This window comes from Streptomyces muensis (assembly GCF_021474425.1).
GTDB lineage: Bacteria > Actinomycetota > Actinomycetes > Streptomycetales > Streptomycetaceae > Streptomyces > Streptomyces muensis.
On record NZ_JAKEIP010000019.1, the window covers coordinates 1 to 57,039 of the forward strand.

A 57,039-nucleotide genomic window follows, 5' to 3' on the forward strand; every position below is an offset into this window, starting at 1 on the left:
CCCCCGCGCGCTCGGCCACCGCGATGCCGTTCCTCATACGTCCTGCCACCTCCCGCCCACGAGTCGGATCAACCGTCTTCGACTCTACGGGCGGGGTCTGACAATCGGTCCCGGCGACCGGCCCGGGCCGAAGACCTCACGGGGTTCACGGGGCGGTCAGGGGACCGTGCGCGAGACGACGTACACGAACGGATTGTCCGGGTCGGACATGTTCACGACGACGTCCTGGGTGGGCGCCGGGTTCTTCTGCTTGTGGACGAAGCCGTACCAGGGGCCGGGTCCCGAGAAGTCCCAGCCGGTGATCTTCTGGTCGCGGGCGCCGATGGTGATGGCGTCCGGCTTCAGGTCGTCCCGGGTGACCCCGATGGTCCGCAGGAACCAGTCCATGTTCTTGTCGGCCGTCTGGAACTGGACGTAGAGACGGCTGGTCTTCCAGTTGTTCGTCTCGTAGTAGGCGACCTTGTACGACGGGTCCGGCACCGGGATCTGGTACAGGCGGCGCTGGACCCGCGAGGGCCAGCCCTCGGTGAGGCCGGTCGCCGAGTACTTCTCCTCCTTGTCCTTGCCGCTGTCGCGGCTCTGGTTGGCGGAGATCACCAGGTAGCCGGCCGGGACGCCGATGAGCAGGACGATGATGAGCAGGGTGAGCGCCCTGCGGCGGATCATGTGACTGCGGTCCTCGGGCGGCCGCTGCGGCTCGTCCGGGGAGTCGGCCTGACGGGGTACGGACACGGTCACGCCGACCCCTGCGACGAGGACCTGCGGGCCTCGGCGAACCGCGCGTAGCGCTCGTACCGTTCGACCCTGCGGCGGTTGGCGCGGCGGAAGCGGCGCGCGACCAGGCGGGCCAGGTCGGCGGCGCCGACCATGCCGGCCTCGGGGCCGAGCTGGGCGCGGGTGATGCGGGCCTCCGGGCGGTAGCCGCGGCCGGTGAGGTGGCGTTTGAAGGCGTCCCGCGCGGGGCCGATCAGCAGGTCGTCGGCGGCCGACACACCGCCGCCGATCACGAAGCAGGACGGGTCCAGGGCGGCCGCGAGGTTGGCGATGCCGACGCCGAGCCACTGGCCGATGTCCTGGAGCAGCTCGATGCACATCGCGTCGCCCTCGCGGGCCAGTTCGGTGATCATCGGGCCGGTGATGTCGCCGATGTTGCCCTTGACGTGCTCGATGATCCCGTAGGCCACCGGCGAGTCGGCGGCGGCCAGCTCGCGTGCCTCCCTGACCAGTGCGTTGCCGGAGCTGTACTGCTCCCAGCAGCCGCGGTTGCCGCACGGGCAGCGGTGGCCGCCGGGCACGACCTGCATATGGCCGAACTCGCCTGCGACGCCGTACTTGCCGCGCTTGACCTGCCCGTCCTCCAGGATCGCGCCGCCGATGCCGGTGCCCAGCGTGATCATGACGAGGTGGTCCTCGCCGCGGCCGGCGCCGAAGCGCCATTCGGCCCAGGCGGCCGAGTTGGCGTCGTTGTCGACCAGCACGGGCACGGCGAGGCGGCCGGCGAGGCGGTCCCTGAGGGGTTCGTTGCGCCAGGACAGGTGGGGCGCGAACAGGACGCGGTTGCGGTCGGCGTCGACCCAGCCGGCCGCGCCGATGCCGACGGCGTGCACGTCGTGCCGGTCGGACAGGTCGAGGACCAGCTCGACGATCGTGTCCTCGACGACCTTCGGGCTCTTGGACTTGTCCGGGGTCTCCGTGCGGAGCCTCTCCAGGATGTTGCCGTCGGCGTCTACGACGCCCGCCATGACCTTCGTGCCGCCGATGTCGATCCCGACGGTCGGCACCCGGGGCGCGGTCAGGTGTGAGCGGCGCTCCCGGGGTCCCACGGTGCGGAGCACGGGGGCTCGCCGGGAGCCGATGGGGGCGGTGAAGTCGCGGTAGGTGCTCATCAGGCCCGATTCTGCCGCACGCTCACGGTGGGTGCCGAACGGGGGAGCAACGGGGTGGTCCACGCCCAGTGCCGGCTCCGGGTCGTCGGGGGCTTGTCGCGCCCGCGTGGCGGAGCCGCAGATCGATACGGCCCTGCGCCCCTCACCGGGCGTCGCGGTCCAGCGGCGTCGCATTGTCCTGACATTGCTACGTACCGCGCGGTCCGTCTACGACCTGACCAACAGCTGGAACTCGAAGGAGTAGCGGCTCGGACGGTACATGTGCGTGCCGTACTCCACCGCCCGGCCGGTGTCGTCGAACGTCACCCTCTGCATCGTGAGCAGGGGCGCGCCCTCCTCCTCGGCGAGGCGTTCGGCCTCCGTCGCGGTGGCGGCGCGGGCGCCGATGGTCTGCCGGGCGCTGTGCAGGGTGATCCCGGCGGCGCGCATCAGCCGGTAGAGGCCGGTGGCCTCCAGCTGTGCGGTGTCCAGGTCGAGCAGGGCGGGCGGCAGGAAGTTGCACAGGTATGCCATCGGCTCACCGTGCGCGAGGCGCAGCCGCTCGATCCGGTGCACGTCGCTGTCCTCGGCGACGCCGAGCGCGGCGGCGACCTCGGCGGACGCCGGGACGACGGTGTTGACGATCACCTTGGTGGCCGGGCGCTGGCCGGCCGACTCCAGGTCGTCGTAGAGGCTGCTGAGCTCCAGCGGGCGCTTGACCTGGCTGTGCACGACCTGGGTACCCACGCCGCGGCGGCGCACCAGCAGGCCCTTGTCGACCAGTGACTGGATGGCCTGGCGGACGGTCGGCCGGGACAGGCCGAGGCGTGCGGCGAGTTCGATCTCGTTGCCCAGCAGGCTGCCGGGGGTGAGCGCTCCGTGCTCGATCGCGGCTTCGAGCTGCTGGGACAGCTGGAAGTACAACGGCACCGGACTGCTCCGGTCCACACTGAGCTCGAGTTCCACGGTCGGGTCCACTTCTGGTTTCGGCACGGCCTGACTGTAGCTCTACGCGTTGTTGACGGGAAGTCGTGTAGTTCGATTGTCCGGACATTTGCATTGACAGCGCGCACACTGAACCCGCACTTTGTTTCCATGCGCATCGGGGTCATCGGCACGGGCCGCATCGGCAGGATCCACGCCAACACGCTCAGCCGGCACCGCGACGTCGGCTCGCTGATCCTCACGGACGCGGACGCCGCGCGGGCCCAGGAGCTGGCACACCGGCTGGGGGAGACAGCCGCGCCGGGGGTGGACGAGATCTTCCGGTGGGGCGTGGACGCGGTGGTGATCACGACGGCGACGTCGGCCCACGCCGAACTGATCGGTCGTGCAGCTAGGTCGGGGCTGCCGGTCTTCTGCGAGAAGCCCATCGCGCTCGATCTGCCGGGCACGCTGCAGGCGATCGGGGAGGTGGAGACGGCCGGCACGGTGCTTCAGATGGGTTTCCAGCGCCGCTTCGACGCGGGGTACGTCGGCGCGCGCGAGGCGGTACGGTCCGGCCGGCTCGGGCGGCTGCACACGGTGCGGGCGCTGACCAGCGACCAGTCGCCGCCGTCGGCCGCGTGGCTGCCGCTGTCCGGTGGGCTGTACCGGGACACGCTGATCCACGACTTCGACATGCTGCGCTGGGTCACCGGGCGCGAAGTCGTCGACGTGTACGCCGCCGGATCCGACGCCGGGCCCGCGATGTTCCGTGCGGCGGGCGACGTCGACACGGCCGCGGCGGTGCTCACCCTGGACGACGGCACGCTCGCCACCGCCACGGCGACGCGGCTGAACGGCGCCGGATACGACGTGCGCATGGAGCTGGCCGGGGAGTCGGACCAGATCGTGGTGGGCCTGGACGACCGCACGCCGATCGCCTCCACCGAGCCGACCGGGCCGCCCGCTGCGGACAAGCCGTGGTCCGGGTTCCTGGAGCGTTTCGGACCGGCCTACGAGGCCGAGCTGAACGCCTTCGTGGAGGTGGTACGCGGCGAGCGCGCCAACCCCTGCGACGGCCGCGAGGCCCTACAGGCACTACGGGTCGCGGAGGCATGCGAGGTGTCACGACGAGAACGAAGACCGGTCGCACTCGCAGAACTCTTGGGCGGAACCTCGGCTGCGGCTCTGTGACGGCCGAGCGCTGAACGCCGGCTGCGGTCTCTGAGAAGGTCCCGGGCCGCCCCCGTGGTGGCCGGACGCGCCTCGACGGCGGCCCCCTACCAGCGCACCGGCAGGCTCCGCACCCCGCGCATCAGCGGGCCCGGCAGCCACTCGCCCGGTACACCGGCCAGGGCCAGGTGCGGGGCGCGGTCGAGTAGGGAACGTATCGCTGTGCGGGCCTCCAGGCGGGCCAGGGGTGCGCCCAGGCAGTAGTGGATGCCGTGGCCGAAGGCGAGGTGGCCGCGGGTGTCGCGGTGGATGTCGAAGCGGTCCGCGGCCGGGAAGCGGGCCGCGTCACGGTCGGCGGCGGTGAGGCCGACCATCACGGCGTCGCCCTGTGCGATCGGCACCCCGGCGATCTCCAGCGGCTCGGCGGCGAACCGGAACGTCGCGTTCTCCACCGGGCCCTCGTACCGCAGCGCCTCCTCGACAGTGCCGTCGAGGAGGGTCATGTCGGCGCGCAGGGCGGCCAGTTGGTCCGGATGCGTCAGCAGGGCGTGGACGGCGTTGGTGATGAGGTTGACCGTGGTCTCGTGGCCGGCGATGAGCAGGATGAAGGCCATGCCGCGCAGTTCCTGCGGCGAGAGCCGGTCGCCGTCCTCGGCGGTGGTGCGGATCAGGTCGCTGAGCAGGTCGGCGCCCGGCCCGGTGGAGCGCTTGTCCTCGATGAGTTCGGTGAGGTACTCGGCGAGACGCACGAAGGCGTCGTGTTCGCTCTCCGCGCTGGTCGGCGCGACCGCCTCCGTGGACAGCTTGCGGAACTCCGTACGGTCCATCTCGGGCACGCCCAGCAGCTCGCAGATCACGGTGATGGGCAGCGGGTAGGCGAACGCGTCGACGAGGTCGGCCCGGCCGTGCGGCAGCATCGCGTCGAGCAGTTCGTCGGTGATCTGCTGGATCCGCGGCCGGAGTTCCTCGACGCGCCGCATCGTGAACGCGCGCGTGATGAGCCCGCGCAGCCGGGTGTGCTGGGGCGGGTCGGCGACCAGCAGATACTTCCCGATCAGCTGCTCGTCGAGGAAGGTCAACCCGATCTTGCCGCCGTCCTTGGCCAGCCGCAGGTCGGCGAGCGCCGCGCGCGCCTCCTCGTACCCCACGACGAGCCACGTCTCATGGTGCGCGTCCGGCACCGGCAGCCGCACCCGGTGCACCGGCCCGCGCTCACGCAACCGCGCGTACACGGGATGCGGGTCGGCACGGAATCCCTCGCCGAACTCCCCCAGATCGATGGCTTCCACCATGACGCTCCCCCTCCCGGCACCTCCGCTCCCACCACCTCGAGAACGCGCGGGCGCGTCGACTAGTGCCCGTCCTCCTCCAGTTCCTCCAGAAGCCCCGCGTCGTACGCCAACAGGGCGATCTGCACACGGTTGTTGAGGTCGAGCTTGGCCAGGACGCGGGAGACATGGGTCTTCACGGTGGCGACGCTCATGAACAGCTCCGCGGCGATCTCGGCGTTGGCCAGCCCCCGGCCCACCGCGACGGCGACCTCGCGCTCGCGGTCGTTGAGGGCGGCGAGCCGCTCACGCGCGCGTGCCCGGCGGGTGTCGGCGGCGGCGCCGGCCGCGTGGTCCATCAACTGGCGGGTCACGGTGGGCGACAGCACCGGGTCTCCGGCCGCGACCCGGCGCACCGCGTCGACGATCTCGGCCGGCGGGGTGTCCTTGAGCACGAACCCGGCGGCGCCGGCCCGCAGGGCGCGCAGCACCAGCTCGTCGGCGTGGAACGTGGTCAGCAGCACGACCTGCGGGGCGTCCTTCCTGCCGCGCAGCCGCTCCGTGGCGGTCAGCCCGTCGACCGAGGGCATCCGGATGTCCATCAGGACCACGTCCGGTCGGGTGCGGTCGACCAGCGTCTCGACCTCGTCCCCGTCGGCCGCCTCGCCGACGATCTCGATGTCGTCGGCGCCGCCCAGCATGAAGGACAGCCCGGCCCTGACCAACGGGTCGTCGTCGACGAGGAGGAGTCTGATCGCAGTCATGTGGCTTACGTAATCACGGTTGTACGGGGTGACGGAGCCGGACGGCTCGCGGTCCCCGTCCGGAACGCGGCGCGGCGCGCAACAGCGAGCGCCGGAGCGCCCGTTGAGCGCCCCGCTCCCGAGGCGACGGCGCCCGCTCCCGAGGTGACGGCGGTCACCCCCACGGCAGCCACGCCCGCACCTCGAACCCCCCGTCCGCCCCGGGCCCGTGCTCCAGCCGCCCGCCCGTCAGCGTCGCCCGTTCCGTCAGCCCGATCAGCCCCTGTCCGGAGCCGGGAACATGCGGGACCTCGCCCTCGGGCGCGGGATTGCGCACCGCCACGGACAGGCCCTCGCCCGGTGCGCCGGTCACCGTGACCGTGACCTCCGTGCCGGGCGCGTGCTTGCGGGCGTTGGTCAGGCCCTCCTGGGCGATGCGGTAGGCGGTGCGGCCGACGGAGGCGGGGACGGCGGCGGGGTCGGTGACGTGCTGGTCGAGGGCGACCTTCATACCGGCCTCGCGGGACTCGGTGACCAGCGTCTCCAGCGCCGCGAGGGTCGGCTGGGGGCGGCCGGTGTCGTCGGGATCGCCCGCCCGCAGCACGCCGATGATCTCCCGTAGGTCCTGGAGGGCCTCGTGGGCGCTCTCCCGGATGACGCCGGCCGCCCGCACGATCTCCTCGCGGGGCGCGTCGGGCCGGAACTCCAGCGCGCCCGCGTGCACGCTGAGCAGCGTCAGCCGGTGCGCGAGGACGTCGTGCATCTCCCGGGCGATGGCCTCACGGGCGAGCCGCTGCGCCTGTTCGGCCCGCAGCTGCGCCTCTGTCTCGGCCCGCCGGGCTCGGTCGCGCAGGCTGAGCAGAAGCTGCCGTTTGGACCGGGCGAGCATGCCCCAGCCGACGACCGCGACGGTCAGCAGCGAGGCCAGGGCGACGATCCAGCCGTAGGACAGATCGGGGTCGGGGCGGAACCAGTAGAACACCCCGGTCACGGCGGCGTACGCCCCGGCCACCCAGGCCACATACCTGAAGGGCCGGTGCACGGCGAGCGTGAACAGGGCGATCAGGCTGGCGCCGCCCGCCGCGGCCGACACGAGGGTGACCGGCACCATCGCGACGGCGAGCCCGAACGGCCAGCGGCGGCGCAGCCAGACGGCGGCGCAGGAGAGCGCGCCGACGAGCTGGTCGAAGGCGGCGTAGCCGGCCGGGAGATCCTCTTTCCTTATCGTGTCCGCGGCCAGCAGCCCGATGAACACGGCCAGCAGGAAGCAGGAGAAGTCCACCACCCAGTCGCGGGCGGTGCGCCGCACTCGCCCCGAGCGCGCGACCTCGGAGTCGAACTCCTTGATCAGGGCAGAGGGCAGCAGCCAGCGCCGCCCCGCGAACGCCTGCGGTACGGGTTCCGGCTTGTCACCACTCACGATCGACAAATCTACGCAGTGGCCGGCCCTCCGCGCGCCTCCTCCGGCCCGATCACCGACCAAAGTCGTGCCATCGCCGACTTTCGACGCGGCGGGCCACCCGGAACCGGAACTTCCGTCGGCCATGGCTCGCCCCTCGGCCGATTGGCGTGGGGGATCCGCGGGGCGAGAGTCATGGCATGAAGCACTTGCTGGAGTTCCTCGGAGTCATCGCCCTGCTGCAGGGCGTAGCGGGTCTGCTGACCGAGTTCACCGACTGGGACTGGGGTCTCGTCCAGCGGATCGGCTTCCTCGACGGCTACGGGATCTACGCGAGCATCGCCCTGCTCGTACTGGCCGTCGCGCTGTTCGCGGCCGCCGAGAGCCGGAAGTCCGGCTGAACGCGGACCGCACCTCCACCAGGTGTGAGGGCAACATGGTGACGCTGGGTCGCAAGTTAACTCCGCGAAAACTCATCGGACTTGCCGGGAAATTCTGCATCGTTGTCATTGACATGCCACTGTCTACGCGCGTCATCATGAACCCATGAGATTCCCCCCACGAATCAGCCGCATCGGCGCCGCAGCCGCCGTCCTCTCCGCCCTCCTCGTCGGAGGCACCGTCACCGCGACCCCGGCGGCCGCCGCGGTCGGCAGCATCTGCTACGGCGACCTGCCCTCCCAGGCCCATGACACGCTGGAGCTGATCGAGCAGGGCGGCCCCTACCCCTACCCGCAGGACGGCACCGTCTTCCAGAACCGGGAAGGCATCCTGCCCAGTCAGTCCTCTGGCTACTATCACGAGTACACCGTGATCACGCCCGGCTCCCCCACCCGCGGCGCGCGCCGCATCGTCACCGGCGAGGAGCGCCAGGAGGACTACTACACGGCGGACCACTACGCCTCCTTCGACCTGATCAACTACGGCTGCTGAGCCGAGGTCGAACAGGCCGCCTCCTCCCTCCCCCCCCCACATCGAGGCGTCGAGGCACAGCGAGACAAGCCGGAGGCCCGGTCCGCGTTCAGTCGGGCTTCCGGCTCCCTGTATGACCCAACTGCGGCGGTGACGACGCCAAGCCGTGATCAGCGCCTTCAAGGCAGCCTCAGCCCCCCAGCTCCTCCAGGCGTTCGAGGTCGTCAGCGACCGACTCCCGCTCCTGGTCGGTGAGGTGGACTGCGGCGGCCTGGGCGAGCGCGGACCTCGCGGTCTCTTCGTCATCGAGGCGCCCGGCGACGTCCGCACGCAGCACGAGAAGGCGAAGCAACTGCACGGGCGTGGGCCGCTCGTCCTCGATGCGCAGCACCCGATCGATGACCTTCGCGGCGCCCGCGGGGTCGTCCTTCGAGTCCGCGAGCAGGGATGCGTGATGAAGCGCTCGGGAAAAGGTTTCCCCGGGTGCGGGGCGGTGGTGCTGGTCCTGGCTCGTCCGCTGCCCGATGCGTAGGCAGTTGCCGCCCGGATCGGTGACAAGGAACTGTCGCATGCCGTACGACATGTCCCTCAGCGGCCCGATGCGCGGCAGCCCACGGGTCGGGATTCTCCCGTACGCCGCCTTGAGCCTGCCCCGGAAGGCCTCGTGCAGCCCGTCGACGTCATCGGTGTGGATGTAGCACGTGCTGTATGACTCGGCCGGCTCGTACTGCTTCATTCCGAAGAAGTGGAGCTGAATACCGCCGCGCTCCACGACTGCGTACGGGTTGGGGCTCTTCTGTTGGAAGGTCACCTTGAACCCGAGGGCGGCGTAGAAGTCGAGAACAGGCTGGATGGTCCGGCAGGGCAGGATCGGGATGGTCTTCTCTTCCATGCCGACAGTCTAGTCAAATTTGAATAGCAGCGCCCGGGTTGTTGAGCGATAAGGGCATGAGGCACGTCGAGTGCGGCGGGATGGGTGTGTGTGGCCCCGTTCCCGACGCGCGGGATCGGGGCCGTGCAAGGCGGCGGGTGTCAGAGGGCTGCCGCCGCGCTGTGCAGGTTCTTCGCGGCGAGGGCGAGGCCTTCCGTCCGGGAGTAGGCCGCGTCCTCGTGCTCGATGTTCACGGCCATGTCCGGGGCGACCTCGGCGAGGGCGCGCAGGAACTCCGTCCAGAAGGGGACGTCGTTGCCGAGGCCGACGGCGACGAACTTCCACGCCGGGTTCCCGGGCCAGGCGTTGCACCAGAAGCCGTAGCCGGTGGGGACCTTGCCGTCGGCGTCGGCCGGCACACGGGTGAAGGACGTGTCCAGGACGCCCCGGATGTCGGCGCCGGGGCACAGCGTCGCGTCCTTCGCGGCGGCGTGGAACACCAGCGGGCCCAGCCACTTGATGGAGGCGACGACGTCCATGCCCTGCCACATCAGATGGGACGGGTCCATCTCGGCGCCGACGTTCGTCAGACCGCCCTCGTCGACCAGCCGCTTCAAGGTCACCGGTGAGAAGACGACGTTGTGCGGGTGCATCTCGATGGCGACCCGGACGTCGTTCTCCCGGGCGAGGGCGTCGATCTCCTTCCAGAACTCGACGGCCACGCCCCACTGGTAGTCCAGGACGTCCATGTAGACGCCGTCCCAGGGGTTGACGACCCAGGAGGGGTACCTGGCGTCCGGGTCGGAGCCGGGCGTGCCGGACATGGTGACGACGTGCTTGACGCCGAGCAGGCCGGCGAGGCGGATGGTGCGGCGCAGGTCGTCGGCGTGCTTGGGGCCGATCCCGGGGAGGGGGTTGAGCGGGTTGCCGTTGCAGTTCAGGCCGGTCAGTTCCATGCCGCGGTCGGCGAAGACCGCCAGGTACTCCGCGCGTGCCTTTGCCGAGGACAGCAGCAGGTCGACCGGGCCGCGCGGGTGGGGCTGTCCACGGCGTCGGTGTCCCTGGTGCTGCGCGGGGTGCCCGGTCCCAGCGAGCGGACCCGTCGGCGCGTCCTGAAGGCAGCCGCCGACCTCGGCTACCAGGTGGACCGCACCGCCAGCACCCTCGCCAGCAGGCGCAGCCGACTGCTCGGCGTCATGGTCGACATCCACAGCCCCTTCCACGCCGAACTCGTCGAGCACCTGCACACCGCGGCCGAGGAGGTCGGCTACGACCTCGTCCTGAGCACCCAGACCCGCACCCGCGACGAACACACCGCCGTCGAGACACTCCTGGCCTTCCGCAGCGAGGCCCTGATCCTGCTCGGCCCGACCTCGGCCGCCGAAGCGCTCGCCGCCTTCGACAACAAGGCGCCCGTCATCGCCGTCGGCCGCCGTGTCACCGACGCCGCCCTGGACGTCGTACGCAGCGCGGACGAAGACGGTGTGGGACAGATCGTCGACCACCTGGTGGCCTTCGGCCACCGCGCGATCACGTACGTCGACGGCGGCAAGGGCGTCATCGCCACCGACCGGCGCCGGGGCTACCGCACCGCCATGCGCCGCCATGGCCTGGACGGGCACATCCGCATCCTGCACGGCGACACCACGGAAGCGGCCGGCGAACGCGCCGCACGCCAGCTCCTGGACGGCGGCGACCTGCCCACCGCCGTCCTCGCCTACAACGACCAGAGCGCCATCGGCGTCCTGACCGCCCTCGCCCGCGCCGGCATCGCCGTCCCGGGCGAGGTCTCCGTGGCCGGCTACGACGACGACACCCTCTCCCGGCTCAGCTGCTTCAACCTGACCACCGTCAGCCAGGGGGCCCGGGAGCAGGCCCGGCACGCGGTCGCCGCCGCCGTCGAGCGCCTCGACCAGGGCCGGACCGAGCCCCGCGAAGTCGTCCTGCCCCCACATCTCGTCCCCCGCGGCACGACAGCCGAGCTCGCCTGACCCGGGGTTCACCGCTCACAGAGTTCTGAGGGGACAGGCCAAGTGCCCTGCGGGGCGGGGCATTCCGCCCAGGTTCGCTCGCCCCCGGCCTATGAAGTGCGTCACGTCAGCTAGGTGTCAGGGCACTGGCCGGGAGTTGTCAGCCGGCTCCGCTTCGCTACTCGTGGTCGAGCCACTCGATCGCCGTATCTCCGGATTCCGGGCCGCCCTTCCGGCCGGATCCCCCCCACCTCACCGAGGAGATGCCATGACCGATGCCCTGTCATGCCCTGTCACGGGTGCGGCCGCGCCGCTGCCGGAGTACCCGCTGCCCCGGGCGGCGGAGTGCCCGCTGGCTCCCGCCCCGACCACGCAGGCGTTGCGGGCCGAGAAACCGATCACAAAGGTACGGATCTGGAACGGCACCACCCCCTGGCTCATCACCCGGCACGCCGACCAGCGGGCCCTGCTGCCCGACCCCCGCGTCAGCGACGACGACCTCGACCCCGGCTTCCCCTACGTGAACGCACACCGCGCGGAGATCGCGCCGGTGACCCCGCGCCTGATCACGAACACGGACGCGCCGGAGCACACACGGCTGCGGCGGACGGTCAACGGGCCGTTCGTGGTAAAGCGGATCGAGAAGATGCGGGCGCCGATCCAGAAGATCGTCGACGAGCTCATCGACGCCATGCTGGCCGGCCCGAACCCCACCGACCTGCTCAAGGCGTTCGCGTTCCCGCTGCCGTCGCTGGTGATCGCCGAGCTGCTCGGGGTGCCGTACGAGGACCACGACTTCTTCCAGCACAACAGCGGCGTGGTACTGGACGGCGCGGTGGCGCCTGAGGTGGCCCGGAAGGCCAGCGGCGACCTGGCCGCGTATCTGGACAACCTGCTCACCAAGAAGGCGACCGAGCCCGGCGAGGACGTGCTCACGGAGATGGCCGGCCGGGTGCAGGCCGGCGAGATGTCCCACACCGAGGCCGTCCACATGGGCGTGGCGATGCTGATCGCCGGTCACGAGACCACCACGACGATGCTCAGCCTCGGCACCCTCGCCTTCCTCCAGCACCCCGACCAGCTCGCCCTGTTGCGGGCGACCGAGGACCCCAAGGTGATCGCGAACGCGGTCGACGAGGTGCTGCGTTACCTCAGCATCGTCCAGACCGGGGTGCGCCGGGTCGCCAGGGACGACATCGAGATCGGTGACGTCGTCATCCGCAAGGGCGACGGCATGATCTTCGACCTGCACGCGGCCAACTGGGACCCCGAGGTCTTCCCCGAGGCCGAACGCCTCGACATCACCCGCCCGGCCCGCATCCACCAGGCGTTCGGCTACGGCCCCCACCAGTGCCTGGGCCAGAACCTGGCCCGCCTGGAACTCCAGGTCGCCTACGGCACCCTGTACCGCCGCATCCCCACCCTGCGGCTCGCCGCCGACGTCGCGGACCTGGAGTTCGACCACACCGGCACCACCTACGGCGTGCGCGGCCTGCCCGTCGCCTGGTGACCCCTCCCCCACGAAGAACCGAGAAAGACCGAGGTGACACCCATGCGTGTGGAACTGGACCTACCCAAGTGCGTGGCGTCGGGGCAGTGTGTGATGGCCGCCCCCGACGTCTTCGACCAGCGTGACGAGGACGGCGTGGCGATCCTGCTCCAGGAACAGCCCGACGACGAGCTCCTGGACGAGGTGCGTGAGGCCGTGGCGATCTGCCCGGCCGCGGCGATCCGGCTGGTGGAGCAGTGACCCCGATGCGCCGGATCGTGGTCGTCGGCGCCTCGGCCGCCGGGCTCGCGGCCGCCGAGACCCTGCGCCGGGAGGGATACGACGGCACGCTCACCCTCGTCGGCGACGAGCCGCATGCCCCGTACGACCGTCCCCCGCTGTCCAAGCAGATCCTCGCCGGGGAGTGGAGCACCGAGCAGCTGCCCCTGCGCCCGTACGCGGACCTCGACGCCCTGGACCTCGACCTGCGGCTGGGACTCGCGGCGACCGGGCTGGACGTGACGGACCGTACGGTGCGTCTGGCCGACGGCTCGGCCGTGCCGTACGACGGACTGATCGTGGCCACCGGGGTACGGCCGCGCCGGCTGCCCGGGGAGGGCGCGCACGTGTTGCGCACCATGGACGACGCCCTCGCCCTGCGCGAGAAGCTGACGCCGGGCAGCCGACTGGTCGTGGTGGGCGCCGGATTCCTCGGAGCCGAGGCCGCCGCCGTGGCCTGGCGCCTGGGCTGCGAGGTGACCCTGCTCGAACCCGCCCCCGTCCCGCTGGCCCACGCGGTCGGCACCGAGGTCGGCCGGGTGCTGTCCCGGGCCCATCGCGACAACGGGGTGAAACTGCGCACCGGGGTCACCGTGACCGAGGTGACTCACGGCGGGGTGCGGCTCGCGGACGGCGAGGTGGTCGAGGCCGACGAGGTCCTGGTCGCTGTCGGTTCGCTGCCCAACACCGAGTGGCTGGCGGACAGCGGTCTCGCGGTGGGCGACGGGGTGGTCTGCGACCAGTACTGCGAGGCCGCCCAGGGCGTGTACGCGGCCGGGGATGTCGCCCGCTGGCACAACCCGCTGTTCGGGGTGGCGATGCGGATCGAGCACCGCACCAACGCCGCCGAGCAGGGCATGGCCGCGGCCCGCAACCTGCTCACCGCGCGGGAGGACCGCAGGCCGTTCGCGCCGGTGCCGTACTTCTGGTCGGACCAGTACGACATGAAGATCCAGGCGTACGGCCATCTGCGCGGCCACGACGAAGTCGTCCTCGTGGACGGCGACTTGGCCGAGCGCCGGTTCGTCGCCGCCTACCGCACCGGCGAGAAGCTGGTCGGCGTCCTCTCGGTCGGCATGCCGCCCAAGGTCGTCCGCGGCTGGCGGCAGGCCATCGCGGCCGGTACGGCCTGGGACGAGGCCGTACCGGCCGGGAGACCGTCCGCCGGCACGACCAAGGTGGCCTGACCCGATGACCGTCGTCCGGCACGGACTCGGCGGCTTCCGTGAGCCGCTGCCGGACGCCATCCGACAGTGCGGACAACCAGGAGGGATGTTCATGTGGAACCACACGGACGACGCGCGTGACGTGGTCGTCGTCACCGGAGCAGGCGGCATGGGAACGGCGGTCGCGCGGCGACTGGGCAGCGGGCGGACACTCGTCCTCGCCGACGCCTCCCGCGAGCAACTCGACCGGGTCGTCGACGCGTTGCGCGCCGAGGGCTACGACGCGCGGGGCGTGCTGACCGACGTCTCCGACCGCGCGTCGGTCGAGAAGCTCGCCCGCACCGCGGCGGACGCCGGACGGCTCACCGCCGTCGTGCACACCGCGGGCGTCTCCGCCGCGACCGCGTCGGTGCGCACGATCCTCGACGTCGACCTGCTCGGCACGGTGTACGTCATCGAGGCGTTCGAGAAGGTCGCCGTCCGCGGCACGTCACTGGTCTGCGTCGCCAGCATGGCCGGACACATGGCCTCGATCAGCGCCAAGGACGAGAGCGACCTCGCGACGGCTCCCGCGGCGGAACTGCTCGCTCTGGACCCGGTCACGGCCCTCGGCGACGACGCGGTCGCCGCGTACATCCTGGCCAAGCGCGCCAACCTGGTGCGGGTGCAGGCCGCCGCGCTCGCCTGGAGCCGGCGCGGGGCCCGCGTCAACTCCATCAGCCCGGGCGTCATCGCCACCGCCATGGCGAAGGCGGAGGCCGACGGGGAATCCGGGGAGCACATGCTCAAGATGATCGACGCCTGCGGCGCGGGCCGCCCCGGCACCCCCGGCGAGATCGCCGACGCCGTGGCGTTCCTCACCGGCCCGCAGGCGCAGTACATCACCGGCACCGACCTGCTCGTCGACGGCGGACAGGCGGCGTGGCTCCACCGGCACATGCGGCACGGGTGAGCACGGCGCGGAGATCGGTACGCCGCGCCGCGTGCGCCACGGCCCACCTCTTTCTCGCCGCGGTGCTGGCGTTCGGCATGTGGATCTTCATCACCGTCCTGCTGATCACCTCGATCGGCACGGTGGCGGTCGTCGGTGCCCGGCTGCTGCCCGAGACGGTGCTGCTGATCCGGCGGAACCTCACCGCCGCGTGGACCGGTGTGAAGATCCCCGTCTGCGCTGGATGGTCGCCCACTGGTTCTACGGCGTGCTGCTCGCCCTCTCGCTGCCGCTGTGGCCGGTGGGGCTGGTCGTCGACGGCGTGTGGTGCGGGTTGCTGCGCCGCGAGGCGGTCGTTCTGCCGCTGATCGTGCGGCCGGCGGACCTGGAGGCCGACTGGTCGACCGCCCTGCTCAAGCCGTCCCCGCAGGCGCGGCTGGCCGCCCGCGTCGAGGAGCTGGCAGCGCCCCGGGCCGACGCCATCGCCGCGCACGAGGCCGAACTGCGCCGTATCGAAAGGGATGCATGACGGCGCCCAGGCGCACCTGGTGGCGCTGTCCATGCGGATCGGACTCGCCAGGCGCGCCTACGGCCGTGATCACGAGACCGCCCTCGGGCTGCTGGACGAAGCCCAAGGGCAGGCCGAGAAGGCACTGACCGAGTTGCGGCAGGTGGTGCGCGGCATCCACCCGCCGATCCTGAGCGACCGCGGCCTCGTCGGTGCGGTGCGGGCGCTGGCGGCGGTGGAGGCGGCCGCGTACTTCGTGGTGGCCGAATCGCTGACCAACGTCGCCAAGTACAGCGGGGTTTCCCACGCCGAGGTCCAGCTCGTCCGGGCCCGGCGCGGCCTGCGCGTGCGGGTCGCCGCGGGCGGTACCGCGCTGGACCCCGAGGTCGTCTCCGAGCTCCTGACCCGCCGCAAGGGCTCGCCCCTCGACTCGCTCACTCCCCGCGAGGGCGAGGTGCTGAAGCTGATGGCCGAGGGGCACGACAACGCGTACGCCACGTCAGGCGTCCTCGGGGAGCGCGAAGGAGCCGTATGCGGGGCGGCCCGCGAGGTCGTAGGAGTTGATGGTGACACCGGTGCTGGTGACGCTGCCTCCCGAGTGCTTGAACGCGGTGGGTACGGCGCCCTCCGTGAACAGGCGGTGGCCGGTGCCGAGCACGACCGGGAAGGTCAGCAGATGGAGGGTGTCGACCAGGCCGAGGGCCAGCAGCGACCTGACGAGGGCGCCGCTGCCGTGGACCTGGAGCTCGCCGTCGGTGCGCTCCTTGAGCGCGGTGACCTCCTTGGCGAGATCGCCGCCGAGCACGGTGGTGCCGGCCCACTCGGGGTCGGTGAGGGTGGCGGAGGGGACGTACTTCGGCAAGGCGTTCAGCTTGCCGGCGACCGGGTCGGCGGGGTCGGTCACCTTGGGCCAGTACGCGGCGAAGATGTCGTACGTACGGCGTCCGAGGAGGAAGGCTCCCGGGCGTGCGAAGACGTCGTTGATGAACCGGCCGAAGTCGTCGTCGGCGTACGGAAAGCTCCAGCCGCCGTGCTCGAAGCGGCCGCGGGTGTCCTCCTCCGGGCCGCCGGGGGCCTGGTAGACGCCGTCGAGCGTGACGAAGAGGGTGGAGACGAGCTTGCCCATGAGAGGTGCCTCTTTCCGGGGTGGGTTCTGCTGTCATCACCTCAGACCCGTCCGGCACCCGCAACTCATCGCCGCGCGGCCTTCCCGTTCCGCCCCGGATCTCGGTGTCCGTTCGCCGCCAGCGTTTCGGCCGGCGCGGCGCTGGGATGGACGTATGACAACGACTCACGCACCCATGACAAGCACGTACGCACCCCTCGTCGGCAAGGTGGCCCTGGTCACCGGCGGCAGCCGCGGTATCGGCGCGGCGACCGCACTGCGGCTCGCGCGGGAGGGCGCGGACGTCGCCGTGACCTATGTGAACGGGAAGGAGGCGGCCGAGGAGGTCGTACGGGCCGTGGAGGCGCTGGGGCGCCGGGCGGTGGCCCTGCGGGCGGACAGCGCGGACGCGGACGAGGCGGCGGGCGCGGTGGAGCGCACCGTGTCGGCGCTGGGCGGCCTGGACGTGCTGGTGAACAACGCGGGCGTCGGCGTGCTGGGCCCGCTGGACGGGCTCGCGCTCACGGATGTGGACCGGGTCCTCGCGGTGAACGTCCGGGGCGTCTTCCTGACCGCCCAGGCGGCGGCCGCCCGTATGCCGGCCGGGGGCAGGATCATCACGGTCGGCAGCTGTATGGCCCAGCGGGTGCCGGGCCCCGGCGGGACGCTCTACGCGACCAGCAAGTCGGCCCTGATCGGTCTGACGAAGGCCCTGGCGCGCGAGCTGGGCCCGCGCGGCATCACGGCGAACATCGTCCACCCCGGTCCCGTCGACACCGACATGAACCCGGCGGACGGGCCGTACGCGGCCGGCCAGGCGGCCATGACCGCGCTGGGCCGGTTCGGCACGGCCGACGAGGTGGCGTCGACGGTCGCGTACCTGGCCGGGGCGGATTACGTCACGGGCGCCGAGTTCGCGGTGGACGGCGGGCACGCGGCGTGAGACGACGTGGGGCGCACCGGTGCTGTCCCGGCCGGTGCGCCCCACGGGTTTCAGCGGGTCCGCGGCTTCGGCGGACCCACGGCTTCAGCGGACCAGGGCGTCAGCCGCCCAGCTCCTGGTGGCGCGCCGCCAGCCCCGCGACGCCCTGCTCGGTCAGCGAGCCGTGCAGCCGCAGCCGGGAGATGCCGCCGTCCGGGAAGATGTCCACGCGCGCGTGGGTGCCCACCGCGGGGGCGTCCAGGACGAAGCGGTGGTTGGTGTCGGGCTGCAGGCGGGTGCGCGGGAGGATCTCGGTCCACTCGCCGTCCTCGCCGTCCTTCACCGAGACCGACGCCCAGCCCGCGCTGTTGCCCTTCAGATACGCGGTGTCGATCTCGATCGCCCGGATCTGGGACTGGGCGACCAGCTGGTAGCGGATCCAGTCGTTGCCCTGGTCGCGGCGGCGGCGCGTCTCCCAGCCGTCGTCCATCTTGCGGGAGCGGCCCGGCTGGATGGTGTTGGTGGCGGGCGAGTAGAAGAGGTTGGAGGCGTCCTCTACCTGGCCGCCGTTCTCCAGGGCGACCACGTCGAACGTGCCGAGCACCGCGAGCCACTGCGGGTCGGGTGCCACCTCGCCGTACACGCGCAGCCGCGCGATGCCGCCGTCGGGGTGCTGGTTGACCCGCAGATGCGTGAAGCGCTGCTCGACGTCGATGGAGAAACCATTCGCCGCATGTCCGCCCACCGCCGTGCGCGGCACGAGCGTCGTCCACTTCACGTCGTCGGCCAGCAGTTCCTCCGGCGACGGCGAGCCCGGCACGGACGTGCCCTCGACGGAGACGGCCTGCGGGTAGTTGCCGCGGAAGTGGGCCGTGTCGACGACGATCCCGCGGATCACACCGGGCGCGCCCAGCCGCACCAGCGCCCAGTCGTGGTCCTCGGCCGTCGGCCAGGGGTGCCCGGCGGAGGCGCCGCGCCGCCGGCGGGTCTCCCAGCCGTCCATGATCTTGCCCTTGTGCCCGAAGTGCTCGGGGTCGAACTCGGCCCGCTCGGGCACCAGCAGGTTCTCGCGCTGGGCGAAGAACTCGTCGTTGGCGGCGATGACTCCGGCGCCGAGGTTGCGGTCGGCGAGGTTGGCGTACTGGGTGAAGGGGAAGTCGGCGGTGCGGTAGTCCGCGTACGGGTCGCCGCCTCCGTAGGGGTTCGCGTCGCCGGTGAAGGTGGGTATCGCCGTCACGGTGGTGGTTCTGCCTTTCTGGAGTCGGCCGGTGCGGGTGCGGGGGGTCAGTGGGTGGCGCGGGTGAGCAGCCGTCCCTTCGGGTCGGTGAACTCGCCGTCGGCGACGATGCGTTCGCCGCGCAGCCAGGTGGACTTCACGACGCCGTACAGGGTCTTGCCCGCGTACGCCGTCACACGGTTGCGGTGCTGGAGGGCGGCCGGGTCCACGGTGAAGCTCTCGTCGGGCGCGAGGACCGCGAAGTCGGCGTCACGGCCGGCCTCGATGGCGCCCTTCTGGTCCAGTCCGACGAGCTGCGCCGTCCGGGCGGACATCCAGCGGACCACGTCCTCCAGACCGTGCCCGCGCCTGCGGGCCTCGGTCCATACGGCGGCCAGGCTCAGCTGGAGTCCGGAGATGCCGCCCCAGGCGGTGGCGAAGTCGTCGGTCTTGAGGTCTGCCGTGGAGGGCGAGTGGTCGGTCACCACACAGTCGATGGTGCCGTCGGCCAGCGCCTGCCACAGCAGGTCCTGGTTGGCGGACTCGCGGATCGGCGGGCAGCACTTGAACTCGCTGGCGCCGTCCGGGACTTCCTCGGCGGTGAGGGTGAGGTAGTGCGGGCAGGTCTCGACGGTGATCCGTACGCCGTCCCGCTTGGCCTCGGCGATCAGCGGCAGCGCGTCGGACGAGGACAGGTGAAGGACGTGCACGCGCGCGTGGAGGCGCTTCGCCTGGGCGATCAGCTGGGCGATGGCCGTGTCCTCGGCGTCGCGCGGGCGTGAGGCGAGGAAGTCGGCGTACCTGGGGCCGCCCTGCTGCGGGGCGGCGTCGAGGTGGTGCGGGTCCTCGGCGTGCACGATCAGCAGTCCGCCGAAGGAGGCGATCTCCGCCAGGGACTGGGCGAGCCGGTCCTGGTCGAGGTGGGGGAACTCGTCCACGCCGGACGGCGACAGGAAGGCCTTGAAGCCGAAGACGCCGGACTCGTGCAGCGGGCGCAGGTCCTTGACGTTGTCGGGCAGGGCGCCGCCCCAGAAGCCGACGTCGATGTGCGCCTTGTCGGCAGCCACGTCCTGCTTGGTGCGCAGGTGGTCGACGGTGGTGGTGGGCGGCAGCGAGTTGAGCGGCATGTCGACGAGGGTGGTGATGCCGCCGGCGGCCGCCGCGCGCGTGGCGGTCCAGAAGCCCTCCCACTCGGTGCGGCCGGGGTCGTTGACGTGCACGTGCGTGTCGACCAGGCCGGGCAGCAGGACGTCGTCACCGAGGTCCTCCAGCCGGGCGCCGGCCGGTGTCTCGGCGTCGTGCTCTCGTACGGCCGTGATCTTGCCGGCGGCGACCAGGACCGTGGCGGCCCGCGTCCCCTCCGGGGTGATGACTCGCGTCGAGCGCAGCACCAGTTCAGCGTCGGACACCCGGGCCCCTCTCTGCCGCCATTGTCTTCCGCGTGACGGAATTCAACTTTCTGTTGAAGGAGTCTTCACTCCCGTTCCCGCGCCGTCAAGGGCACACTTCTCCACAGTGCACCCACCTCATACTCTCTGTACGTTTCCACAAAGTGGAATTATAATTTCGGCAAGCAGAACGTAGCTATGCACAAGCGGGGAGTCAACCGACTGGCGGGTAGGCTTCTGCCCTTCCCACCGGTCCCGAAAGGAACGCGCCGTGCCGACGTCCAACGCCAGCACCACCGACGCCGCCAAAGCCAACAACGGTGGTGGTGTCCAGTCCCTTGAGCGCGCCTTCGACCTGCTCGAGCGGATGGCGGACGCCGGCGGCGAGGTCGGCCTGAGCGAGCTGTCCGCGAGCAGCGGGCTGCCGCTGCCCACCATCCACCGCCTCATGCGGACCCTCGTGGCGTGCGGATACGTCCGCCAGCAGCCCAACCGCCGCTACGCCCTCGGCCCCCGCCTGATCCGCCTCGGCGAGTCCGCCTCCCGACTGCTGGGCACCTGGGCCCGTCCCTACCTCGCCCGACTGGTCGAGGAGACCGGCGAGACCGCGAACATGGCCCTGCTCGACGGCGACGAGATCGTCTACGTCGCCCAGGTGCCGTCCAAGCACTCGATGCGCATGTTCACCGAGGTGGGCCGGCGCGTCCTCCCGCACTCCACGGGCGTCGGGAAGGCCCTCCTCGCCGGGTTCCCGCCGGAGGAGGTGCGGGCCCTGCTGTCCCGCACCGGCATGCCGGCCGCGACCGAGAAGACGATCACCACTCCGGACGGCTTCCTTGCGGCCCTGGAGGACGTACGCCGCACCGGCTACGCGGTCGACGACAACGAACAGGAGATCGGCGTCCGCTGCCTCGCCGTCTCCGTACCCGACTCCCCCACCGCGGCGGCGATCTCGATCTCCGGCCCCGCCGGCCGCGTCACGGAGGCAGCGACCGAGAAGATCGTGCCGGTGCTCCAACAGGTCGCCGGCGAACTCTCCGAGGCACTGGCCACCCAGAACCACGCCTGAGACTGGAGGTCCGGCTTCTCAGCGCCGGTCCGGACCTTTCCAGCCCGTCCGGCGCTTGAGGACGAGGCCCGGAGGGCCGACAGCGGGGGTCCAGGGGGCGGCAGCCCCCTGGCGGGGTCGGAGGGGCGGAGCCCCTTCTACCGCCGCGGCTCCCCGAACAGCTCCACCGCGTCGCGCACCCGCGTAAGCCCCGGAGACAGCGCGCTCACCGACCCGATCGCCCCCGCGATCACCAGCAGCGACCTCCGCAGCCGCGGAGTCTCCGGCACCCCGTCGATCGCCATCGCGGCAAGCGCGGCGAGTTCATCCTCAGCGATACCCCGATCAGGGAACTCGGCCGGATGCGCGGCGAGTTCGCGGCGCAGGCGAGACACCGCCGACCGCAGTTCCACCACCCTCAGATCCTCGTCGCTGCCCGTCACCGGCCTCTGCCCCAAGCTCCGCAGCAAAGCAACCCCCCTCGCACGCCGTCGTGCGCCTGCAGTACGCGTCCCCCGCCGAGTCCCCTTGACGGTGGTCGGGGCGCCGGGGACGCGGGTCAGTAAACGCCACCACTGCCGGGCGCGCCACCGTGCGGACCGAAATTCAGTCCAAGGAGACCCGGCGGTCTTGCGGCCGTCAGGTATGCAGGACGCATGACGGAGAAACAAGCCCCGCCGGTCGCCGGTCTGCTGCTCGCCGCCGGCGGCGGACGACGGCTCGGCGGACGCCCCAAGGCCCTGCTCCGGCACCGCGGCCGCCCGCTCGTCGAGCACGCCGTCGCCGTGCTGCGCGCGGCCGGCTGCACCCGCGTGCACGTGGTGCTGGGGGCGCGGGCCGACGCCGTACGCGAGCAGGCGGAACTCGGTGACTGCGTACTGGTGGAGAACCCGGACTGGGCCGAGGGCATGGGTTCGTCCCTGCGCGCCGGGCTCGACTCGCTGACCGGCACGGGCGCGCGGGCGGCGCTCGTGTCACTGGTCGACCAGCCCGGCATCGGCCCGGAGGCGGTCGCGCGCGTGCTCGCCGCGTACGAGGACGAGAGTTCGCTCGTCGCGGCCGCCTATGACGGCGTACGCGGCCACCCCGTGCTCTTCGGCGCCGCCCACTGGGCGGGCATCGCGGTGACTGCGACCGGCGACCGAGGGGCACGCGCCTATCTGAAGGACCACGAGGACGCTATCGGGCTCGTCGAGTGCGGGGACGTGGCACAGCCGTACGACATCGACACGGAGGCCGATCTCACGCACCTTGAGTGAGTGCGGTGGCACCCAGAGCCACGTTGCCTCGACTCAGAGAATCTCGATATCAACAAACGATTGAACTTCCACCATGAGGAAACTAGTATCCACTGTTCAGAAGCGCTCGCCTGCCCCGCGGGCGCCGCTAGCCGTATCCGGGAAGACTGGCACCCGGTGCCAGAAGCTCGACAGCTCGTCCACGTAGCTCGCTGAAGGAAGTGACAGCTCATGTCCGCACCAGCGCCGTCCCCGCTGGCCATCGTCGACGCCGAGCCCCTGCCCCGGCAGGAGGAGGTCCTCACCGAGGCGGCCCTCGCCTTCCTGGCCGAGCTGCACCGCCGGTTCACGCCCCGGCGTGACGAACTCCTCGCCCGCCGTGCGGAGCGCCGCGCCGAGATCGCCCGCACCTCCACCCTCGACTTCCTCCCGGAGACCGCCGCGATCCGCGCGGACGACTCCTGGCGGGTGGCCCCGTGCCCGCCCGCGCTCCAGGACCGCCGGGTCGAGATCACCGGTCCCACCGACCGCAAGATGACCATCAACGCCCTCAACTCGGGCGCCCGGATCTGGCTCGCCGACTTCGAGGACGCCTCCGCCCCGACCTGGGAGAACGTCGTCCTGGGCCAGATCAACCTGGCCGACGCCTACACGCGCAACATCGACTTCACCGACCCGGCGTCCGGCAAGTCGTACGCCCTGCGCCCGAACGACGAGCTCGCGACCGTCGTCATGCGCCCGCGCGGCTGGCACCTGAACGAGCGTCACCTCCAGATCGACGGCGAGCAGGTCCCCGGCGCCTTCGTCGACTTCGGCCTGTACTTCTTCCACAACGCCCAGCGCCTCATCGACCTCGGCAAGGGCCCGTACTTCTACCTCCCGAAGACGGAGTCGCACCTGGAGGCCCGCCTCTGGAACGACGTGTTCGTCTTCGCGCAGGACTACGTCGGCATCCCGCAGGGCACCGTCCGCGCGACCGTCCTGATCGAGACGATCACGGCCGCGTACGAGATGGAGGAGATCCTCTACGAGCTGCGCGACCACGCCTCCGGGCTGAACGCCGGCCGCTGGGACTACCTGTTCTCCATCGTCAAGAACTTCCGTGACGGCGGCGCCAAGTTCGTCCTGCCGGACCGCAACGCGGTGACGATGACGGCCCCGTTCATGCGCGCGTACACCGAACTCCTCGTCCGCACCTGCCACAAGCGCGGCGCGCACGCGATCGGCGGCATGGCGGCGTTCATCCCGTCCCGCCGGGACGCCGAGGTCAACAAGGTGGCCTTCGAGAAGGTCCGCGCCGACAAGGACCGCGAGGCCGGCGACGGCTTCGACGGCTCCTGGGTCGCCCACCCCGACCTGGTCCCGATCGCCATGGAGTCCTTCGACAAGGTCCTCGGCGACAAGCCGAACCAGAAGGACCGCCTCCGCGAGGACGTCTCCGTCCAGGCCGCCGACCTGATCGCCGTCGACTCCCTGGACGCCAAGCCGACGTACCCGGGCCTGGTCAACGCCGTCCAGGTCGGCATCCGCTACATCGAGGCCTGGCTGCGCGGTCTCGGCGCCGTCGCCATCTTCAACCTCATGGAGGACGCGGCCACCGCCGAGATCTCCCGCTCCCAGATCTGGCAGTGGATCAACGCGGGCGTCGAGTTCGAGAACGGCGAGCAGGCCACCCCGGAGCTCGCCCGCAAGGTCGCCGCCGAGGAACTGGCGAACATCCGCGCCGAGATCGGCGAGGAGGCCTTCGCGGCCGGCCACTGGCAGCAGGCCCACGACCTGCTCCTGGAGGTCTCCCTCGACGAGAACTACGCGGACTTCCTGACGCTGCCGGCGTACGAGCAGCTCAAGGGCTGACCGGCTTCGGCGGTTTCAGGAAGCAGGCTTGTCCGAGTGGCCCAGGGACTTTCCCGGGGCCACTCGGTCGCGTACGGCCCGCTTGACGGCCGTCGGCTCCGGGAACCCCTGCTCCCGGCGGTCCCAGATGATCTCGTCGTCGACGCGGACGACGAAGATGCCGCCCTTGCCGGGCTTCAGCGCCAGTTCGGTCAGTTCCGCCTCAAAGGTCGTGAGCAGTTCCTGCGCCAGCCAGGCCGCGCGGGGCAGCCATCCGCACTGGGTGCAGTACTCGATCTCGACCCGGCCCGACCCGCTCACAGCAGCCTCCGTCATCCGAGGTGCACCGACCAATCCTGTTCAGCGGCCGGCTTGCCGTGCAGGTCGGGGACCCGCTTGAGCCAGTTCGGCCGACCTTGCTGGGTCCTGGCCGCGCGCCGGGCCTCTTCGGCCGCGAGTTCCGCACGGCTGGGGAACTCGGTGGGCAGCCAGGCCGCGGACGCCCGCACGCGCGTGTGGAGGTACGTCACATAGGCCTCGCGGGCCTCGCCGGGCGAGGCGAAGTCGGTGAGCCAGGCGTCCGGTACCTCCGCGACGATCGCGCGCAGCAGTTCTTCGGTCACCCTGGGCGCGAGTTCGGCGTCGGCGGCGCGCACGTCGGGCCCGTAGTGGCCGAGGGCGTGGTGGCGGAAGTCGTACGCCTTCTCGGGGTCGGAGCCGTCCCAGCGGTGGTGGAAGACGAGGGCGGCGCCGTGGTCGATCAGCCACAGGCGGGGCGGGACGGTTCCGAGCGTCGGCCAGACCATCAGGTTGGAGCTGTGGACCGTACGGTCGACGTTCGCGGTCAGGGCGTCCAGCCAGACGATCCGGCCCGCCTCCAGCGGGTCGACGCGGAAGGTCTCGGCGACCTCCGGGGTGAAGTCCTTCGCGCCCGGCAGATAGTCCATGCCGAGGTTGACGCCGGCGCTCGCGCCGTGGAGCTCCCGCACCTCCTGGTGGGGCTCGCTGTCGGCGATCACCGGGTCGAAGTGGACCAGGACCAGTTCGGGGAAGCGCAGTCCGAGCGCGCGGGCCAGCTCACCGACGATCACCTCGGCGACCAGCGCCTTGCGGCCCTGTGCGGAACCGGTGAACTTGACGACGTACGTGCCGAGGTCGTCGGCTTCGACGACTCCGGGGACGGAGCCGCCGGACCTCAGCGGGGTGACGTAGCGGGTGGCCGTGACCTCCCTGAGCGCTGTGCCAGGCTCCATGACCTTCTTGTCCTACTGCTTTCGACCTCCGGTACGAAGTGAGCATAGTAACCACACACCGCTGCCCCGCGCTTGACGCAGGGCAGGAAATGGGCGAGTTCCGCGATTTCTCAAGCGTGTGAAATCACGTGGTCGCGCTTGTCGAGCGGGTCTTCTTGGTTGGCTGCCGTGGTACGTCCGCCCCCTCCTGAAGGTCGGAGGCGAATACTTCCGCGGTCGCTTCGGCGGCGATGTCGCTCAGGTCCTCGTTGATCTCGTGCGCGACCCGCTTGGCGTCCAGGACAAGTTTTACGGAGGACTTCACAGTCCCACGGAAGAGTTTCTTCACCAGAGGCGCCGAAGCCGCCCCCAACAAGAAGACGGGAATCACAGGAAGCATAGTGGCGCAACCCCTTCTCGTATCATTTCGGTTTTAAACCGGCAACGTCGTCGGAATCCGACGTTAACGCCCTAAGCAGCATGCCCACCAGGGCGGTTCCCGATGTTCACTCTTTCGGGTAAAACCCCTGTTCAGTCGATCTTCTGCGTCAGCCAGTGGATTACTGTTTGCAATGCGGAAGTTGATACTGAGTCTGGAGTTGAAATTGGAAAATTCTGCGACCGGCGAGGAGCACGTTCCCGCTGAAACGACGTCGGCAGAAGTTCTCTATTCCGCCGAAGTGCGCCACACAAAAGGACAGTGCACGCTGACCATCAACGACCATCTCCAGGGCAGCGTGGAAGTCTATGTGGTTCCTAAAAGGGCCGTCCAAAAGCTTCCCTTCTATCTCTCGATGCTCAGGGACAAACTCGCTTGAACGGCCCGAAGAAGTCCTCGATCTTTTTCCGGTGGTTCAGCCCTGCCGCTGCGCCACCAGGAACGGGCTCGGTCGGGAACCCGTGAGCAGGGAGTGCGCCAGAACGCTGTAGAGGGTGTCGTTGGGGCCGTCCGCGATGCGGAGCCCCCGGATGTCACGCAGGCGTTTCTCCATGGGGGTGTGACAGGTGTATCCGTCGCTGCCGTGGAGTTGGAGACCGATGTCGACGGCGCGGTAGGAAGCGTCCGTGGCAAGGGCCTTGGCGGCGGAGCACGCCGCCACGTCCACCTCGTCGCCGTCCTGCCGGTCCCTCTCCAGCAGGGAGAAGCACCAGGCGGTGGCCGCTTGGACCTCGGCCGCCGCGGTGCCGAGCCGGGAGGCGACGGAGGGGACGTTCGCCAGCGACATCCGGCCCACGCTGCGCCGGCGGGTACGGGCCATCGTCTCCTCGATCGCGGCGGTGGCCGCGCCCAGGCAGACCAGCGCCATCATCAGCCGCCAGCCCGAGAAGTGCGTGTCGAAGATCCGCCGGCCGTCGCCGGGATCCCCGAGCAGGCTGTCCTTGCCCAGGCGCACGTTGTCGAAATGCAGGTGCCCGAGGCTCCACCCCCGCAGGCCGAGCGGCGCGGCCGTCTCGGTCAGGACGCCGACGGTGTCCATCGACAGCCACAGCGCCGACAACGGCACCTGCCGCAGTGCCGCGCCGCCAGGGTCCAGCACGGCAGCCTGCTCGGGACCGACCACCTTGCAGAAGACGACGAATCCGGTGGCCTCCTCGACCCGGCTGACCAGGCCCTTCGTGCCCGAGAGCAGTAAATGGTCGCCGTGGTCGACGGCCACGGTCCGCAACCCGCGCAGATCCGACCCGGAGTGCGGTTCGCTCGACGCCACCCCCGCCAGCGCGCCACGGTTCACGACGAGGTCGCGGACCGACCGCACGATGTCGGGCGCGCCGTACCGGAGGGCCATCGCCGCGTGGCCCGAGCTGAAGATCTCCCGTGCGTCGCAGTCCCGTCGTCCGGCGAGGAACATCGCCAGCCCCTGGGCCACCCGTTCGAGGCCGTCCGGAACGACCGTGGCGCACGCGAGGTCGAACCCCGTCAGGCCGGCCTGGGCGGCACACTCGCGCAGACGGAGCCAGGGCGGCTGGGCCGCCTCCTGCGTGACGGGCTCGGGCAGGTGTCTGTCCAGGAAGTCGACGACTCGGGAAGTGAATTCGTTCAGTGCGGGATATCGGTCGAGAACGGCACAGAATTCTGGTGAATACACGTCCGGTGTCCTAGAACTCGAGGGGTGATCGGGCACTCCGGTGTCGTCGGTCAACGGCCCTACCCCCCATCGCCCTTGGCCTCGGCGAGGCTGCGCGGCCGCATGTCGGTCCAGGCCTTCTCGACGTAGTCCAGGCACGCCTGCCGGGTGTCCTCCGGGTGAGCGAGAAGCCAGCCTTCGGGTACGTCGGCGAAGGCCGGCCACAGCGAGTGCTGGCCCTCGCCGTTCACCAGCACCAGGAATCGGGCCTCGTCGTCGTCGAACGGATTGGTCGCCTGCGTCATTTCGGTACTCCTGATGTGATGGTTACGCGGGTGCGGGTTCGCCGACCTGCAATTTCCACAGGTTGGCGTAGACACCACCGCGCGCCACGAGTTCCTCGTGCGTCCCTTGCTCCGCCACCACGCCGCCGGGGCCCATGACATGGATCCGGTCGGCGTTCTGGACCGTGGACAGCCGGTGGGCGATGACGACCATCGTGCGGCCCGTGCCGAACACCTGAAGCGCCTTCTGGATCATGGCCTCGGTCTCGTTGTCGATCGCGGAGGTCGCCTCGTCGAGAATGACGACCGGCGGATCGCGCAGGATCGTACGGGCCAGCGCGATGCGCTGTTTCTGACCGCCGGACAGTGCGGCGCCCCGTTCGCCGACCCGAGTGGCGTAGCCGTCGGGCAGGCTGTCGATGAACGTGTCCGCCCCGGCGGTGCGGGCGGCGGCGACGAGTTGCTCGTCGGTGGCGTGGAAGGTGCCGTAGCGGATGTTCTCCGCGATCGTCGCGTCGAACAGGAACGGTTCCTGGGTCACGTACCCGATCGCACGGCGCACGTCGGGCAGGGAGAGGGTGCGCACGTCGGTGCCGTCGAGCAGCACCTGCCCCCGGTCTGGATGGCGGAAGCGCATGAGGAGTTTGGCGACGGTGGTCTTGCCGGCGCCGGTGGTACCGACGATGGCGGTGGTCTCACCCGCGGGAATGACCAGGGAGGTGTCCCGCAGCACCGGTGGCCGGCCGGGATACGAGAAGCTGACGCCGCGCAGTTCGATCCTCCCCCGCACCTGGCGGGCGGGCAGTTGCCGACCCCCGGTGGCGGGCTCGACGGGGAGATCGTGCAGCCGCTCCACCCGGTCCAGGGCGGTGAGGGTGCGCTGGTACTGGTCGGTGACGTTGCCGAGGCGGGACAGCCGCAGCATGGCGATGCCCGGGAGTTCGATCAGCGGGCCGAACGACGCGGTCGGCAGTTCGCCGCGCAGCACGGCCCGGCCGCCCAGCAGCACCGTGCCGACCAGGGCCGAACCGCCGGCCAGCCGCAGGATCTGGGGTGGCAGCGCGGCGCTGCGTCCGGTGGCGCGGCTGACTTCGCTGTGCTTCCGGTTCAGTTCGCCGACGCGTGCGATCTCGTGCTCTTCGGTGGTGGCGGACTTGACGGTGGTGTGGGCGTGGAGGTTCTCGGTGACGCGGCTGTTCAGCCGGGCCCGGTGTTCGCCGGCGAGGGCGGTGCCGGCGACCGCCCGTTCGTGGAAGCGGAAGGACAGCCAGGCCACGACCGGGACCGGGGCGAACGCGACCCAGGCGATCTGTGGAGCGAGCAGGAGGAACATGGGGACGAGCAGCGCGAGACTGGCCCCCAGCTGCACGATGTCGTGCATGCTCGAACCGACGAAGTTGCCCAGCTGGCTGATGTCCTCGGACAGGACGGTGTTGACGCGGCTGATGCGCTCGTTCTCGAGATCGGCCGGAGCGACTTGCTGGATGTGCGCGTAGGTGCGGGTGCGCCAGTCGTCCTCGACGTCCTGGGCCAGCCCGCGCCAGACGACGCCGGCACCGTAGCCGAAGCCCGCCATGGCGAGCGTCGCCAGCCCGGCGGCGCCGGCGAGAGTCGCCAACTGGGCGAAGACTCCTGAAACTCCGAGCCTGGCGAGGGTGGCGCTGCCGCCCCTGGCGACCAACAGCACGATCGACGGGGTCAGGGCGAACAGGGTCATCTCGGCCAGCTGCGAGAGCCCCGACAGCAGTGCCGCGATGCCGAACTTCCGTCGGTGCCGCCCGATGATGCGCCGGACCGCGTGGCGGCGTGGGGCGGCTTCGCCCGACTGCTCCCGGGCGTGGTCGGCTCTGCGCCACGCCTGACGTACGACACCCGCGGTCGCCGCGGCTGCCAGGCCGAGCGTGATCAGCGGGCGGCTGAGCAGCCTGAGGAGGAACGGCCCTCCGGCGACGGCCGCCGCTGCCGCACCGCCGACCGCGAGCACCCTGGGAAGCCAGCGCCCGGCACCGGAGCGCTTCCTGCCGGGTCCTGCCGTACGGCCGAGGTGACGAGCGGTGCCCGCGCGCCCTGCGCCCGGTTCGGTGGTCACCGGCCGTGGGGCCGAGGCGCGGCTCAGCATGTGTGTGGTGGCCGTACGCAGGTCCGCCAGGACCTGTTCGACGGCCCGGCGCAGCAACCGGGCCGCCTCGCGCGGGCTGACGGCGCGGTCATGCCTCAGCAGCACCCGGCCGGTCACCGGGTTGACGCGTGCCTCGTCGATGCCCGGCGTTCGGTGGAGTGATTCCTCGGTGAGCCGGGCCAGGGCCGGTCTGCCGCGGATCACGTCCACGTCCCAGCGTTGACGACCGGGAACGACCGAGCGCGGTGTCAGCCTGAGCCGGGAACGAGGACGGGGTGTCATCAGGGAATTGACGGGTGGGCTTGCGACCAAGGTCATCGCAACGATCACCGGTTTCTCAAGGGGGCGGGCTGCGGTCGTGTCGATCTGTCGCCGTGCGAGACGGCATGCCTCACCGTTCGATGAAGCTCCAGTAGCCGGCCATCGCCGTCTCGTCGATCTCCGGTACGGCGACGCCCAGTTCCCGCAGCCTTCGGACGGTTCGGTCGTTGTCGAACCTCAGCGCCTGGTCCGGTGCCGATTCCGCGTCCTTGGCGTACTCCTCCAGATACCCCTGGTAGGGCAGGATCGGCAGCTGCTGACCGCGTTCGCTCGCCCGGCGCAGGCGTTGCAGCCAGTCCGTGAGCGGGAGTTCCTCCGAGCGCGTGCCCCGCATCCGGTCGCGGACGGCCATGAAGGCGCCGGGCCCGACCGTGTGCGGGTGGTGAAGGTGGTGCACCCTGTCCGCCCGATCGCCGCCGCCCGGCAGCAGCTCGACGACGGCGCGGGCTACGACGTCGACGGGAAGCAAGGCCTCCCGCAGTCCCGGATCCGCCGGATGGCAGCCCAGCGCCGCGCAACTGGTGAGCAGCCTGGAGAACATGTCGTCCCGGTTGACGGCGCCGGTCGAGGTGTGCGCCCAGATGCGGCCGAGGCGGTGGATGGCGCCGCTCGCTCCCCGTTCGAAGGCACGCTCCACGAGGCGGTCGGCCACCCACTTGCTGGCCGCGTAGCCCCGCCCGTACGGATGCCGCTCACCGTCGATCGCCGACTTCTCCGTGACCGCACGGGGCTCTTGGCCGGCCCGGAACACCGCGAGGGTCGACAGGTGGTGCATCGCCTTCGGCCGGCCCTCGCCCGCCAGGTGCAGCAGGGTGCGCGTGCCCTGCACGTTGGCGGGCTTCAACCGGGCGTAGGGCGAGAGGTGATGGACCCGGGCGCCGCTGTGGACGATCGTGTCGACGTCCTCGCGCAGCCGTGTCCAGTCCCCCGGGTCCAGGCCTAGGTCACCGGAGGCGAGGTCGCCCCGGACGACGCTCAGCCGCGCATCGTCCGGCGCTGCCTCGATGCCGTGGCCCCGCAGGGCGGCGGCCAGCCGCTCGCGTGCCTCGGCGTCGCTGTGTGCCCGGACGAGGCAGTGCACCCGGGCCGTCGTCCTGTGCAGCAGCTCGGCCAGCAGGTGAGCGCCGACGAAGCCCGTGGCGCCGGTCAAGAGGATCTCGCGGGGCCCGTCGGCCGGCTGGGCGGCGGAGGTGAACCGCAGGGCGGGGCTCAGCTTGGCTTCCGAGTCCGGCACCGCCGAGGGTGCGGTGCGAGCGGTGTCCGTGCCGAGGTACCGGGCCAGTGCCGCCGGGGTCGGTGCCTCCAGGAGCATCGACAGGCTGAAGGGGGCGGCCAGGGTCTCACCGATCCGGCCGGCCAGGCGGACGGCGAGCAGGGAGTGGCCCCCGAGGGCGAAGAAGTCGTCGTCGACACCGACCTCGGGCACGCCCAGCACCTCGGCGAACAGCTCGCACAGCGTCCGCTCCTGCGGGGTGCGCGGGGAAGTGCCGTGCCTTGCCGCTGACTTGGCGAGGTCCGGCGCGGGGAGGGCGGCACGGTCGAGTTTGCCGTTCGGGGTGAGCGGCAGGGCGTCCAGCGTGACGAACGCGGCGGGCACCATGTGGGCGGGCAGACGCTCCAGTAGGAAGGCACGCAGATCGCCCGGGTCGACCTCGGCCCGGGTGGCCGGCACGGTGCAGGCGACCAGACGGGTGCCGCCGCCGCGGTCGTCGTGGGCAGATACGGCGGCCTGGGCGATCCCGGGGTGGGTGCACAGGGCGGCTTCGATCTCCCCGGGTTCGACGCGATGGCCACGCACCTTGATCTGGTCGTCCGACCGGCCGGCGAAGACGAGTTGCCCGTCGGGACGGCGGCGGGCCAGGTCGCCGGTGCGGTACATCCGCGTTCCCGGCGGGCCGTAGGGGTCGGCCACGAACCGCTGGGCCGTGGTGCCCGGGCGACGCAGGTAGCCGCGCGCCAGGCCGACGCCGGCGACGTACAGCTCGCCGGTCACTCCGGGCGGCACCGGCCGCAGGGCGGCGTCCAGCACATAGGCCCGGGAGCCGGGAATCGGTCGTCCGAGGACCGGCGTCCCGGTGGCGTCCAGCCGCGCCTGCAAGGAGTCCACGGTGCACTCGGTCGGTCCGTACATGTTGTGGGCCACCAGTCCGTCCACCGCGCGGAGTTCCCGCCACAACCGGTCCGGTAGTTCCTCGCCCCCGAGCACCGCCACGCTCGGCCGCCACCGCTCGTTCGTGAACAGGCCGTTGTCGGACAGGACGCGCAGGTACGACGGCGTGACGTCGAGACTGTCGATGCGGTGGTCGGCCAGCCAGGGCAGGAACCTGTCCGCGTCCACCCAGGTGGCGGCGTCGGGAACATGCAGCTCATGCCCGTCGAGCAGGGCGGACAGCTGGCCCCATGAGGCGTCGAAGGACACCGAGGCGGTCAGGGCCACCCGCAGCGGCCGGCCTCCGAGTCGCTCGGCCGCCGGTCCGAACACCTCAGTCCGATAGCGTGCGGCCACATTGACGACGCTCGCGTGCCGGGCGACGACGCCCTTCGGCGTCCCGGTCGATCCCGAGGTGTGGATCACGTAGGCCGGGTGGTCGGGAGACAGCCCGGTCACCGGGTCGGCCACCGGCAGCGCCTTCAAGGCCTCCTCGGTGTCCGGCGCGTCCAGCACCAGGCGCGGGATATCCCTGCCGACCGCAGCGGTGGCCGTAACCGTGTCCGTGGCCGTATCCGTGAGGAGCAGGGCGGGCCGTGCGTCCTCGACCATCAGCGCGATCCGCCGCGCCGGGTACTGCGGATCCAGTGGCAGATAAGCGGCCCCGGCCTTGAGCACGGCGAGAACGGCCACGACCAGAGCGCTCGACCGCGGCAGGGCGAGGGCCACGACGTCCTCGACGCCGACGCCACGAGCGGTGAGCGCGTGCGCGAGCCGGTTGGCCTGGGCGTTCAACTCGGCGTAGGTCAGGGTGGTGTCGTCCGCCACCACGGCGAGCGCGTCGGGGGTGGCCCGCACCTGTGCGTGGAACAGCTCGGGAACGGTGCCCGGAGCCTGCGTCACCGGGGTGCGGTCGTCCGCTCCCACCAGGAGGCGGCGTTCGTCGGCGGAGAGTACGTCGATGCGGCTGAGCGGCCGGTCCGGGTCGCGGGCGACGGCCGTCAGCAGTCGCACCCAGCGCGCGGCGAGGTCCTGAACCGTGTCGTGGTCGAACAGGTCGGTGGCGTAGTCGAGGGTCCCCGCCAGGCCGAGGCACGCGCCGTCGTCGGAGCGCCGTTCACAGACGCCGATGTCGAGGTCGAACTTGGCGGTCGACGTCGGCACCGCGATCCTGGACGTCTTGAGGCCGGGCAGCGCGAAGACGGCGGCTTCATCGGCGTCGACGGAGAGCGCGACCTGGAACAGCGGGTGCCGGCCCGTGGACCGAGGCGGGTTCAGCGACTCCACGAGCTGCTCGAAGGGCACGTCCTGGTGGGCGTAGGCGGTCAGCGCTGTGTCGCGGACACGCTCCAGCAGCCGGCTGAAGGCGGGGTCGCCGGAGGTGTCCGTGCGCAGCACGAGCGTGTTGACGAAGAACCCCACCAGATCGTCCAGGGCCTGGTCGGTGCGGCCGGCGATCATGGTGCCGACCGGGAGGTCGGTGCCCGCGCCCAGCTTGGTCAGGAGCGCCGCGAGCCCGGCGTGCAACACCATGGACAGGCTCGTTCCCGTACGGGAGGCCAGCTCGGTCAGCGCCGTGTGCAGCTCGGCGTCGACGCTCAGGGGGACCCTGCCGCCTCGGTAGGAGGCGACGGCGGGACGGGGGCGGTCGTAGGGCAGCGTGAGTTCCTCGGTCAGGCCCGCCAACGCCGTGGACCAGTGGGCGAGTTGGCGGTTGACGAGGCCCTCGGGGTCGTCGGGGTCGCCCAGGAGCCGGCGCTGCCACAGGGTGTAGTCGGTGTACCGCGCGGGCAGCGGTTCCCACTCGGGTGCCCTGCCCTGGCGCCGGGCGGCGTAGGCGGTGGCCAGATCGCGGGCCAGCGGGGCCAGGGACCAGCCGTCGGCGGCGATGTGGTGGATCGTGATCGCCAGGACGTGCTCGTCGGGGCCCAGCGCGAACAGTTCGGCGTGCAGCGGTGGCTCGATCGCCAGGTCGAACGCGTACCGGACGGATTCCGCCAGCAGCGCGTGCAGCGCCTCCTCGTCGTCGACCTCGGTCACCGGCAGCACGGGGCGTGCGGCGGACGCGTCGATGATCCGCTGGTGGGGCTCGCCGTCGACGTCGGGGAAGACCGTACGCAGGCTTTCGTGCCGGCCCGTCACATCGCCGAGGGCCTTCTCCAGTGCCTCCCGGTCGAGTGCGCCGACGAGCCGCTGGACCAGCGGGATGTTGTAGGTGGCGCCGGGGCCCTCCGCGCGGTGCAGGAACCACAGCCGGCGCTGTGCGAACGACAGCGGGGTGACGTCCGGTCGTTCCTCGACGGTGACGGCCGGGCGGGCTCCTTCCGCCCGGTCCAGCCTCGCCGTGAGTCGGGCGACCGTGGGCGCCTCGAACAGGACACCGAGGTTCAGTTCCACGCCGAGCACGGTGCGGATCCGGGACATCAGGCGGATCGCCAGCAGGGAGTGCCCGCCCGCGTCGAAGAAGTTGGTGTCCACGCCGGCCCGGGACAGTCCGAGCACCTCAGCGAACAGCTCGCACAGCAGTTGTTCGCGTGGGGTGCGCGGGGCCCCGCCGGCGGCGGTGCCGGGGTCGTCGTCCGGGTCCGGCAGGGCGTCGCGGTCGATCTTTCCGTTCGGGTTCAGCGGCAGTTCGTCGAGCGTCACGAACGCGGAGGGCACCATGAAGTCGGGCAGCCGCTCGCGCAGTTGTTCCCGCAGTGGCAGCGCCGGCGTCCCTTTCGCGCCCGCCTCGTCCGTCACGACGTAGGCGATGAGCCGCAGGTCGCCCTGGCGTCCGCTCCGGCGGGCGAGCACGGCGGCCTGTGTCACGCCTGGGCACGCGATCAGCGCGGCCTCGACCTCTTCCTGCTCGATGCGGAAGCCGCGGATCTTGACCTGGCGGTCGGTGCGGCCGACGTATTCCAGCTGTCCGTCAGCCCGCCACCGGACGAGGTCGCCGGTCCGGTACATCCGAGTCCCCGGCGGGCCGTACGGGTCGGCCACGAACCGCTCGGCCGTGAGCGCGGGCCGGCGCAGATAGCCGCGGGCCAGGCACACTCCGGCCAGGTACAGCTCGCCGGCGGTTCCGACGGGCACCGGTTGCAGCGCGGCGTTCAGGACGTAGGCACGGCTGCCCGAGTGGGGTTCCCCGATCGGCGGTGTCGTGCCCGCCGGGGCCAGTGGCCGGCTCGTGGTCACCATCGCGGTCGTCTCGGTCGGCCCGTAGACGTTCATGAACCGTCGGTGCGGCGCCCAACGCCGCACCAGCGCCGGCGGAACGGGCTCTCCGCCCACCGCGAGCGTCGAAACGGAGCTGTCCGGTTCGGGCACCACGGCGAGTGCCGACGGCGGTACGAAGGCGTGGGTGATCCGCGCGTCGGGGTCGGTGAGGAGGGACAGCGGGTCGGCGGCGGGGGCGAGCACCAGAGTGGCACCGGTCAGCAGGGTGACGCACAACTCCCAGGTGGAGGCGTCGAAACTCGGCGAGGCCAGCTGCGGGAACCTGCTGTCGGGGGTGATCCGCAGCCGCTCGGTGTGGAACGCGACCAGGGATGCGATGCCCGTGTGCGGCACGACCACACCCTTGGGCCTCCCCGTCGAGCCTGAGGTGTAGATCACATACGCCGGGTGCCTCGGGTCCACGTCGATGCCCGGGTCGGTCTCCGGCTGTCCCTGCGACAGCTCGGCCACGGTCCGCGGGTCGTCGAGTACGCAGGCGGGGCCGGCGTCGGCGAGCATGAACTCCCTGCGCGCGGCCGGGTATTCCGGGTCGACCGGCAGATAGGCGGCTCCCGCCTTGAGTACGGCGATCTCGGCCACGATCAGGTCCACCGAGCGCGGCAGGACGAGCGCGACGACGTCCTCCGCGCCGATCCCGCGGGCCACCAGCGCGTGGGCGAGCCGGTTGGCGCGCGCGTTCAGCTCTCCGTAGGTCACGGTGGTCCCCGCGGACACCAGCGCGGTCGCGTCCGGCGCTCGGCGCACCTGCCGCTCGAACAGCGCCGGCATCGCCACGGCGGGCAGGCCGGCCGCGGTGGCGTCCCCGATCCCGAGCAGGGACGTCCGCTCCTCGGCCGACAGCACGTCGAGGCCGCCGACGGGTCGGTCGGGGTCGAAGTCCGTCATGTCCGCGAGGAGGTTCAGCAACCGCCGCTGGGTGTCGGCGAGTTCGGCCGTGTCGTGCGCCTCCGGCGGCGCGTGCAGCCTCATGTGCGGGCCGGAGCCGTCCCGGCGGTCCCACACCATGATCATCAGGTCGGCGGCCAGCGGGAAGGAGAGATTGTGCGCGGTGCACCGGTGGCCCGCGAAGGAGATGTCGTAGTCGAACCCGATGAGGTTGACCATCGGCGAGAACGCGACGCCGGGCCCGCGCGAGAGCCCGAGATCGCGGTGCAGTTCCTCGGCGCGATAGCGCTGGTGCTCCACCGCCTCGCGCATCCGGTCGTCGACCTGGGCCAGCAGCTCCCTGAGCGGCATGTCGGGCCGGACGGTCAGGCGTACGGGAACGCTGTTGGCGAGCATCCCGGGTGTCGTGCGGGAAGCCGCACCGACCCGGCCGGCCACGGTCAGCCCGATCACCACGTCCTGGGCGCCGGTGAGTCGGTGCGTGAACAGGGCCACGGCGGCGAACACGAACCGGAAGCGGGAGACGCCGGCGTGCGAGGCCGCCTCGCGCAGTGCCCGTGGACGCGGGAGGGGCAGCAGTTCGGTCGTCGGGACGGCTCCGCGTGTCGGGCTGCCGGGTGCCGTGTCCGCTGTGGCGGGCGGGGCCGCCGCGGTTCCCGCCCATCCGGACAGCTGCCGTGTCCAGTACTCCCGGTCCGCCGCGCGGTCCGTGGACTCGCGGTACTCCTGGTCGGCCCGGACCAGTTCCGACAGCGCGCCGAAGGGACTCGGGGCGGTCTCGTCGCCCCGTACCAGGGCCGTGTACACCTCCGCGACCCGGCGTGCCACGAGCGAGTAGCCGAAGGCGTCCACGGCGGCGTGGTGGTAGGTGTGGTACCACCAGTGGCGGTCCGGGGCCAGCCGGAACAGGGCGTAGCTGAACAGCGGGCCGCGGGCCAGGTCCATGGGCCGGGCCAGGTCGGCGGAGATCCACGCGCGTGCGGCCGCCTCGGCGTCGGGTTCGTCGCCGACGTCGACGAAGGTCAGCGTCCAGGGCAGCGCCCTCTCCAGGATCTGGACGGGGCCGTCGTCACCGGACACCAGCCGTACCCGCAACGCGTCGGTCTCGTCCACCACTTGGCGCAGTGCCGTCTCGAACACGGCCGGATCGACCGGTCCGTGGATCTCCAGGTACTCGCCAAGCCGCAGGGCCGGGCCGAGGTCCGGGGAGTGCTGCTCGGCGAGCCAGACCTCGCGCTGCCCCGCGGTCACCGGAAGGATCTCCACGGACGACTCGGCCGGGTCGTCGAGCTTCGGCGCGGGGGTGTCACGATGCTGAGCGGGAAGCTGATGAGGGGACAACAAGGAACCTCCTGTGGTGCCGGAACTCCCGATCACGACCGATGGCGACCGACCCCTTGAACCGGCTGTGGAACAGCAGGGGTTCGGGGTCCGTGAAGCGGGGCGGCACCGCGTGCAGTGTGTGGGGGGACGACGTACGGGCCTGGCCGGGGCCGCTGTCGGATCTCCATCGTGCCAGCCACCAGGGCGTGTTCGGCGTCCGGCGGAACATGGCCACCCGAAGGAGTGACTCACCGTATCTAAACCATCACTGGTTGCGATCGTCCGTGGTCAAAGGGGATTTCAGAGCAGTGCCTCCGCCGTGACGGGGAGGTCTCGGACACGGCGGCCGGTGGCGTGGAAGACGGCGTTGACGATGGCGGGGGCCACGCCGACGAGGACGACCTCGCCGAGCCCCTTGACGCCGAGGGGGTTGGCCTCCCGGTCCTCGCCGTCGAGGTAGACGGCCCGCAGGTCGGGGACGTCGGCGTTGACGGGGACCAGGTAGTCGGCAAGGTCCGCGTTGACGATCCGGCCGTCGCGGTGGTCGGTGACCGTCCGTTCCAGCAGGGCCGCTCCGATGCCGCCGACCATGCCGCCGAGGGCCTGGCTCTCGGCGAGTTTCGGGTTGATGATCCGGCCGGCGTCGTACACGCCGAGCATCCGCCGCACCCGCACCATGCCCAGCCGTCGGTCGACGGCGACTTCGGCGAACACCGCGCTGTAGGCGTACAGGGCGTGGCGGGGCCGTCCGGGGGTGTGGGTGCCGAGGGCTTCGAGATGGGTGCGGTCGTTGCGGGTGAGCAGCCGGGCGTAGGTCTCGCCGCGTGCGGGGTCGCTCTTCGCGTACAGCCGTCCGGCGCGGACCGCCACGTCCTGTGCGTCCACGCCGTACAGCGGGGACTCCTCGTCCCCGACGGCGAGTTCGACGGCGCTGCGGCGCAGTCGGTCGCAGCCGTCCCGGACGGCGGAGCCGACGACGGCCATGGTGGCGGAGCCGCCGTGCGCGGGGGCCGGTGCCAGCGTGGAGTCGCCGAGCCGGAAGGTCACCTGACGCATGGTCAGGCCGAGTGCGTCCGCGGCGATCTGTGTCTGGGAGGTGTAGGTGCCCGGTCCCATGTCGCTGGTCGAGGTCTCGACCAGGGCGGTGCCGTCGGCGTCGAGTCTGACCCGGGCCTGGCAGGGGGCGCGTCCGCAGTCGTGGACGCCGGCGGCCATGCCCATGCCGATCAGCCAGTCCCCCTCGCGCGTCGAGCGTGGCCGCGGATCGCGGTGGTGCCAGCCGAACTCGCGGACGCCGACCCGGTAGCACTCGCGCAACCGCCGGGTGGAGAAGGGCGATCCGCCGGCCGGGTCCTCGTCGGGTTCGTTGCGCAGGCGCAGTTCGACGGGGTCGATGCCGAGCTCGTGAGCCAGCTCGTCCAGCGCGGACTCGATGACGTGGGCGCCGGTGGTGAACCCGGTTCCGCGCAGGTACGTCGGTGTGTTCACGTCGAGCGCGATCGTCCGGTACGCCTGGCTGACGTGGGGCATGCCGTAGAGGGTCTGTCCCGGCAGGAGGACGGGTTCGGTGAACTTCTCGTGGCGCGACGTCTCGGCCCGCACGTCGTGGACCATCCCGGTCAGGCGGCCACGCCGGTCGCTGCCGATGCGCACGGTGTACTCGTATGCGGGCCGGTAGCCCGTGCCGAAGTACATCTGTCTGCGGGTGAGGGCGAGTTCCACCGGGCGGCGGGTCTCACGCGCGGCGAGGGCCGCGAGGGTGACGTGCGGCCAGGACCGCAGGCAGCTGCCGAAGCTGCCGCCGACGAACGGCGAGATCACCCGCACCGACTCCGGCGGCAGGCCGAACACGCCGGCGAGGTGGTCCCTGGTTCCGATCACCGACTGGGTCTTGTCCCAGACGGTGAGCGTGCCGCCGTCCCAGCGGGCGACGGTGGCGTGCGGCTCCATGGGGTTGTGGTGGGTGCGGGCGAGCCGGTAGGTCATCTCCATGACCACGGGGGCCGAGTCGATCGCCGCGTCGGCCTCTCCACGGGCGTACGTCTCCGGCTCGCCGCCCCGCTCGCCGGTCATCCGCGTCGCCGGCTGCCGGCTGTCGTAGCGGACCTCGACGAGGCTCGCGGCGTGCTGGGCGCTCTCCAGGGTGGTGGCCACGACGACGGCGACCGGCTGACCGAAGAAGCGGACCCGGTCGTCCTGGAACACCCGCAGCGGTTCTCGCTCCGCCGCCCCGCGGTACGGCAGCCCGGGAGCGTCGAGGTGGCTGATCACCCGCAGCACGCCGGGCTGGGCGAGCGCGGCGCGGGTGTCGATGCCGGTGATACGGCCTCGGCCGACGCCGCTGTCGACGACCACCGCGTGCACGGCACCCTCGGGCGCCGGGGGCTCGTCGGGCGTGCTTGTCCGGGTGTGCGGGAAGTCGGCGGCGTACCTGGCCCGGCCGGTGACCTTCAGCCGGCCGTCCACCCTGGAAAGCGGCGCTCCGACGGCCGCCCGGGTCTGCGGGTTCACTCGCCGGCCACGGCCTGCTCGACGGCCCGCACGATGTTCACGTTGCAGCCGCGGCGGCAGAGGTCGCCGCTCGTCCACTCCCGGATCTCCGCCGGTGACGCCCCGCCCACAATGCTGGTCGACGCGATGAACGCCCGCCGCGTGGTACGGGAAACGACCTCTTCACGTGCCATGCGGCGAGTATGGCAGTTTGTGGTGTTCGCCCCCGGTCAGCGGCCGCGCGTGCCGCTGCTCTCGGGGGTACGTCATGTGCCCGCCAGCGGGTTCGGCAGCGGACGGTAGCGGGCGTCCGCGCCGTCGGCGTTGGTCCAGCGCAGGAGCAGGTTCGTCTTGCCGGGGAGGGTGGGCGCGGTGAGCAGGCCGGCGATCTCGGGGAGGTCGTGGCGGGCGAGTTCGCGGCGTACGGCTGGCCAGGGGTCCAGGGCCGGGTGGCGTTCGAGGAGTGCTTCGGCGATCTCCACGAGGTGGTTGACGACCAGGCAGTACACCAGCCGCTGCCAGCCGGCCGCCCGGGACACCTCCGGCAGCAGCTTCACGCCCTCGGCGTCCCGGAAGACGGCCCGCACGGGTGTGCCCTCGCCGTCGACGGCGACCAGCGTGTTCTGGAGGTGCGCTTCGAGGACGACGCCGTACCGGTCGAAGGCCGCGAGGGCGGGCGGCACGACCACACCGAGGTACGCCTCCCACCAGGTGGCCGGGTCCGTGGCGGTGTCGAGCGGGTTGCCCTCGAAGCCCTCCACCAGGGCGGCGGCGAGCAGCGGGGTCGTGCCGGGCGGCAGCCGGTCGTGGAAGCCGTCGCGGACCAGGACGGCGAGTTCCTCGAAGGCGAAGTCGGCGGTGCGGTAGCCGCGGTCGCTCAGCCAGGCCGCCGGGCCGGTGGCGAGGGCGGCCGTGGCCGCGGCGTCGGTGCGGCGCAGCTTCAGCAGGTCGTGGCGCCACAGCCGGCGGATGTCGTTGGTGATCCGCACGTCGAGGCTGAACTTCAGGAACAGGTCGCGCTCGGGGGCGTAGAGCGTGCGGATCGCGGCCGTGGGCCAGGCGTCAAAGCCGGTCGTGCCGAGCGGGATCAGCCGGCCGTCGGCGAAGGCGGGTGCGAGGTCCACGAGGTCGAGCTGCCAGGGGTGGGCGGGCAGCAGCCGATAGCCGGGCGGGGCGTCGCCGAGCGCGTCCAGGGCGGTGGTGTCGCCCTCCTCGACGACCGCGTCCTCGCGCAGGCCGAGCAGCGTCAGCGGGAAGCGGGCGTGTGCCTCGGGGGCGTACGGCAGCCAGGCGGCGACCGGGCCGCCGCCGCGTGCCTTGGGGGCGGGGTGGTAGGGGTGGCCGGTGAGCAGGCACTGCTCCGAGCGCAGGTAGGGGTCGTCCGGCGCGGTGGCACGCGCGCGTGCCGTCAGCAGCGCGGCCACCGCGTCGCGGCTGTCGATCATCTCGGTGGGCAGTTCGTGGTTGGACAGACCGGTGTGGCGGCGCAGCTCGTCGGCCACGAGCTTGACCAGTTCGGCGTGCGCCACGCGCCGCCAGGTGCCGTCCGCGCGGACCTCGGGCTCGGCCGGCCGCCGTCCGCCGCGGACCCTCAGCAGACGGCCCGATCCGGGCAGCCGGTACACGGGACGTCCGTCGGAGACACCGTGGGGTTCGGCCACCTCGCGCAGCAGGCAGTTCAGCAGGGGCGCGACCGCGTGGGCGTCGGCGCGGTCCGCTACGTCGGCGGCGGGTGGCGGGGTGAGGTGCACGCGATCCACTCGTTTTCTACGGTCCGTTTCCGGACGGTCTCTGCAAGTGCGTTCAGGACGGTCGCTACGGTCCGTTCCCGGCGGGAAGACGATCAGTATGTCTGTCGTCGGCGCCTGGCCCGACGTCCTACTCGTACCCGAGGAGCCCGCCCGTGCACCGTCCCCCCAGCGCCGAGGCCGAGGTCGCCGCAGAACTGGCCGACGTTCGCCCCGGACTCGCGTCGCGGTACACCGCCGAGCTCCCCGGGGCCCGGGCGGCCGTCCTGACCCGGCTGTGGCGTGCCCTGGCGCACGAGCCGCTGCCCTGGATCGCCCGGCGTGAGCGCGGCCGGGAGGGCCTCACCCTGCGTCTTTCGGACGGCCGCCGGCTGCACGGCCCGCACGCGGACCCGTACGCCACCGCCGCGTACGTCAGCGCCGTGCGACTCGACCGGGTGTCGTACGACGATCCGGCCCGGCTGCTGACCGACCTGGCCGTGCCGCACGGGACGGCGTTCGCCGCCGAACTCGGCCACAGCGTCGCCTCGTTGGCACTGTCACGGGCCGGGCGGGGCGCTCACCCGAAGGAGTGGCCGGGGCGGGACTGGGAGTGGGAGCAGCGGGTCGTCGACGGACATCCGTTCCATCCCAACTGCCGTTCCCGGCCCGGGTTCTCGGTCGCCGAGCAGCTGGCGTACGGGCCCGAGCACCGGCCGGTGGTGACGCTGGGGCTGGTGCCGGTGCGGGCGGACGAGTGCCTGGTGACGGGCGGGTGGCCGGAGGAGATGCGGGACGGGGAGCGGCTGCTGATCCCGGTGCATCCCTGGCAGGCCGAGCATGTGCTCAAGCGGCCCTACGACCCCTGCGGCGACGGACTGGCCGCGCATCCGCTGATGTCCCTGCGCACCCTCGCCCTGTCCGACGGACCGCACGTCAAGACGGCGTTGAGCGCCCGGCTGACGTCCTCGGTGCGGGACATCTCGGTGTACTCGATCTCCCTGTCGGCGACCCTGTCCGAGTTCGCGGAGACACTGGCGGCGCGGACGGACGGGTTGCTGCACATGACCCGCACCCTGGGGGCCGCGACGGCCGACTCGCCCGATCTGGCAGCCGTGCTGCGCGAGTCGCCGCAGGAGTACGCGGGGCCGGGCGAGCGGGTCGTACCGGTGGCCGCGCTCGCCACCACCGAGTTGCCCGAGTCGCGGGCGTGGCTGGCCGAGTTCACGCGTCTGGCGCTCACCGTGGGGCTGCGGCTGCTGGAGTCGGGGGTGGCGCTGGAGGCGCACGGCCAGAACCTGCTCGTGGTGCTGTCGGCGGACGGCTCTCCGGTGCGGCTGGTCTACCGCGATCTCGCCGACATCCGGGTCAGCCCGGCCCGTCTTGCCCGGCACGGCATCCCGGTGCCGGAGCTGACCGGCCGGATCGTCACGGACGACGTGCCGACCCTGCGCCGCAAGCTGTTCGGCTCGCTGGTGGCCGGGGCGCTCGCGGGTACGGCGGGTTCGGGCGCGGCGTTGCGCGGGGCGCTGAAGGCGGTCGTAGGGGAGCTGCCGGCCACCGTGGATCTCGCCGCGCTGCGCGACGAGCCGCTGCCGACGAAGGCGCTGTCGCTGATGCGGCTGTCGCCGGGCACGCCCGGGGACCAGTGGGCTCGGCTGCCCAATCCGTTGGTCGCCGAGGTGTTCTGACCGTGGTTCGGGCAGCTGTTCCGGACCCGTTTTGAAGCGTGACACCTCTGATCAATAAGATCCGCCGATGATCAGAACACAACGGCTGGCGGTCGGGGTCTGTGCCCTGCTCGCCGCGCTCACGGCCGGGATAGCCTTCCCGGCCGGGGCGAGCGCCGACGAGACCACCGCCACCGCTCCGAAGGTCGATCTGGTGATCGACGTCAGCGGTTCGATGCGGGCGAAGGACATCGACGGCCAGTCGCGGATGGCCGCGGCGAAGCAGGCCTTCAACGAGGTGCTGGACGCCACCCCCGAGGAGGTCCGGCTCGGTATCCGCACCCTCGGCGCCAACTACCCGGGCGACGACCGCAAGACGGGCTGCAAGGACACCGCGCAGCTCTACCCGGTCGGCCCGCTGGACCGCACCGAGGCCAAGACGGCGGTGGCGACCCTGACGCCCACCGGCTGGACGCCGATCGGTCCCGCGCTGCTGAAGGCGGCCGAGGATCTGGACGGCGGCGAGGGCTCCAAGCGCATCGTGCTGATCAGCGACGGCGAGGACACCTGCGCCCCGCTCGACCCGTGCGAGGTGGCCCGCGAGATCGCCGCCAAGGGCATCGGCCTGACCATCGACACCCTCGGCCTGGTCCCCAACACCAAGCTGCGGCAGCAGCTCAGCTGCATCGCCGAGGCGACCGGCGGCACCTTCACCTCGGTCGAGCACACCGACGAACTCGCCGACAAGGTCAACCAGTTGGTGGACCGGGCGGCCGATCCGGTGGTGACACCGGTCGCGACGACGGGCGCCGACCAGTGCGCGAAGGCGCCGATGCTGCAGTCAGGTCTGTACACCGACCGCGAGGAGTTCGGGCAGCAGCGCTGGTACCGCGTGAACGTCCCGGACGGCCATGAACTGCGCGCCTCCGTGAGCGCGGCGGCCGACCGCCAGGTGAACCCCTCGTACGGGCTGCTGCTGCGCGCGACGACCGAGCGCGGCCGGGAGATCGTCCGCGGCGAGGCGGCCGGCAACGGCCGTACCGATGTGATCTCGACGGGCCTGCGCTACCCGAAGGCCGAGCGGGAGGACGTGGAGGGCGAGGTCGCGCCCGAGACGGTGTGCCTCCAGGTCACGCACTCCTTCTCGGCGGCGAGCGGGGTGAAAACCACACCCGGTCTGCCGCTGGAGCTGACGGTCGACGTCGTGGAAGGACCGTCGGCGGCGAGCGACGTGGCCGCCTTCGGTCTCGGGCGCGGCTGGTGGCTGCTCGGCGCGCTGATCCTCGCCGGCTTCCTCGCCGGTCTCGTCTGGGGCTGGCTGTCGCGCTGGCGGGTCGCGGTCTGGAGGACCAACTGATGCGGATCACACGAGTGTTGAGCGCGACCGCGCTGATGTTCGGGCTTGCGGTCGCCCCGGCCGTCGCCGACTCCTCGCCGTCGCCGAGCGCCTCCCAGGACGGTGACGCGCCGACACAGGCCGGCACCTCCTTCCGTACGGCGACCGAGATCGAGCAGGGGCAGACGGCCACCGCGGGCGCCTCCACCGGCGACTACCTGTACTGGTCGTTCCCGGCGGACGCCGGACAGCGCCCCACCGTCAAGGCGACGGTGAAGCTGCCGGACACGCACGCCGCCGAGAGCTGGCAGATCGACGTGTACGACGGTCTGCGGCGCCGGCAGGCCTGCCAGTACGGGGCGCAGACGCGCACCGCGGCGGCCGGTGCCGCCTCAGTGGAGCTGACCTGTGTGCTGCGCACCGTCCGGGCCTGGTCGGAGCAGTGGGCGAACGACCCGCTGCCGGGCACGTACTACATCCGGCTGACGGTCGTGGACGTCCCCACCTCCGACCTCGGCCTGCCGGTGGACGCCTCGGTCCGGGTCGACTCGAAGGACATCGGCGGTTCGGCGGCGGTGGACGGCTCGCTGGCGGAGCCCCTCGTGCCGGGTGTCGCGGTCAAGTCGCCGGAGGATGAGGAGAGTTCGTCGGCGTCGGCGGTGCTGTCCAGCATCGAGCCCGAGGACGGCTGGGCTTCCGGCTGGTGGTCCGACCGGTGGGTGTGGACGGCGATCGGCGGTGCGCTGGCCGCGCTGGCGGGTGTCGGCGGGTATGCGCTGACGCGCGGGTCGGGGCGGCCGAGGCAGGTGCCGCCGGGCGCCTGACGCATCGCCAGAAGGGGCTCACCGCACCGGTGGGCCCCTTCACCCTTCCCTGAGCGCCTTGGCGAGCGTGCCCTCGCCGGTCACCTCGATACGGCCGCCCCGTACGGCGTCGGTCACGCTCAACTCCCCGCGGGCGACGGCCTCGCACGTCCCGGAGTCCAGGACCAGTCGCGCGTCGGGCTCCCCGGAGGCGGGCCCGTCGCCGTAGACCGGGCCGTCCTCGGCGCCGACGTACAGATGGAAGTCGCCCTCCTCCAGCCGGACTTCGACCAGCCCCTCCCCCTCCAGCGCCCGCAGCAGCGGCAGCGCGAACCAGTGCGCGCGCACCGCGTCGGTGGGGCGCCGCTCGCCGAGTTCGGCCTGTCCCCACTCCCCAAGCGCCTGGAGCACGGGCAGCAACTCCCGGCCGCGCGGGGTGAGTTCGTAGACGTAGGCCGCTCCGGGCGGCGGCAGCCGGCGCCGGGTGCTGATGCCCTCCCGCTCCATGTCCTTCAGCCGTGACGCGAGTACGTCCGTGCTGACACCGGGCAGGTCCGCGTGGAGGTCGGTGTAACGACGCGCGCCGGCCAGCAGCTCCCGGACGATCAGCAGGGTCCAGCGGTCGCCGACGAGGTCGAGCGCCCGGGCGGCGGAACAGTACTGGTCGTAGCTTCGGCGAGGTGACATGCGACGCAGTCTAGACATGTTGTTGGACTTTCCAAGCTCGAACTTGGTAAAACCAAGCAACACACGAAACCGGAGGGCGAGCACGCATGGAGTTCCGGCAGTCGAGCAAGCTGAGCGAGGTCTGTTACGAGATCCGCGGCCCGGTGATCGAGCACGCGAACGCGCTGGAGGAGGCGGGTCACAGCGTGCTGCGCCTGAACACCGGCAACCCCGCGCTCTTCGGCTTCGAGGCGCCGGAGGAGATCCTCCAGGACATGATCCGGATGCTCCCCCAGGCGCACGGCTACACCGACTCCCGCGGCATCCTCTCCGCCCGCCGGGCCGTCGCCCAGCGTTACCAGACGCTCGGCCTGGAGGTGGGCGTCGACGACGTCTTCCTCGGCAACGGCGTGTCCGAGCTGGTCTCCATGGCCGTACAGGCCCTGGTCGAGGACGGCGACGAGATCCTCATCCCCGCCCCGGACTTCCCCCTGTGGACCGCGGTGACGACCCTCGCCGGCGGCAAGGCGGTCCACTACCTCTGCGACGAGCAGGCCGACTGGTACCCGGACCTCGACGACATGGCGTCGAAGATCACGGACCGTACCCGGGCCGTGGTCATCATCAACCCGAACAACCCGACCGGCGCGGTCTACCCCAAGGAGGTCCTGGAGGGCATCCTCGACCTCGCCCGCCGGCACGGCCTGATGGTCTTCGCCGACGAGATCTACGACCAGATCCTCTACGACGACGCCGTGCACCACTCGGTCGCGACCCTCGCCCCCGACCTGGTCGTCCTCACCTTCTGCGGCCTGTCGAAGACCTACCGCGTGGCGGGTTTCCGCTCCGGCTGGCTGGTCGTCACCGGTCCGAAGCAGCATGCGAAGGACTATCTGGAGGGCCTGACGATGCTGGCCTCCATGCGGCTGTGCGCCAACGCGCCCGCGCAGTACGCCATCCAGGCCGCGCTCGGCGGCCGTCAGTCGATCCGGGAACTGACGACCCCCGGCGGCCGCCTGTACGAACAGCGCAACGTGGCGTGGGAGAAGCTCAACGAGATCCCCGGGGTGTCGTGTGTGAAGCCCAAGGGCTCGCTGTACGCGTTCCCGCGCCTCGACCCCAAGGTGTACAAGATCCACGACGACGAGAAGTTCGTGCTGGACCTGCTGCTGCGGGAGAAGATCCAGGTCGTCCAGGGCACCGGCTTCAACTGGCCGACACCCGACCACTTCCGGATCCTGACCCTGCCGTACGCGGACGACCTGGAGGCGGCGATCGGGCGGATCGGGCGGTTCCTGAGCGGGTATCGGCAGTAGCCGCCGGGGCGCTTGAGGCGGGTTTGTCGACGTTCGCTGATTCGCGATCAGAGAGAGCGGGGATGCCATAGAGTGCGGCCACTGATCTCTGGGGTCAGGGATGGGGGAACCGGCAGGTGTTCTTGTCGCTTCGGAGTGAAGCCGGTCGAGGTGGATCCGGTCGAGGTGGTTCCGGCCCGCCACCGCACTTACGCGCCCGAATCGGGCTGCTGGTCCTGCTCGTTCTCGTCGCGGGCACCCCGTGGGCACAGGAACCGGTCTGGGACTTCTACATCGAGAAGTTCTACCTGGAGGATTCCGGGGACGAGACGCTGCGCAGGCTCCTCGACGCGGCGTTCGTGCCCGGCTGGCAGTACTCCACCGGCGACTACGGCAGCGTGACCTTCGTGGTCATCGACGACGTCTGTGTCGCGGTGCTGCTCGCCGGGCTCGCTGTCCTCGCCTGGCGCCTCCTCCGCCACCGGGCGGGTCTGCTCCGCTACCTCGTGGCAGGAGTGCTGGCGGCCGAAGTCGCGTCCCTGGTGCGGTTCGGCCTGCTCGAGACGTTCCTCTCCGACGAGGAGCTCGCACCGGCCGGCACCCTGCTGAAGAACCTCACGCTCTCGGCCCTCGTCTTCGGCCTGGCGGTCGGCGTGCTGCTCGCGCTGCTGACCGTCGGCCTGCCCCGCGCACGCGCCCCGAGGTCCGTCCCCGCCCAGAGGACGTCACCTGCCAGGAGGAGAAAGGGAGGGCTCGGCATGACGACGCCACAGGTCCGCATGCCGGTCGGGAGCGCACCGGGTGACGTCACCCGGTATCTGTGCGCCGCGGCCTACGTGGACGAACGCTTCGCCGACCGGGTGGTGGAGGAGGTTCTGGCCGACGAGGCCAGTGCCGTGGCCCCCTCACCCGATGTCGACCTGGTGGCGGTGGCACGCCACTGCCTGACGGCACAGGAACTGCGCCATCACCGCGATCTGCGCCTGGCGGCGGCGTTCGCCGTCGTGGCCGTACTCGCACCGATGTGGCTGCTGTACGTCGCACTGCTGCTGTCGATCACCCGGCGTCCCGGCGGCCGGCCGAGCCTGGCCACCCGCGGCCACCACCATCCCGACAGCAAGGCGCTGGTGGGCATGGCCGTCGGGGCCGGGGTGGTGGCACTGCTCGCCTTCTACTTCGCCTTCCTCGTCTCGGCACTGCCCGTGTCCGGCTTCGCCGGCTGGCTGTTCGGGGCGTATCTGGGCGGGGTGCCCGCCGTACTGGCGTCGATCGGGGCGGTGGTGTTCGCACATATGACGGTCGTGGACCACGACCGGGACGTCGACCAGTTGCTGCGCACCACCATGACCCGCGACACGTTCGCCCTGCAGCCCCGGCCCACCGTCCCCCGGCGACGGTGGATGGCCGAGCGGCTCGCCGCCGTCCGGGAGGCCCAGGTCGGCAACGTCACGGTGTACAGCGGCTACACCCCGTTCGTCGGCTACTCGAAGACCAGCTCCAAGTGGTCGCTCGCGGTGCCGCTGCTGCCCGCCGACGAACGGGCCGGCACGAGCGCGCGCCCCGCCGAGCCGGAGCCCTTCACGGTCGTCGAACTCGTCGACCACGTCCGCGCACGGCTGCACGCGGTCGCCGAACGGGGTGGCGGCGACGCCGACGGGGCGGTGGAGTCCGGCGAGGACGCGCTCGGCTCGCTCGTCATCGAGGACCGCGTCTTCGCGAGCGGCACGACGATCGGTGACGACGAACGGTTCATCGAGGCGGAGCGCAGCATCGCCCCGACCGTCAAGCTGTCCTCCGCAGAGGTCGAGCAGATCATGCTGCGTCCGACCGGGACGGTCCGCCACTACCTGGCGGTGCATGTCCCGATGTGGGGCGGGGACGTGGTGCCGAGCGCGTTCCTGCACTTCTCGACCACGGGCAGAACGCTGCACCTGCACTGCGACAACCACGTCCTCGGCCCGGTGGCCGCCGCCTACCACGTCGTGGACCGCCTGCGCGGCCCGCTCCGCGCCGACGCCAGGCGAGGCCTGCTGATGGACTCCCTCGCCCGCACCGGCGGCGCGTTCTTCGCCGCGCCGCTGCGGGCGCTGCACCACGCCCGCTTCGAGACCCGGCACACCAGGCGGATGGTGGACGAGCTGAGGGCCATGGAGCAGGACCCGGTGTTCGACTACGGCGCCCGGGTGAGCATCCGGGAGATGGCGCTGAGCCCCGACTACCACAACTACTTCCAGGTCGTGGACGCCGGCCGGATCATCTCCCTCGTGGAACGCCATACCCTCGCCGCCATCCGGGAGTTCCTCGACGCGCGCGGCTACGACATCACCGACTTCCGCACCCAGCAGCAGACGATCCTCAACCAGGGCGTCATCCAGCAGGGCGGGATGAGCGTCATCGGCAACCAGGCGATCGGCGCCGGAGCGACCGCCAACCAGAACATCCCGCGGCAGTCCGGCGCCTCCGCCCTCAGCGCGTCCGGCGGCTCCGACAAGTAGAGGACTTCTCATGCGAAACGACGACGGGCACCAGGACCCTCCCGTCAACAAGGGCGTCATGATCAGCGGCGGCACCCACTACGTGGGCAACCAGGCCGTGGGCGACGGCGCCCAGGCGTTCTCCGGCGCGGTCTCCTTCCAGACGCAGGACCCCGAGCAGGCCGCGCGCACCGCGCAGCTGCTGACCGTCGTCGAGCAGTTGCTGGAGGAACACCGCGCCGCGCTCGCCGACCCCGACGCCACCAGCAGGGAACTGCGCCGGCTGCGCGAGGAGCTCGAGGAGGAGGAGCCGCAGCCGACCGTGCTGCGGCGCGCCCTCGACCGGCTGAACGAGTTCGTCCAGCCGGTGGCCCCGCTCGTCACCGCGGTCGGCCAGCTCGCACAGTCGGTGCAGGGCCTGCCGGGGATCTGAACCGGGCGCGACGTCCGGCGCCGACCGTCCCGGAGGCCCGGCGACCGCCGTCCGGCCCAGTCCGTCCTGCGGCCCTCGGCGGCACTGTGACACGGTGCTGGGAGGCGAGCGGGAAGGGCGCGCACGTGGGTGATCTCTTTCTCGTCCGGCACGGGGAGACCGAGTGGTCGCGGTCCGGCCGGCACACGGGCTCGACGGACGTGCCGCTCACCGAGCACGGCCGGGAGGAGGCTCGGCGGCTGGTCCCGCTGATCCGTTCGCACCGGATCGGGGCCGCCTTCGTCAGCCCCCTGCAGCGGGCGCGGGAGACGGCGGAACTGATCGGGCTGCACGACGTACGCGTCGACGTCGATCTGCGGGAGTGGGACTACGGCGGGTACGAGGGGATCACGACCGTCGAGATCCAGCGGGAGCGGCCGGGGTGGTTCCTGTTCACGGACGGGGTCGCGCCCGGGCCGCCCGACCGTCCCGGGGAGAGCCCCGAGCAGGTCGGCCGTCGCGCCGACCGGATGCTCGGCAAGGTGGACGCGGCGCTGGCCCAGACCGAGGGGGCCGTGGTGCTCGTGGCGCACGGGCACGTCCTGCGGGTGCTCACGGCCCGGCGGCTGGGGCTGCCGGCGGCGGACGGGGCGCTGTTCCAGCTGGCGACGGGGGCGGTGTGCCGGCTGGGCACGGAGCACGGGCGTCCGGTGATCGCCGGGTGGAATGTCAGACCCGGGTCGTAGCCTTCCCTGCAGATGGGGTGGGTGTCTGTCCGGCAGGGGGCCGGTGCAGTCGGGGCCCACGCCCATGTCGACGCCCGCCTGGGGAGGAGCACGCCGTGACCCGACCGCCGACCGCCGCCCAGCGGCGTGTCATCGACGCCGCCGACCCTGTCACGGGGCGGCTGAGGGGTACGGAGGCGCAGCTCGCGGCGCTGGTGAAGCGAGGGCTCGCCTTCCGGCATCCGCGGCCGCCGCACGATCACTTCCTGACGCCGGCCGGGCATCGGATACGGGAGGCGGAGCCGGCGGCGCCCGCGAAGGCCGAGGTTCCCGCGGCCGGCGGGGTGTTCGCCGCGCGGATCGGCGGCGAGGAGGACCCGCCGGGGGCCGGACCGGCCCGGGTCCGCGAGGTGCACAGCGCCTGGCAGGGGCTGCTGGAGCTGCGCCGGATGACCAACACGGACGGGGCGACGGACCGGCCGTGCGCTTGGGAGCGTACGCATCTGGTGCAGGCCGCCGCGCTCGCCCTTGAGGCCGCCGGGCACCGTCCGGCCGGGCCGGAGGGCGAGGAGGGGTACCGGGTGCGGGCCACGCCTCAGCCGGAGGCGGTCGCCGTGCACGAGCCGGACGGCGCGCGGCTGCGGGCCTGCGCCGCCACACTGGAGGGGGCGGGGTGGCAGGTCGGCGAGCACACCGAACCTCGCACAAGAGCGCGATATCTGCTGGCTTCCCCGCGCCGAGCATGACAAGCATGCCAAGATCGGTGCACAGGGCATCGAAGGCGAGAAGGGGAAGCAGTGAGCGAGCCGTTTTCCGTCCGGGTCACCGTCCGCGGCTACGAGACGGATGTGCAGGGGCACCTCAACCAGAGCGTGTACATCAACTACGCGGAGCACGCCCGCTGGTCGTTGCTCCAGGCCGCGGGCATCAGCCAGGCCGGCCTGATAGGCAAGGGCGTCGGTCCCGTCGCGCTGGAGACGACGATCCGCTACAAGCGGGAGCTCCTCGCCGGTGACGAGGTCGATGTGACCTGTGCCTTCGAGTGGTCGGGCGGCAAGACGTTCCGCATCCGGCAGACCGTGCGCAAGACGGACGGCACGGTGGCGGCCGAACTCACGGCGGTCGGCGGCCTGTTGGACCTCAAGGAGCGCAGGATGGTCGCCGATCCGCAGGACTACTTCAAGGAACTGGCCACGGATCCAAGCCTGTTCGGGCTCTAGGCGGACCAACTCCCGTGCGGCGTCGGTGAACTGGCGATGACGGAGTACAACCATTCGCATACCCGGTGGGTCACACCATGTAGGAGCAACCACCTCCAATGGAGACCAGGGGGAAATATGCGATACGCGCGTTCTGTCCTGTCCGCTGCCGCGTTGGCGGCCCTGACGGTGGGCACCACGGCCGCCCTCACGGCGCCCGCCTCCGCCGCGCCCAACACCACCCCGCAGAAGGTCTGCGGGAGCAGCTACAAGACGGTGAACTCGGCGGCCGTCGGCTCGCTGGGCACCATCTACCTGACGTACAACGCGTCCAACGGCAAGAACTGCGTGGCGACCATCCGCAACAACCCGGGCACCGCCGTGGACATGTCGGCGTGGATCTACGTGTCCGACACCGAGGAGTACGACGAGGACTACGGCCAGTACACGTCGTACGCCGGACCGACCTACGTCTACGGCAAGGCGCACTGCGTGGACTGGGGCGGCCACATCAAGAACGTGTACGTGCAGGTGACGGGCTCCAACTGCGGTGCCCTGAAGGAGAACCGGGTGACCTTCACCCGGTGACCCGACCACGGGGACGTCGCTCGCCCCGGCAGGACTCCCGGAGTTCTGCCGGGGCGGGCGTGTGCGGGTTCACCCCGCCGACGTCCGCAGGAACGAGGCGGCCCTCTCTCCGATCATGATGGCGGGGGCGTTCGTGTTGCCGGTGACGAGGGTCGGCATGATCGACGTGTCTGCCACACGGACGTTCTCCAGCCCGTGCACACGAAGTTCGTGGTCGACGACCTTGCCCATCATGCAGGTGCCCGACGGGTGGTAGAAGGAGAACGACTGCGTGCGGATGAAATCGTCTCCAGGATCCCCTTCATCCAGACCTTCCACGAGCAGAGCGCAGCGTCCTCGTCGTCACGGGCGGCCCGCCGACCCATATGCGCGGCCACGGACTGCTGCAGGAACTCGACCGCTACACGGCCAACGACTTCCCCAAGGTGGCCGAGGCCGTCAGCAAACGGCACTGGGTCGTCACCCGGGTCGAGGAGCTCCCCTTCGTCCTGCACCGCTGTTTCAACTCCATGCTGACCGGCCGCCCGGGCCCGGTGCACCTCGAAGTCCCCATGGACGTACAGGCCGAGGCCGCGGACGTGGACCTCCACGACCTGGAGCGCCGCATCCCGGTCGGCCGCCAGCATCCCGACCCGGAGGCCGTGGAACGCGCGGTCGACGTACTGCGCGCGGCCACCCGGCCGGTCATCGTGGTCGGCGGCGGCGCGATCACCTCCGACGCCTCCGACCAGGTCCTCGCGCTCGCCGAGAAGTGGCAGATCCCGGTCGTCACCACCTGGAACGGCAAGAGCGCCTTCCCCGAGGACCACGAGCTGTTCGCCGGCAGCGTCGGCCAGACCGGCACGATGACCGGCAACGCCATCGCCGGCTCCGCCGACGTCGTCATCTCCGTAGGCTGCCGCTTCACCGACTGGTCCGCCTCCAGCTACGCCAAGGGCGTCAGCTTCTCCATCCCGCCCGCGAAGCTCATCCACATCGACATCGACCCGCACGAGATCGGCAAGAACTACCCCGCGGAGGTCGGCATCGTCGCCGACGCGCAGCGGGCGGTGGCCGCGATCGTGGACTCGCTGCCCGCCAAGGGCGTCGACCGCTCCGGGTACCTGGCCGAACTCGCCACGCTCAAGCGGGACTGGGAGGAGAAGCTGGCCGGCCGCCGCGACAGCGACCGCTTCCCGTTCACCTCCCAGCGCCCGCTGGGCGCCCTGCGCTCCGTCCTCCCGCGCGACGCGATCATCGTCGCCGGCTCGGGCAACACCCAGGGAGCGGTCAAGCAGACCTTCCCCGTCTACTCACCGCGCACCCACCTCACCTCCGGCGGCTTCTCCTCCATGGGCTGGGCCGTGCCGGCCGCCGTCGGCGCCAAGCTCGCCCGGCCGGAGAGCCCCGTGGTGTGCGTCCTCGGCGACGGCGACTTCCTCATGACCGCCCAGGAGATCGCCCTGAGCGTCACCGCCGACGCGCCGGTGGTCTTCGTCGTCCAGAACAACGCGGGCTACATGTCGATCCGCGGCGGCCAGCGCAAGCAGACCTCGCGGCACATCGGCACCGAGTTCTCCCACCCCGACGGCTCGCCGTACAGCCCCGACTTCGCGGCCATGGGCCGGGCCTTCGGGCTTGAGTCGTGGAAGGTCAACGACGCCGCGTCCCTGGAGCCGACCCTGCGCAAGGCGGTCCAGTCGGGGGCGCCCGCCCTGGTCGAGGTACCCACGGACCGCGACGCGGCGGGTCCCTGGGTGCCCGGCTGGTGGGACTTCCCGGTCCCGGCGTACATCACCGACGAGCGCCAGGACGAGTACCACCGCACCCGGGCCACCGAGCAGCACCTCTGAGCCGAGAGGGTCTGTCACACCGTCTGGACGGCGGTGCCGCCGCCTTCGAGTGCGGTGACCTCGCCGGCGGCGGCGGTGGTGTCCGTGACCAGGGTGTGCAGGAGGGCGGCGGGGCCGACGTAGGCGTAAGCGGTGTGGCCGAGTTTGCTGCCGTCGGCGGCGGCGATGACGCGGCGGGCGGAGGCGATGCTCGCCTTCTTCACCGCTGCGTCGTCGAGGTCGTAGGCCGTCAGACCGTCGGCCGCGGTCAGCCCGCAGCAGCCGATGACGGCGGTGTCGAAGCGCAGGGCGGCCAGGGAGGCGAGGGTGAGGGGGCCGGTCAGGGCTCCTTCGGCGGCGCGGGGCTGCCCGCCGGGCACGACCAGTGTGGCCGGGCCGGGTGTCTCGCCGAGCAGGTGGACGGCCTGAAGGGACAGGGGCATCACGGTGACGGGCCGCTCGCGCAGGAGGCGGGCGACCTCCAGGCAGGTGGTGCCGCTGTCCAGCAGGACGCTCTCGCCGTCGGCGATGAGTGCGGAGATCGCGGCGGCGATCCGGCGTTTGGCGTCGACCGCCTCGTGGGCGCGCATCGCGAAGGGGGGCTCCTCACCCCGCAGCAGCAGAGTGCGTGCCCCGCCGCGGACGCGTTCGAGGACGCCCTGGGCGGCGAGGGTGTCGAGGTCGCGCCGGATGGTCATCTCCGAGGCGCCGGTCAGCTCCGCTAGTTCCTGGACCGTGGCGCCTCCGGCGTCCCTGACGGCCTTCGCGATCAGCCCGTGCCGGTCTGCGTTGCTCATACCGGGATTGAACACCACCAGAAAATGAACAACAACTCTGTTCGTTATCTCGCCTTTCGAACATTGAAGATGTTCGTTACGCTACCCGGCATGGAACGTTCCCTGCGAGCCGCCCGTGTGGCGACCTATGTCTACTTCGTCCTGTACGGCACCTTGCTGGGCACCTGGGTGGTGCACATCCCCGCGATCGAGGAACGCGCGGGCATCAGCCACGCCACGCTCGGCGGCCTGCTGGTGGTGCTCGGACTCGGGGCCTTCGTGGGCATGCAGGTGGCGGGTCCCCTGACCGACCGCCTCGGCACCCGCGTCGTGGTACCCGTCGGCGGCGTCCTCTGCGGCGCGACCCTGTTCCTGCCCGGTCTCGCCCACGATCCGTGGACGCTGGCCGGCGCGCTGCTGGTCTTCGGGTTCTGCAACGGCTGCCTGGACGTGAGCATGAACGCCCACGCGGTGCACGTGGAGAAGGCGTACGGCCGGCCCGTGATGTCCGGCTTCCACGCCACGTTCTCCGTCGGCGGTGTCCTCGCGGCGCTCGCCGGAGCGGGCGCGGCGAGCGCCGGCCTGAACCCGGCGACGGCCATGGTCGCCATGGGCGCCGTGGGGGTCGTGATCGCCCTGACCTCGGCACGTGCCCTGCTGTCCGCCGCTCCTCCTGCCGAGAGCCCGGGCTCCGCGGAGGAGACCGGGACGTCACCGGCCGTCGAAGGCCGCGGCACCACCGCGGGCCGGGTCTGGCTGCTGGCCGTCCTGGCGCTGATGGCCATGCTGTGCGAAGGCGCCGCCCACGACTGGAGCGTGCTGCACATGAAGGACGTCCTGGGCGCGCCCGCCGGCACGGCGGCCTTCGCGTACGGCACCTTCGCCGCGACCATGACCGTCGGCCGGCTGCTCGCCGACCGCTTCGTCACCCGGTTCGGTTCCCTGGCGATCCTGCGCCACGGCGCGGCCACGGCCGCCGTCGGCATCACCCTCGTGGCCCTGGGCCCGTGGATGTGGGCCGCGTTCACCGGCTGGGCGCTGTTCGGCCTGGGCCTGTCCGGCTGCGTCCCGCAGTTGTTCAGCGCGGCCGGGCACGCCGACCCCGCCGCCGCCGGGGCCAACGTCTCCCGCGTCGCCGGACTCGGCTACGTCGGCATGCTCGCCGGGCCCGCCGTGATCGGCTGGCTGACCCAGCTCGTGGCCCTCAACCACGCCTTC

General features: G+C 71.5%; 50 protein-coding genes and 1 pseudogene (1 of these 51 only partly in view). 26 read left to right on the top strand and 25 right to left on the bottom strand.

The annotated features are described in order from the left end of the window. Positions 1-156 precede the first annotated feature (156 nt). From L0P92_RS07825 to L0P92_RS07835, 3 genes are all read right to left on the bottom strand, one after another. Positions 157-738 (bottom strand): sugar kinase, encoded by a 582-nt coding sequence (locus L0P92_RS07825; protein WP_234761767.1) that lies wholly within the window; start codon positions 736-738, stop codon positions 157-159. Continuing rightward, complete coding sequence (locus tag L0P92_RS07830) at positions 735-1,886, bottom strand: ROK family glucokinase (protein WP_234761826.1); 1,152 nt, start codon at positions 1,884-1,886, stop codon at positions 735-737. Before L0P92_RS07830 ends, L0P92_RS07825 begins: the two co-directional genes overlap by 4 nt. Positions 1,887-2,093: 207 nt before the next feature. Next, on the bottom strand, positions 2,094-2,831 hold the full coding sequence (locus L0P92_RS07835) for a GntR family transcriptional regulator (RefSeq protein WP_308289658.1): 738 nt from the start codon (positions 2,829-2,831) through the stop codon (positions 2,094-2,096). A 129-nt stretch (positions 2,832-2,960) separates the two neighbouring features. Here L0P92_RS07835 and L0P92_RS07845 point away from each other — a divergent pair, with 129 nt between their 5' ends. Beyond that, positions 2,961-3,983, top strand: a complete 1,023-nt coding sequence (locus L0P92_RS07845; protein WP_234761768.1) for a Gfo/Idh/MocA family protein — start codon at positions 2,961-2,963, stop codon at positions 3,981-3,983. Positions 3,984-4,069: 86 nt separating this feature from the next. Here the strand turns inward: L0P92_RS07845 and L0P92_RS07850 are convergent, their stop codons facing one another. The 3 genes from L0P92_RS07850 to L0P92_RS07860 all read right to left on the bottom strand — a co-directional run bounded on the left by L0P92_RS07850 (position 4,070) and on the right by L0P92_RS07860 (position 7,393). Continuing rightward, entirely contained in the window at positions 4,070-5,254 is a 1,185-nt protein-coding gene (locus tag L0P92_RS07850; protein ID WP_234761769.1) for a cytochrome P450 family protein, read from the bottom strand. Between the two features lie 59 nt (positions 5,255-5,313). Beyond that, the gene (locus tag L0P92_RS07855; protein WP_234761770.1) at positions 5,314-5,994 is read right to left on the bottom strand and encodes a response regulator transcription factor; all 681 of its coding nucleotides are present in this window, start codon (positions 5,992-5,994) and stop codon (positions 5,314-5,316) included. A 154-nt stretch (positions 5,995-6,148) separates the two neighbouring features. After that, on the bottom strand, positions 6,149-7,393 hold the full coding sequence (locus L0P92_RS07860) for a sensor histidine kinase (RefSeq protein WP_234761771.1): 1,245 nt from the start codon (positions 7,391-7,393) through the stop codon (positions 6,149-6,151). Between the two features lie 179 nt (positions 7,394-7,572). On the opposite strand from L0P92_RS07860, the gene L0P92_RS07865 reads away from it, so the two are divergent. Both L0P92_RS07865 and L0P92_RS07870 read left to right on the top strand, forming a co-directional pair. After that, positions 7,573-7,773: a hypothetical protein gene (locus tag L0P92_RS07865; protein WP_234761772.1), complete on the top strand. Its 201-nt coding sequence runs from the start codon at positions 7,573-7,575 to the stop codon at positions 7,771-7,773. A 145-nt stretch (positions 7,774-7,918) separates the two neighbouring features. Next, positions 7,919-8,305, top strand: coding sequence for a guanyl-specific ribonuclease (locus L0P92_RS07870; protein WP_234761773.1), 387 nt, complete (start codon positions 7,919-7,921; stop codon positions 8,303-8,305). A 169-nt stretch (positions 8,306-8,474) separates the two neighbouring features. Here L0P92_RS07870 and L0P92_RS07875 read toward each other — a convergent pair whose 3' ends face one another. Beyond that, on the bottom strand, positions 8,475-9,176 hold the full coding sequence (locus L0P92_RS07875; RefSeq protein WP_234761774.1) for a bleomycin resistance protein: 702 nt from the start codon (positions 9,174-9,176) through the stop codon (positions 8,475-8,477). Positions 9,177-9,316: 140 nt separating this feature from the next. Next, entirely contained in the window at positions 9,317-10,297 is a 981-nt protein-coding gene (locus L0P92_RS07880; RefSeq protein WP_273634012.1) for a sugar phosphate isomerase/epimerase family protein, read from the bottom strand. On the opposite strand from L0P92_RS07880, the gene L0P92_RS07885 reads away from it, so the two are divergent. From L0P92_RS07885 to L0P92_RS07910, 6 genes and pseudogenes are all read left to right on the top strand, one after another. Beyond that, positions 10,190-11,146: a LacI family DNA-binding transcriptional regulator gene (locus L0P92_RS07885; protein WP_234761776.1), complete on the top strand. Its 957-nt coding sequence runs from the start codon at positions 10,190-10,192 to the stop codon at positions 11,144-11,146. The two genes, L0P92_RS07880 and L0P92_RS07885, sit on opposite strands and share 108 nt — an antisense overlap. 247 nt (positions 11,147-11,393) lie before the next feature. Then, complete coding sequence (locus tag L0P92_RS07890; protein ID WP_234761777.1) at positions 11,394-12,635, top strand: cytochrome P450; 1,242 nt, start codon at positions 11,394-11,396, stop codon at positions 12,633-12,635. A 42-nt stretch (positions 12,636-12,677) separates the two neighbouring features. Further along, positions 12,678-12,875: a ferredoxin gene (locus tag L0P92_RS07895; RefSeq protein WP_234761778.1), complete on the top strand. Its 198-nt coding sequence runs from the start codon at positions 12,678-12,680 to the stop codon at positions 12,873-12,875. Between the two features lie 5 nt (positions 12,876-12,880). Then, positions 12,881-14,080: an NAD(P)/FAD-dependent oxidoreductase gene (locus tag L0P92_RS07900; protein WP_234761779.1), complete on the top strand. Its 1,200-nt coding sequence runs from the start codon at positions 12,881-12,883 to the stop codon at positions 14,078-14,080. A gap of 91 nt (positions 14,081-14,171) precedes the next feature. Further along, positions 14,172-15,011, top strand: a complete 840-nt coding sequence (locus tag L0P92_RS07905) for an SDR family oxidoreductase (RefSeq protein ID WP_234761828.1) — start codon at positions 14,172-14,174, stop codon at positions 15,009-15,011. Beyond that, positions 15,008-15,865, top strand: a pseudogene (locus L0P92_RS07910) (sensor histidine kinase); the annotation flags it as partial. The gene L0P92_RS07905 and the pseudogene L0P92_RS07910, both read left to right, overlap by 4 nt. Positions 15,866-15,997: 132 nt before the next feature. On the opposite strand, the gene L0P92_RS07915 reads toward L0P92_RS07910, so the two are convergent. Then, a complete protein-coding gene (locus tag L0P92_RS07915; protein WP_234761780.1) occupies positions 15,998-16,624 on the bottom strand; it encodes a dihydrofolate reductase family protein in 627 nt (208 codons plus the stop codon). Between the two features lie 175 nt (positions 16,625-16,799). On the opposite strand from L0P92_RS07915, the gene L0P92_RS07920 reads away from it, so the two are divergent. Continuing rightward, complete coding sequence (locus L0P92_RS07920; RefSeq protein ID WP_234761781.1) at positions 16,800-17,546, top strand: SDR family oxidoreductase; 747 nt, start codon at positions 16,800-16,802, stop codon at positions 17,544-17,546. Positions 17,547-17,646: 100 nt separating this feature from the next. Here the strand turns inward: L0P92_RS07920 and alc are convergent, their stop codons facing one another. Together alc and allB are read right to left on the bottom strand one after the other, a co-directional pair. Continuing rightward, a complete protein-coding gene (alc, locus tag L0P92_RS07925; protein WP_234761782.1) occupies positions 17,647-18,762 on the bottom strand; it encodes an allantoicase in 1,116 nt (371 codons plus the stop codon). A gap of 47 nt (positions 18,763-18,809) precedes the next feature. After that, on the bottom strand, positions 18,810-20,150 hold the full coding sequence (gene allB, locus L0P92_RS07930; protein WP_234761783.1) for an allantoinase AllB: 1,341 nt from the start codon (positions 20,148-20,150) through the stop codon (positions 18,810-18,812). Between the two features lie 250 nt (positions 20,151-20,400). On the opposite strand from allB, the gene L0P92_RS07935 reads away from it, so the two are divergent. Beyond that, positions 20,401-21,198 carry an IclR family transcriptional regulator gene (locus tag L0P92_RS07935; RefSeq protein WP_234761784.1) on the top strand — a complete coding sequence of 266 codons (798 nt, stop codon included), beginning with the start codon at positions 20,401-20,403 and terminating at the stop codon, positions 21,196-21,198. A 137-nt stretch (positions 21,199-21,335) separates the two neighbouring features. On the opposite strand, the gene L0P92_RS07940 is transcribed toward L0P92_RS07935, so the two are convergent. Next, the gene (locus L0P92_RS07940; protein WP_234761785.1) at positions 21,336-21,647 is read right to left on the bottom strand and encodes a DUF5955 family protein; all 312 of its coding nucleotides are present in this window, start codon (positions 21,645-21,647) and stop codon (positions 21,336-21,338) included. Positions 21,648-21,833: 186 nt separating this feature from the next. On the opposite strand from L0P92_RS07940, the gene L0P92_RS07945 reads away from it, so the two are divergent. Together L0P92_RS07945 and aceB are read left to right on the top strand one after the other, a co-directional pair. Beyond that, positions 21,834-22,436 carry a nucleotidyltransferase family protein gene (locus L0P92_RS07945; RefSeq protein ID WP_234761786.1) on the top strand — a complete coding sequence of 201 codons (603 nt, stop codon included), beginning with the start codon at positions 21,834-21,836 and terminating at the stop codon, positions 22,434-22,436. A gap of 210 nt (positions 22,437-22,646) precedes the next feature. Further along, positions 22,647-24,269, top strand: a complete 1,623-nt coding sequence (gene aceB / locus L0P92_RS07950) for a malate synthase A (RefSeq protein WP_234761787.1) — start codon at positions 22,647-22,649, stop codon at positions 24,267-24,269. Between the two features lie 15 nt (positions 24,270-24,284). Here aceB and L0P92_RS07955 read toward each other — a convergent pair whose 3' ends face one another. From L0P92_RS07955 to L0P92_RS07965, 3 genes are all read right to left on the bottom strand, one after another. After that, entirely contained in the window at positions 24,285-24,569 is a 285-nt protein-coding gene (locus L0P92_RS07955) for an Rdx family protein (protein ID WP_372497215.1), read from the bottom strand. 11 nt (positions 24,570-24,580) lie between these two features. Next, positions 24,581-25,501, bottom strand: a complete 921-nt coding sequence (locus tag L0P92_RS07960) for a HipA family kinase (protein WP_234761789.1) — start codon at positions 25,499-25,501, stop codon at positions 24,581-24,583. 124 nt (positions 25,502-25,625) lie between these two features. After that, positions 25,626-25,829, bottom strand: a complete 204-nt coding sequence (locus tag L0P92_RS07965; protein WP_308289659.1) for a DUF5132 domain-containing protein — start codon at positions 25,827-25,829, stop codon at positions 25,626-25,628. 223 nt (positions 25,830-26,052) lie between these two features. On the opposite strand from L0P92_RS07965, the gene L0P92_RS07970 reads away from it, so the two are divergent. After that, entirely contained in the window at positions 26,053-26,298 is a 246-nt protein-coding gene (locus L0P92_RS07970; protein ID WP_234761791.1) for a hypothetical protein, read from the top strand. 36 nt (positions 26,299-26,334) lie between these two features. On the opposite strand, the gene L0P92_RS07975 is transcribed toward L0P92_RS07970, so the two are convergent. The 7 genes from L0P92_RS07975 to L0P92_RS08005 all read right to left on the bottom strand — a co-directional run bounded on the left by L0P92_RS07975 (position 26,335) and on the right by L0P92_RS08005 (position 42,099). Continuing rightward, complete coding sequence (locus L0P92_RS07975) at positions 26,335-27,567, bottom strand: acyl-CoA dehydrogenase family protein (RefSeq protein WP_234761792.1); 1,233 nt, start codon at positions 27,565-27,567, stop codon at positions 26,335-26,337. A 59-nt stretch (positions 27,568-27,626) separates the two neighbouring features. Next, entirely contained in the window at positions 27,627-27,851 is a 225-nt protein-coding gene (locus L0P92_RS07980; protein ID WP_234761793.1) for an MbtH family protein, read from the bottom strand. 22 nt (positions 27,852-27,873) lie between these two features. Continuing rightward, positions 27,874-30,153: an ABC transporter ATP-binding protein gene (locus tag L0P92_RS07985; RefSeq protein ID WP_372497216.1), complete on the bottom strand. Its 2,280-nt coding sequence runs from the start codon at positions 30,151-30,153 to the stop codon at positions 27,874-27,876. Positions 30,154-30,340: 187 nt separating this feature from the next. Continuing rightward, a complete protein-coding gene (locus L0P92_RS07990) occupies positions 30,341-37,867 on the bottom strand; it encodes a non-ribosomal peptide synthetase (protein ID WP_234761795.1) in 7,527 nt (2,508 codons plus the stop codon). 282 nt (positions 37,868-38,149) lie between these two features. Next, a complete protein-coding gene (locus tag L0P92_RS07995) occupies positions 38,150-40,360 on the bottom strand; it encodes a xanthine dehydrogenase family protein molybdopterin-binding subunit (RefSeq protein WP_234761796.1) in 2,211 nt (736 codons plus the stop codon). Continuing rightward, positions 40,357-40,533 carry a (2Fe-2S)-binding protein gene (locus L0P92_RS45650; RefSeq protein ID WP_372497217.1) on the bottom strand — a complete coding sequence of 59 codons (177 nt, stop codon included), beginning with the start codon at positions 40,531-40,533 and terminating at the stop codon, positions 40,357-40,359. The genes L0P92_RS07995 and L0P92_RS45650 overlap by 4 nt, the downstream gene beginning before the upstream one ends. 72 nt (positions 40,534-40,605) lie before the next feature. Beyond that, the gene (locus L0P92_RS08005; protein ID WP_234761797.1) at positions 40,606-42,099 is read right to left on the bottom strand and encodes an IucA/IucC family protein; all 1,494 of its coding nucleotides are present in this window, start codon (positions 42,097-42,099) and stop codon (positions 40,606-40,608) included. 143 nt (positions 42,100-42,242) lie between these two features. Between L0P92_RS08005 and L0P92_RS08010 the strand changes: the two genes are divergently transcribed. From L0P92_RS08010 to L0P92_RS08020, 3 genes are all read left to right on the top strand, one after another. Further along, the gene (locus L0P92_RS08010) at positions 42,243-43,757 is read left to right on the top strand and encodes an IucA/IucC family protein (protein WP_234761798.1); all 1,515 of its coding nucleotides are present in this window, start codon (positions 42,243-42,245) and stop codon (positions 43,755-43,757) included. A gap of 67 nt (positions 43,758-43,824) precedes the next feature. Continuing rightward, the gene (locus L0P92_RS08015; RefSeq protein WP_234761799.1) at positions 43,825-45,093 is read left to right on the top strand and encodes a VWA domain-containing protein; all 1,269 of its coding nucleotides are present in this window, start codon (positions 43,825-43,827) and stop codon (positions 45,091-45,093) included. After that, entirely contained in the window at positions 45,093-45,896 is an 804-nt protein-coding gene (locus L0P92_RS08020; protein ID WP_234761800.1) for a hypothetical protein, read from the top strand. Before L0P92_RS08015 ends, L0P92_RS08020 begins: the two co-directional genes overlap by 1 nt. Positions 45,897-45,935: 39 nt before the next feature. Here the strand turns inward: L0P92_RS08020 and L0P92_RS08025 are convergent, their stop codons facing one another. Continuing rightward, positions 45,936-46,562 carry a winged helix-turn-helix transcriptional regulator gene (locus tag L0P92_RS08025; protein WP_234761801.1) on the bottom strand — a complete coding sequence of 209 codons (627 nt, stop codon included), beginning with the start codon at positions 46,560-46,562 and terminating at the stop codon, positions 45,936-45,938. Positions 46,563-46,648: 86 nt separating this feature from the next. On the opposite strand from L0P92_RS08025, the gene L0P92_RS08030 reads away from it, so the two are divergent. The 7 genes from L0P92_RS08030 to L0P92_RS08060 all read left to right on the top strand — a co-directional run bounded on the left by L0P92_RS08030 (position 46,649) and on the right by L0P92_RS08060 (position 53,234). After that, positions 46,649-47,857: a pyridoxal phosphate-dependent aminotransferase gene (locus tag L0P92_RS08030; RefSeq protein ID WP_234761802.1), complete on the top strand. Its 1,209-nt coding sequence runs from the start codon at positions 46,649-46,651 to the stop codon at positions 47,855-47,857. A gap of 122 nt (positions 47,858-47,979) precedes the next feature. Next, positions 47,980-50,331 (top strand): AbeC-like domain-containing protein, encoded by a 2,352-nt coding sequence (locus tag L0P92_RS08035; RefSeq protein ID WP_234761803.1) that lies wholly within the window; start codon positions 47,980-47,982, stop codon positions 50,329-50,331. A gap of 10 nt (positions 50,332-50,341) precedes the next feature. After that, positions 50,342-50,743 (top strand): DUF5955 family protein, encoded by a 402-nt coding sequence (locus L0P92_RS08040; RefSeq protein WP_234761804.1) that lies wholly within the window; start codon positions 50,342-50,344, stop codon positions 50,741-50,743. A gap of 125 nt (positions 50,744-50,868) precedes the next feature. Next, the gene (locus tag L0P92_RS08045) at positions 50,869-51,468 is read left to right on the top strand and encodes a histidine phosphatase family protein (protein WP_234761805.1); all 600 of its coding nucleotides are present in this window, start codon (positions 50,869-50,871) and stop codon (positions 51,466-51,468) included. Positions 51,469-51,563: 95 nt separating this feature from the next. Next, positions 51,564-52,193 (top strand): hypothetical protein, encoded by a 630-nt coding sequence (locus L0P92_RS08050; protein WP_234761806.1) that lies wholly within the window; start codon positions 51,564-51,566, stop codon positions 52,191-52,193. Between the two features lie 51 nt (positions 52,194-52,244). Then, on the top strand, positions 52,245-52,667 hold the full coding sequence (locus L0P92_RS08055) for an acyl-CoA thioesterase (RefSeq protein WP_234761807.1): 423 nt from the start codon (positions 52,245-52,247) through the stop codon (positions 52,665-52,667). 117 nt (positions 52,668-52,784) lie between these two features. Beyond that, on the top strand, positions 52,785-53,234 hold the full coding sequence (locus tag L0P92_RS08060; protein WP_234761808.1) for a spore-associated protein: 450 nt from the start codon (positions 52,785-52,787) through the stop codon (positions 53,232-53,234). Between the two features lie 69 nt (positions 53,235-53,303). Here the strand turns inward: L0P92_RS08060 and L0P92_RS08065 are convergent, their stop codons facing one another. Next, entirely contained in the window at positions 53,304-53,552 is a 249-nt protein-coding gene (locus L0P92_RS08065) for a GMC oxidoreductase (RefSeq protein ID WP_234761809.1), read from the bottom strand. 47 nt (positions 53,553-53,599) lie between these two features. Between L0P92_RS08065 and L0P92_RS08070 the strand changes: the two genes are divergently transcribed. Continuing rightward, positions 53,600-55,066 carry a thiamine pyrophosphate-binding protein gene (locus tag L0P92_RS08070; protein WP_234761810.1) on the top strand — a complete coding sequence of 489 codons (1,467 nt, stop codon included), beginning with the start codon at positions 53,600-53,602 and terminating at the stop codon, positions 55,064-55,066. Positions 55,067-55,080: 14 nt separating this feature from the next. On the opposite strand, the gene L0P92_RS08075 is transcribed toward L0P92_RS08070, so the two are convergent. Further along, positions 55,081-55,842 (bottom strand): DeoR/GlpR family DNA-binding transcription regulator, encoded by a 762-nt coding sequence (locus L0P92_RS08075; protein ID WP_234761811.1) that lies wholly within the window; start codon positions 55,840-55,842, stop codon positions 55,081-55,083. Between the two features lie 90 nt (positions 55,843-55,932). On the opposite strand from L0P92_RS08075, the gene L0P92_RS08080 reads away from it, so the two are divergent. Then, on the top strand, positions 55,933-57,039 hold the 5' portion of the coding sequence (locus tag L0P92_RS08080; protein WP_234761812.1) for an MFS transporter. It continues 105 nt past the right edge of the window; the window shows 1,107 of its 1,212 coding nt (coding positions 1-1,107); the start codon lies at positions 55,933-55,935; its stop codon lies off the right edge, out of view.

What these genes read in the sequence shown, in the direction of transcription:
- L0P92_RS07830 (WP_234761826.1), bottom strand. Translation starts at nt 1,886, where the DNA reads ATGAGCACCTACCGCGACTTCACCGCCCCCATCGGCTCCCGGCGAGCC.
- L0P92_RS07845 (WP_234761768.1), top strand. Translation starts at nt 2,961, where the DNA reads ATGCGCATCGGGGTCATCGGCACGGGCCGCATCGGCAGGATCCACGCC.
- L0P92_RS07850 (WP_234761769.1), bottom strand. Translation starts at nt 5,254, where the DNA reads ATGGTGGAAGCCATCGATCTGGGGGAGTTCGGCGAGGGATTCCGTGCC.
- L0P92_RS07855 (WP_234761770.1), bottom strand. Translation starts at nt 5,994, where the DNA reads ATGACTGCGATCAGACTCCTCCTCGTCGACGACGACCCGTTGGTCAGG.
- L0P92_RS07865 (WP_234761772.1), top strand. Translation starts at nt 7,573, where the DNA reads ATGAAGCACTTGCTGGAGTTCCTCGGAGTCATCGCCCTGCTGCAGGGC.
- L0P92_RS07870 (WP_234761773.1), top strand. Translation starts at nt 7,919, where the DNA reads ATGAGATTCCCCCCACGAATCAGCCGCATCGGCGCCGCAGCCGCCGTC.
- L0P92_RS07875 (WP_234761774.1), bottom strand. Translation starts at nt 9,176, where the DNA reads ATGGAAGAGAAGACCATCCCGATCCTGCCCTGCCGGACCATCCAGCCT.
- L0P92_RS07890 (WP_234761777.1), top strand. Translation starts at nt 11,394, where the DNA reads ATGACCGATGCCCTGTCATGCCCTGTCACGGGTGCGGCCGCGCCGCTG.
- L0P92_RS07895 (WP_234761778.1), top strand. Translation starts at nt 12,678, where the DNA reads ATGCGTGTGGAACTGGACCTACCCAAGTGCGTGGCGTCGGGGCAGTGT.
- L0P92_RS07900 (WP_234761779.1), top strand. Translation starts at nt 12,881, where the DNA reads ATGCGCCGGATCGTGGTCGTCGGCGCCTCGGCCGCCGGGCTCGCGGCC.
- L0P92_RS07905 (WP_234761828.1), top strand. Translation starts at nt 14,172, where the DNA reads ATGTGGAACCACACGGACGACGCGCGTGACGTGGTCGTCGTCACCGGA.
- L0P92_RS07915 (WP_234761780.1), bottom strand. Translation starts at nt 16,624, where the DNA reads ATGGGCAAGCTCGTCTCCACCCTCTTCGTCACGCTCGACGGCGTCTAC.
- L0P92_RS07920 (WP_234761781.1), top strand. Translation starts at nt 16,800, where the DNA reads ATGACAAGCACGTACGCACCCCTCGTCGGCAAGGTGGCCCTGGTCACC.
- L0P92_RS07945 (WP_234761786.1), top strand. Translation starts at nt 21,834, where the DNA reads ATGACGGAGAAACAAGCCCCGCCGGTCGCCGGTCTGCTGCTCGCCGCC.
- aceB (WP_234761787.1), top strand. Translation starts at nt 22,647, where the DNA reads ATGTCCGCACCAGCGCCGTCCCCGCTGGCCATCGTCGACGCCGAGCCC.
- L0P92_RS07960 (WP_234761789.1), bottom strand. Translation starts at nt 25,501, where the DNA reads ATGGAGCCTGGCACAGCGCTCAGGGAGGTCACGGCCACCCGCTACGTC.
- L0P92_RS07970 (WP_234761791.1), top strand. Translation starts at nt 26,053, where the DNA reads ATGCGGAAGTTGATACTGAGTCTGGAGTTGAAATTGGAAAATTCTGCG.
- L0P92_RS07980 (WP_234761793.1), bottom strand. Translation starts at nt 27,851, where the DNA reads ATGACGCAGGCGACCAATCCGTTCGACGACGACGAGGCCCGATTCCTG.
- L0P92_RS45650 (WP_372497217.1), bottom strand. Translation starts at nt 40,533, where the DNA reads ATGGCACGTGAAGAGGTCGTTTCCCGTACCACGCGGCGGGCGTTCATC.
- L0P92_RS08015 (WP_234761799.1), top strand. Translation starts at nt 43,825, where the DNA reads ATGATCAGAACACAACGGCTGGCGGTCGGGGTCTGTGCCCTGCTCGCC.
- L0P92_RS08020 (WP_234761800.1), top strand. Translation starts at nt 45,093, where the DNA reads ATGCGGATCACACGAGTGTTGAGCGCGACCGCGCTGATGTTCGGGCTT.
- L0P92_RS08025 (WP_234761801.1), bottom strand. Translation starts at nt 46,562, where the DNA reads ATGTCACCTCGCCGAAGCTACGACCAGTACTGTTCCGCCGCCCGGGCG.
- L0P92_RS08030 (WP_234761802.1), top strand. Translation starts at nt 46,649, where the DNA reads ATGGAGTTCCGGCAGTCGAGCAAGCTGAGCGAGGTCTGTTACGAGATC.
- L0P92_RS08040 (WP_234761804.1), top strand. Translation starts at nt 50,342, where the DNA reads ATGCGAAACGACGACGGGCACCAGGACCCTCCCGTCAACAAGGGCGTC.
- L0P92_RS08060 (WP_234761808.1), top strand. Translation starts at nt 52,785, where the DNA reads ATGCGATACGCGCGTTCTGTCCTGTCCGCTGCCGCGTTGGCGGCCCTG.
- L0P92_RS08070 (WP_234761810.1), top strand. Translation starts at nt 53,600, where the DNA reads ATGCGCGGCCACGGACTGCTGCAGGAACTCGACCGCTACACGGCCAAC.
- L0P92_RS08075 (WP_234761811.1), bottom strand. Translation starts at nt 55,842, where the DNA reads ATGAGCAACGCAGACCGGCACGGGCTGATCGCGAAGGCCGTCAGGGAC.